Annotated in this window: 54 protein-coding genes, 1 tRNA gene and 2 pseudogenes (1 of these 57 cut by a window edge); 39 read left to right on the top strand and 18 right to left on the bottom strand. The window is 73.1% G+C overall.

Annotated features, from left to right (window positions below; all coding sequences use genetic code 11):
* Positions 1–81, top strand: partial view of a GrpB family protein gene (locus FB454_RS03585; RefSeq protein WP_161801594.1) — the final stretch only. The gene continues 474 nt to the left of window position 1, outside the view; 81 of the gene's 555 nt are visible here — the last part of the coding sequence; the start codon falls outside the window, past its left edge; its stop codon occupies positions 79–81.
* 107 nt (positions 82–188) lie between these two features.
* Positions 189–725: a barstar family protein gene (locus FB454_RS03580; protein ID WP_047890595.1), complete on the top strand. Its 537-nt coding sequence runs from the start codon at positions 189–191 to the stop codon at positions 723–725.
* Positions 726–782: 57 nt separating this feature from the next.
* On the opposite strand, the gene FB454_RS03575 is transcribed toward FB454_RS03580, so the two are convergent.
* The gene (locus FB454_RS03575; RefSeq protein ID WP_047890589.1) at positions 783–1,250 is read right to left on the bottom strand and encodes an NUDIX domain-containing protein; all 468 of its coding nucleotides are present in this window, start codon (positions 1,248–1,250) and stop codon (positions 783–785) included.
* Between the two features lie 972 nt (positions 1,251–2,222).
* On the opposite strand from FB454_RS03575, the gene FB454_RS35160 reads away from it, so the two are divergent.
* The 3 genes and pseudogenes from FB454_RS35160 to FB454_RS35255 form a co-directional block, all read left to right on the top strand.
* The gene (locus tag FB454_RS35160) at positions 2,223–2,411 is read left to right on the top strand and encodes a hypothetical protein (RefSeq protein WP_053065259.1); all 189 of its coding nucleotides are present in this window, start codon (positions 2,223–2,225) and stop codon (positions 2,409–2,411) included.
* Positions 2,412–2,997: 586 nt separating this feature from the next.
* On the top strand, positions 2,998–3,591 hold the full coding sequence (locus FB454_RS03565; protein ID WP_145752803.1) for a hypothetical protein: 594 nt from the start codon (positions 2,998–3,000) through the stop codon (positions 3,589–3,591).
* A 2-nt stretch (positions 3,592–3,593) separates the two neighbouring features.
* A pseudogene (locus tag FB454_RS35255) lies at positions 3,594–3,698 on the top strand (hypothetical protein); the annotation flags it as partial.
* A gap of 119 nt (positions 3,699–3,817) precedes the next feature.
* Here FB454_RS35255 and FB454_RS03555 read toward each other — a convergent pair.
* Positions 3,818–3,893: transfer RNA gene (locus FB454_RS03555), tRNA-Arg, on the bottom strand.
* A 170-nt stretch (positions 3,894–4,063) separates the two neighbouring features.
* Here FB454_RS03555 and FB454_RS03550 point away from each other — a divergent pair.
* Positions 4,064–4,798, top strand: coding sequence for a hypothetical protein (locus FB454_RS03550; RefSeq protein WP_145752801.1), 735 nt, complete (start codon positions 4,064–4,066; stop codon positions 4,796–4,798).
* Between the two features lie 63 nt (positions 4,799–4,861).
* Here the strand turns inward: FB454_RS03550 and FB454_RS03545 are convergent, their stop codons facing one another.
* Positions 4,862–5,878 carry an alpha/beta hydrolase gene (locus tag FB454_RS03545; protein ID WP_186461514.1) on the bottom strand — a complete coding sequence of 339 codons (1,017 nt, stop codon included), beginning with the start codon at positions 5,876–5,878 and terminating at the stop codon, positions 4,862–4,864.
* Positions 5,879–6,032: 154 nt separating this feature from the next.
* A complete protein-coding gene (locus tag FB454_RS03540) occupies positions 6,033–6,443 on the bottom strand; it encodes an HPF/RaiA family ribosome-associated protein (protein ID WP_013475451.1) in 411 nt (136 codons plus the stop codon).
* Positions 6,444–6,728: 285 nt separating this feature from the next.
* On the opposite strand from FB454_RS03540, the gene ssb reads away from it, so the two are divergent.
* From ssb to FB454_RS03525, 3 genes are all read left to right on the top strand, one after another.
* Positions 6,729–7,568, top strand: coding sequence for a single-stranded DNA-binding protein (gene ssb / locus FB454_RS03535; protein WP_145822473.1), 840 nt, complete (start codon positions 6,729–6,731; stop codon positions 7,566–7,568).
* An 87-nt stretch (positions 7,569–7,655) separates the two neighbouring features.
* Entirely contained in the window at positions 7,656–8,681 is a 1,026-nt protein-coding gene (locus FB454_RS03530; RefSeq protein ID WP_013288095.1) for a cobalamin biosynthesis protein, read from the top strand.
* Positions 8,678–10,222, top strand: a complete 1,545-nt coding sequence (locus FB454_RS03525) for a cobyric acid synthase (protein WP_013288094.1) — start codon at positions 8,678–8,680, stop codon at positions 10,220–10,222. Before FB454_RS03530 ends, FB454_RS03525 begins: the two co-directional genes overlap by 4 nt.
* On the opposite strand, the gene FB454_RS03520 is transcribed toward FB454_RS03525, so the two are convergent.
* Positions 10,216–10,617: a rhodanese-like domain-containing protein gene (locus FB454_RS03520; RefSeq protein WP_013288093.1), complete on the bottom strand. Its 402-nt coding sequence runs from the start codon at positions 10,615–10,617 to the stop codon at positions 10,216–10,218. The two genes, FB454_RS03525 and FB454_RS03520, sit on opposite strands and share 7 nt — an antisense overlap.
* 111 nt (positions 10,618–10,728) lie before the next feature.
* Between FB454_RS03520 and FB454_RS03515 the strand changes: the two are divergent.
* The 4 genes and pseudogenes from FB454_RS03515 to FB454_RS03500 all read left to right on the top strand — a co-directional run.
* Positions 10,729–11,429: pseudogene (locus FB454_RS03515) on the top strand (uridine kinase family protein); the annotation flags it as partial.
* On the top strand, positions 11,404–12,768 hold the full coding sequence (locus FB454_RS03510; RefSeq protein ID WP_013288091.1) for a dipeptidase: 1,365 nt from the start codon (positions 11,404–11,406) through the stop codon (positions 12,766–12,768). The pseudogene FB454_RS03515 and the gene FB454_RS03510, both read left to right, overlap by 26 nt.
* Positions 12,769–12,846: 78 nt before the next feature.
* Entirely contained in the window at positions 12,847–13,053 is a 207-nt protein-coding gene (locus FB454_RS03505) for a hypothetical protein (RefSeq protein WP_030273275.1), read from the top strand.
* A gap of 88 nt (positions 13,054–13,141) precedes the next feature.
* Positions 13,142–14,725: an ATP-dependent DNA ligase gene (locus tag FB454_RS03500; RefSeq protein WP_013288089.1), complete on the top strand. Its 1,584-nt coding sequence runs from the start codon at positions 13,142–13,144 to the stop codon at positions 14,723–14,725.
* A gap of 4 nt (positions 14,726–14,729) precedes the next feature.
* Here FB454_RS03500 and FB454_RS03495 read toward each other — a convergent pair whose 3' ends face one another.
* Complete coding sequence (locus FB454_RS03495) at positions 14,730–15,500, bottom strand: hypothetical protein (protein ID WP_145752765.1); 771 nt, start codon at positions 15,498–15,500, stop codon at positions 14,730–14,732.
* A gap of 81 nt (positions 15,501–15,581) precedes the next feature.
* Positions 15,582–16,400, bottom strand: coding sequence for an SURF1 family cytochrome oxidase biogenesis protein (locus FB454_RS03490; protein WP_013288087.1), 819 nt, complete (start codon positions 16,398–16,400; stop codon positions 15,582–15,584).
* Between the two features lie 134 nt (positions 16,401–16,534).
* On the opposite strand from FB454_RS03490, the gene FB454_RS03485 reads away from it, so the two are divergent.
* Entirely contained in the window at positions 16,535–17,905 is a 1,371-nt protein-coding gene (locus FB454_RS03485) for a cobyrinic acid a,c-diamide synthase CobB (RefSeq protein ID WP_013288086.1), read from the top strand.
* Positions 17,902–18,471, top strand: coding sequence for a GNAT family N-acetyltransferase (locus FB454_RS03480; protein WP_013475458.1), 570 nt, complete (start codon positions 17,902–17,904; stop codon positions 18,469–18,471). The genes FB454_RS03485 and FB454_RS03480 overlap by 4 nt, the downstream gene beginning before the upstream one ends.
* Before the next feature lie 112 nt (positions 18,472–18,583).
* On the opposite strand, the gene FB454_RS03475 is transcribed toward FB454_RS03480, so the two are convergent.
* Positions 18,584–20,716 carry a transglycosylase domain-containing protein gene (locus FB454_RS03475; protein WP_013288084.1) on the bottom strand — a complete coding sequence of 711 codons (2,133 nt, stop codon included), beginning with the start codon at positions 20,714–20,716 and terminating at the stop codon, positions 18,584–18,586.
* Between the two features lie 121 nt (positions 20,717–20,837).
* On the opposite strand from FB454_RS03475, the gene cobC reads away from it, so the two are divergent.
* The 3 genes from cobC to cobA are packed head-to-tail and all read left to right on the top strand — an operon-like array spanning position 20,838 to position 24,240.
* Positions 20,838–21,920 (top strand): Rv2231c family histidinol phosphate aminotransferase CobC, encoded by a 1,083-nt coding sequence (gene cobC / locus FB454_RS03470; protein ID WP_145752761.1) that lies wholly within the window; start codon positions 20,838–20,840, stop codon positions 21,918–21,920.
* Positions 21,920–22,993 (top strand): nicotinate-nucleotide--dimethylbenzimidazole phosphoribosyltransferase, encoded by a 1,074-nt coding sequence (cobT, locus tag FB454_RS03465; RefSeq protein ID WP_145753055.1) that lies wholly within the window; start codon positions 21,920–21,922, stop codon positions 22,991–22,993. The genes cobC and cobT overlap by 1 nt, the downstream gene beginning before the upstream one ends.
* Positions 22,990–24,240, top strand: coding sequence for a uroporphyrinogen-III C-methyltransferase (gene cobA / locus FB454_RS03460; RefSeq protein WP_013475462.1), 1,251 nt, complete (start codon positions 22,990–22,992; stop codon positions 24,238–24,240). The genes cobT and cobA overlap by 4 nt, the downstream gene beginning before the upstream one ends.
* Before the next feature lie 164 nt (positions 24,241–24,404).
* On the opposite strand, the gene otsB is transcribed toward cobA, so the two are convergent.
* Both otsB and FB454_RS03450 read right to left on the bottom strand, forming a co-directional pair.
* On the bottom strand, positions 24,405–27,005 hold the full coding sequence (gene otsB, locus FB454_RS03455) for a trehalose-phosphatase (protein ID WP_013288080.1): 2,601 nt from the start codon (positions 27,003–27,005) through the stop codon (positions 24,405–24,407).
* Entirely contained in the window at positions 27,002–28,402 is a 1,401-nt protein-coding gene (locus FB454_RS03450; protein WP_013288079.1) for an alpha,alpha-trehalose-phosphate synthase (UDP-forming), read from the bottom strand. The genes otsB and FB454_RS03450 overlap by 4 nt, the downstream gene beginning before the upstream one ends.
* 379 nt (positions 28,403–28,781) lie before the next feature.
* On the opposite strand from FB454_RS03450, the gene ettA reads away from it, so the two are divergent.
* The 4 genes from ettA (at position 28,782) to FB454_RS03430 (ending at position 32,290) form a co-directional block, all read left to right on the top strand.
* Complete coding sequence (gene ettA, locus FB454_RS03445; protein ID WP_013288078.1) at positions 28,782–30,458, top strand: energy-dependent translational throttle protein EttA; 1,677 nt, start codon at positions 28,782–28,784, stop codon at positions 30,456–30,458.
* Positions 30,459–30,471: 13 nt separating this feature from the next.
* Positions 30,472–30,915 (top strand): acyl-CoA thioesterase, encoded by a 444-nt coding sequence (locus FB454_RS03440; protein ID WP_071098016.1) that lies wholly within the window; start codon positions 30,472–30,474, stop codon positions 30,913–30,915.
* Complete coding sequence (locus FB454_RS03435) at positions 30,912–31,574, top strand: DUF8185 domain-containing protein (protein ID WP_145752758.1); 663 nt, start codon at positions 30,912–30,914, stop codon at positions 31,572–31,574. Before FB454_RS03440 ends, FB454_RS03435 begins: the two co-directional genes overlap by 4 nt.
* A gap of 131 nt (positions 31,575–31,705) precedes the next feature.
* Entirely contained in the window at positions 31,706–32,290 is a 585-nt protein-coding gene (locus tag FB454_RS03430; protein ID WP_013288075.1) for a type III secretion system chaperone family protein, read from the top strand.
* Positions 32,291–32,297: 7 nt separating this feature from the next.
* On the opposite strand, the gene FB454_RS03425 is transcribed toward FB454_RS03430, so the two are convergent.
* From FB454_RS03425 to FB454_RS03415, 3 genes are all read right to left on the bottom strand, one after another.
* Positions 32,298–32,684: a globin gene (locus tag FB454_RS03425; RefSeq protein WP_174361815.1), complete on the bottom strand. Its 387-nt coding sequence runs from the start codon at positions 32,682–32,684 to the stop codon at positions 32,298–32,300.
* 78 nt (positions 32,685–32,762) lie between these two features.
* Positions 32,763–34,136 (bottom strand): MFS transporter, encoded by a 1,374-nt coding sequence (locus FB454_RS03420; RefSeq protein WP_047892631.1) that lies wholly within the window; start codon positions 34,134–34,136, stop codon positions 32,763–32,765.
* Between the two features lie 233 nt (positions 34,137–34,369).
* A complete protein-coding gene (locus tag FB454_RS03415) occupies positions 34,370–35,425 on the bottom strand; it encodes a mechanosensitive ion channel family protein (RefSeq protein ID WP_030273292.1) in 1,056 nt (351 codons plus the stop codon).
* 228 nt (positions 35,426–35,653) lie between these two features.
* On the opposite strand from FB454_RS03415, the gene FB454_RS03410 reads away from it, so the two are divergent.
* On the top strand, positions 35,654–36,193 hold the full coding sequence (locus FB454_RS03410; protein ID WP_013288071.1) for an HNH endonuclease: 540 nt from the start codon (positions 35,654–35,656) through the stop codon (positions 36,191–36,193).
* 9 nt (positions 36,194–36,202) lie between these two features.
* Here the strand turns inward: FB454_RS03410 and FB454_RS03405 are convergent, their stop codons facing one another.
* The 3 genes from FB454_RS03405 to FB454_RS03395 all read right to left on the bottom strand — a co-directional run bounded on the left by FB454_RS03405 (position 36,203) and on the right by FB454_RS03395 (position 38,114).
* On the bottom strand, positions 36,203–37,072 hold the full coding sequence (locus FB454_RS03405; protein ID WP_013288070.1) for a class F sortase: 870 nt from the start codon (positions 37,070–37,072) through the stop codon (positions 36,203–36,205).
* 14 nt (positions 37,073–37,086) lie between these two features.
* Positions 37,087–37,596: a hypothetical protein gene (locus FB454_RS03400; RefSeq protein ID WP_013475465.1), complete on the bottom strand. Its 510-nt coding sequence runs from the start codon at positions 37,594–37,596 to the stop codon at positions 37,087–37,089.
* A gap of 77 nt (positions 37,597–37,673) precedes the next feature.
* Positions 37,674–38,114: an Lrp/AsnC family transcriptional regulator gene (locus tag FB454_RS03395; protein WP_013288068.1), complete on the bottom strand. Its 441-nt coding sequence runs from the start codon at positions 38,112–38,114 to the stop codon at positions 37,674–37,676.
* A gap of 142 nt (positions 38,115–38,256) precedes the next feature.
* Here FB454_RS03395 and FB454_RS03390 point away from each other — a divergent pair, with 142 nt between their 5' ends.
* The 11 genes from FB454_RS03390 to FB454_RS03340 all read left to right on the top strand — a co-directional run bounded on the left by FB454_RS03390 (position 38,257) and on the right by FB454_RS03340 (position 48,932).
* Complete coding sequence (locus FB454_RS03390; protein WP_030273297.1) at positions 38,257–39,141, top strand: tryptophan 2,3-dioxygenase; 885 nt, start codon at positions 38,257–38,259, stop codon at positions 39,139–39,141.
* A 14-nt stretch (positions 39,142–39,155) separates the two neighbouring features.
* Complete coding sequence (gene kynU / locus FB454_RS03385; protein ID WP_145752756.1) at positions 39,156–40,436, top strand: kynureninase; 1,281 nt, start codon at positions 39,156–39,158, stop codon at positions 40,434–40,436.
* The gene (locus FB454_RS03380; RefSeq protein ID WP_013288065.1) at positions 40,433–41,761 is read left to right on the top strand and encodes an FAD-dependent oxidoreductase; all 1,329 of its coding nucleotides are present in this window, start codon (positions 40,433–40,435) and stop codon (positions 41,759–41,761) included. The genes kynU and FB454_RS03380 overlap by 4 nt, the downstream gene beginning before the upstream one ends.
* Before the next feature lie 20 nt (positions 41,762–41,781).
* Positions 41,782–43,263 (top strand): 2-hydroxymuconic semialdehyde dehydrogenase, encoded by a 1,482-nt coding sequence (locus FB454_RS03375; protein ID WP_145753053.1) that lies wholly within the window; start codon positions 41,782–41,784, stop codon positions 43,261–43,263.
* Positions 43,264–43,319: 56 nt separating this feature from the next.
* Positions 43,320–44,117, top strand: coding sequence for a 2-keto-4-pentenoate hydratase (locus FB454_RS03370; protein ID WP_013288063.1), 798 nt, complete (start codon positions 43,320–43,322; stop codon positions 44,115–44,117).
* The gene (locus FB454_RS03365; RefSeq protein ID WP_013288062.1) at positions 44,114–45,049 is read left to right on the top strand and encodes an acetaldehyde dehydrogenase (acetylating); all 936 of its coding nucleotides are present in this window, start codon (positions 44,114–44,116) and stop codon (positions 45,047–45,049) included. The genes FB454_RS03370 and FB454_RS03365 overlap by 4 nt, the downstream gene beginning before the upstream one ends.
* Entirely contained in the window at positions 45,046–46,101 is a 1,056-nt protein-coding gene (dmpG, locus tag FB454_RS03360) for a 4-hydroxy-2-oxovalerate aldolase (protein ID WP_013288061.1), read from the top strand. Before FB454_RS03365 ends, dmpG begins: the two co-directional genes overlap by 4 nt.
* The gene (locus FB454_RS03355; RefSeq protein ID WP_013288060.1) at positions 46,098–46,871 is read left to right on the top strand and encodes a 2-keto-4-pentenoate hydratase; all 774 of its coding nucleotides are present in this window, start codon (positions 46,098–46,100) and stop codon (positions 46,869–46,871) included. The genes dmpG and FB454_RS03355 overlap by 4 nt, the downstream gene beginning before the upstream one ends.
* A gap of 119 nt (positions 46,872–46,990) precedes the next feature.
* The gene (locus FB454_RS03350; RefSeq protein ID WP_145752754.1) at positions 46,991–47,416 is read left to right on the top strand and encodes a RidA family protein; all 426 of its coding nucleotides are present in this window, start codon (positions 46,991–46,993) and stop codon (positions 47,414–47,416) included.
* Complete coding sequence (locus tag FB454_RS03345; RefSeq protein ID WP_145822472.1) at positions 47,409–47,933, top strand: 3-hydroxyanthranilate 3,4-dioxygenase; 525 nt, start codon at positions 47,409–47,411, stop codon at positions 47,931–47,933. The genes FB454_RS03350 and FB454_RS03345 overlap by 8 nt, the downstream gene beginning before the upstream one ends.
* 3 nt (positions 47,934–47,936) lie before the next feature.
* The gene (locus tag FB454_RS03340) at positions 47,937–48,932 is read left to right on the top strand and encodes an amidohydrolase family protein (protein ID WP_013288057.1); all 996 of its coding nucleotides are present in this window, start codon (positions 47,937–47,939) and stop codon (positions 48,930–48,932) included.
* Between the two features lie 45 nt (positions 48,933–48,977).
* Here the strand turns inward: FB454_RS03340 and FB454_RS03335 are convergent, their stop codons facing one another.
* Positions 48,978–49,910, bottom strand: coding sequence for a poly(ethylene terephthalate) hydrolase family protein (locus tag FB454_RS03335; RefSeq protein WP_013288056.1), 933 nt, complete (start codon positions 49,908–49,910; stop codon positions 48,978–48,980).
* Between the two features lie 210 nt (positions 49,911–50,120).
* Here FB454_RS03335 and FB454_RS03330 point away from each other — a divergent pair, with 210 nt between their 5' ends.
* From FB454_RS03330 to FB454_RS03320, 3 genes are read left to right on the top strand one after another with little or no spacing between them, the layout of a single operon-like run.
* Positions 50,121–51,593, top strand: a complete 1,473-nt coding sequence (locus FB454_RS03330) for an amidase (protein WP_030273311.1) — start codon at positions 50,121–50,123, stop codon at positions 51,591–51,593.
* Between the two features lie 46 nt (positions 51,594–51,639).
* Complete coding sequence (gene ctaJ / locus FB454_RS03325) at positions 51,640–51,948, top strand: aa3-type cytochrome oxidase subunit CtaJ (protein ID WP_013288054.1); 309 nt, start codon at positions 51,640–51,642, stop codon at positions 51,946–51,948.
* Complete coding sequence (locus tag FB454_RS03320; protein ID WP_013475476.1) at positions 51,935–52,348, top strand: DUF5130 family protein; 414 nt, start codon at positions 51,935–51,937, stop codon at positions 52,346–52,348. Before ctaJ ends, FB454_RS03320 begins: the two co-directional genes overlap by 14 nt.
* Before the next feature lie 139 nt (positions 52,349–52,487).
* Here FB454_RS03320 and pepN read toward each other — a convergent pair whose 3' ends face one another.
* Positions 52,488–55,034, bottom strand: coding sequence for an aminopeptidase N (gene pepN / locus FB454_RS03315; protein WP_047892637.1), 2,547 nt, complete (start codon positions 55,032–55,034; stop codon positions 52,488–52,490).
* Between the two features lie 227 nt (positions 55,035–55,261).
* Here pepN and FB454_RS03310 point away from each other — a divergent pair, with 227 nt between their 5' ends.
* Complete coding sequence (locus FB454_RS03310) at positions 55,262–55,885, top strand: mycothiol-dependent nitroreductase Rv2466c family protein (protein ID WP_013475477.1); 624 nt, start codon at positions 55,262–55,264, stop codon at positions 55,883–55,885.
* A 179-nt stretch (positions 55,886–56,064) separates the two neighbouring features.
* Entirely contained in the window at positions 56,065–56,409 is a 345-nt protein-coding gene (locus FB454_RS03305; protein WP_013288050.1) for a hypothetical protein, read from the top strand.
* Positions 56,410–56,554 lie beyond the last annotated feature (145 nt).

The raw sequence follows: 56,554 nt of genomic DNA, 5'->3' as shown, positions 1-56,554 counted from the left end.
AAGGAAAAGGTGTTTGCGCAGTTGTCGGCCGAGGCCCGGCTGTGGAGCCGATCCGCAGGTCGCCAGTCGGCAGAGGGCTAGATCTGGACGGGGTGCGCCTGCACGGCCCGCGGTGGACGGTCGCCCCGTCCGTCGCCGTCGAGGAGCGATGGCGCTCGCGTACCGGTCGCGGCTGTACTCTCCCGGTCGTGACCGCCTTCGACGCGGAAGCCGATCTCAGCGGGGACCGGGCTTTCCGCCTCATGAGCAATACGCCGGTGACTCTGTTCTGGCGTTCGCCGATCCTCGATCGGACGACCGGATGGCTACGCGATCACGGCTACCAGGTCACCCACCTGGACGCCTCCGGCTGGACGACCGAGGAGGCCATGCACCGGGACACGGCCGCCGTGCTCGGGTTCCCCGGCTACTACGGGCACAACCTCGACGCCCTCAACGACTGCATGCGCGACGTGGTGAGCCAGGAGTACGGGTGGACGCCCCAGGCGGCCGGCCTCGTCCTCGTGTTCACCGGCTACGACACGTTCGCCACGCACTGCCCGCTGTCCGCCCAGATCGTGCTGGACACGATGGCGCGCCACTCCCGAAGCGCAAGCCTGATCGGCCGCCGTCTCATGTGTCTCGTGCAGAGCAACGATCCGCAGATCCGGTTCCAGCCGGTCGGCGCGGTCCCCGCGCTCTGGAACGACGCGGAGTGGGCGGACGCCAACCGCCGACCGGCCTGACCGGGAAGCTTCCTTTCGACCGTCGGCGGCGGAGCGGCCTGCGAGAAGCGGTCGCCGTCAACCGGCGAGGTGACCGGTGGCCCGCAGCAGCGCCCGGGAGAAGCGGTTGAGATCGGCACCGGCTAGCTGCGGCGGGGTGAACCAGTCCAGCTCGCTGATCTCGTCGTGGTCGGGGACCGGCTCTCCGTAGGCGATGGTCGCCTGGTAGACCGCCGTGACGTAGGCGACGCGGTCGCCGTTCGGGTAGGTCACCTCGTAGTCGGGGCCGCCGAGCACGTCCAGCAGCCGCGGCCGGCTGATTCGGACGCCGATCTCCTCGCGGATCTCACGCACGGCCGCCTGGGCCGGCGACTCTCCGATGTCGACCGCGCCGCCGGGTACCGCCCACCCGTTCCCGTCCTCGGCATGACGTACCAGCAGGACCCGTGCGCGGTCGTCGACGACGACGACCGACACCGACGGCATCTGGATCAACTCGTGGCCGATCACCGCCCGCAGCCGGGCCACGTACGACGAGACGGCCATCAGAGCACGGTAGTCGCTGAGGGGACGCTCGTCATGGACCGGCGTCAGCGCCGGCGGATTCCTCTGCCGTGCGGACGGGTTCGAACACCCCGTTCTCGTTCACCCGCCAGCGCGAGTGGGCACCGCCTGGTTGTTCGAGCACGCGTCGCACCTGGCCGGCGTCGTCCAGCCGAAAGGAGCTGGGCTTGTGGAAACAGAGGATCCCGTCGAGATTCGTCGGGCGCAGTCCGAGCCTGGTCAGCAGGTGTTCCGCTGCATCGCACGTGTCCGCGGTCGGTACGACGTACGCCCGTCCGCGGTCGTTCTCGCAACAGCTACGCGTGTCGCAGACAGCCCAGAGGCTGGCCATGAGTCCGGCAAGGCCCGCATCGACACATGCCTCCCTGCCGTGCGCCCGGACGTGAATCTGGCGGTGCTTGGCGGCGATGAGGCCGCCGTTCGTCTTCTGGCACGTCGGGCACAACGGGTATGGCCCAAGCACGACCGGCAACAGTACCTCCAGAGCCCGGGAGGTGGAGAGTCGAGTCCCACACTTCTAATGTGGAGCGTAGTGGCCTGCGCCAAGCGCCCACTTGCCCGACATCACTTCTCGGCGCGGCTGGGCGCTTACAGTGGCCTCGGGGTCTGTGTCGATGGCTGTACGTTTGATCAATGGCGTCGGCTGAGAGAGGAAGCACCGGGCGCTTCCGAGATCCGAGGTACTGGCTGGGCGGCTTGGCTGCTGGCGAGGTTCTCGTCCGCTGCCCACGCTGTGCAGAACGTGCCTCGGTCCTTCCGTGTCCCGAGGAAGCCGACGGTACTCGGCACGACGTCTGGCTGCGTCGTCGGCTCAGTTGTCTCGGGTGCGCGTACACGGCCCTCTGGGAGGCCCCTCGACTCGCAAACAACGCGCGCGCGTTCCCTGAGTTCTCGGGCCCGAACGACCCGTACTTCGGCCAACCACTCTGGCTCTCGATCGAGTGCCGTGGGCGAGTGCTCTGGGCGTACAACGCCGAACACCTGGACCTGCTGGAGGCGTACGTGTCCGCTCAGCTGCGGGAACGCGGCCAGTACATGGGAAGCCAGACCCTGGTCGAACGCCTGCCGGCGTGGGTCAAGGAGGGCAGGCACCGGGCCGAGGTGCGGGGTGCGATAGGGCAGCTTCGGGCGTTCCTTGCCTGATCGGCGGCTGGCCCGCCGACGTTGCAACAGCGATGGTGCGGCGCGCTGCGAACCCACGGTCACTGGCCCACGGATGGCTCATGAGGGCCGTCGGCGGGGCTCCTTTACGTCGAGGGCCTCCAGCCAGCCGTAGTCGTAGCCGAGGTGGTCCAAGCGACTCCGGAGCCAGGTGCGTTTCCGTCCTGACGAGCCTCGCCACACGTACCGCAGCCCGTCCGCGGCGCGGTGCCGCCGTCCGTGTGCGAGGTATCCGGGCAGGTTGTGGCAGAGATCAGCCAGTTCATTGATCCGATCACAACGCTTGGCCAGTGCTTCTGGTGACCGGTCCCCGATCGCGGGTGACGTCTGGGAACGGATCTCGATGAACGCCAGGTGTAGCAGCATCGCCACCGCCTCCCGGGTGACTGCCTCTGGTGGCTCATGCACAGACATGGGTTGTGCCTCCCGGCGGACGGAATCAGTGCTGCGGGTTGTTCTGCTGGAGATCGCGCGGGCCGTCATGGACGATGCCGCGAAGCGCCTCTCGGGTGGTCTCGGCTGTCCGGCCGGCCGACGGGTAGCCGCTGAGAGCCCTAGGCTGACGCCCATGTCGGCCGAGCACAACGTGATTGAACTGGACGACCACGATCGCCAGTCGGCGGGCCGCACCGCCCCTGTCCGCCTCGTGGCCAAACGGAGGCGGAATGTACGGCTTGTGGCTGCCTTCGTGGTCGGTGTCGTGCTCGGCGGCATCGGTGCCGGTGAACTGCGAGACTCGCGGGAAGAGCGAGAACGGAACGCTTCGGTTTCCCTCGTGGCCTTTCCTGCATCCGTCGGTAGCGGGGGTTCGGACGCCACGGGCATCCTCCGGATGGACGGGCAACTGGCAGTGATCAACGCTGGCCCCGCGCCGATCACAGTGAGTTCGGCTACCGGTCAACGACCCGCCGTCCAGGTCCATGACACCGGCCAGTCTCGGCTGCTGCGCCCTGGCGGTACCGGCTGGATCAGCGTCAAGCTGCGCATCGAGTGCACTCTCGCCTTCGGGAGCGAGCCGTTGTCGATACGGTTCTCCGTCCAGACTGCCGATCGACAGGTCAGAGAGGTCAGCTACCCCGTCGCCGTAGCGGGAAGCGCCTGGCATCACGGGGCTGAGCGGCCATGCGCGGGCCTCGCTGATTCGGCAATGTATCGCGACTAGCGCTGAAGCGGATCGACCGGACCTGGCACAAGATCCGGGCGGCGGCCGGCCTCGACTGGCTGCGGTTGCGCAACCTGCGGCACGCCTGCGCGACGTTCCTGCTCGTCTCCGGTGCCTCGTCCCGGACGGTGATGAAGGTGCTCGGGCACAGTCAGATCGGGCTGACGACGTGGGCCGTGGTGGTCGATTCGACCGAAAGCGCCAAGTCGCCGAACTGCGATGACGGTGGTGCGCCCGGCAGGATTCGAACCTGCGGCCTTGGGATTAGAAGTCCCCTGCTCTATCCGCTGAGCTACGGGCGCGCGCCGACGGTCGTCGCGCCAAGAGGGTACCGCCGCTCCCCGCGTGCCCGGGGGTACGGGTCGGCGCGTCCGTTCCGCCCCTCAGCGTCCCACGCCGGGGCCCGGACCGGCACCACAGTTGCGGCGGGTCCGGCGCGGGCCGGGCGGGACGCGATCCGTACCCTCGTCGGATGCTGCTCGACCAGGAAACCGAGAACGAGATCGTCTTCGAGCTGTGTCAGCTCCTCGGACGGGCCATCCTGCCCCTCACCGGCTCGGACGGCCCGGGCACACCGCCCGGCGTCCTCGGCACCGCCTTCTTCTACAGCGAGCTGGTCGGCGCCACCGACGACGGCGAGGTCGCGCACGAGTGGCTGCTCACCGCCGACGCGCTCACCGACCGCGCGTACGGCGAGATCGGGTTGCGGCCGAGTGTCACCGACCCGGCCGAGGGGGCGGACGAGCCGATCGACCTGCCCGGTTTCGCCGACCACTGGCTGCACCTGCCGGAACTGGGGCTCGCCGCGATGCCGACCGGCGGTCTGCACGGCTGGGCCGACGACCGGGGCTGGCGCTGGCGTACCCAGCATGTCACCGAGGCGGTGGCCGCGCCGGCCGACTCGGTCGCCCGGATCGGCGCGGCGCCCGCCTCGGCGTTCGTGCTGGCCCTGGGCGTCGGCGACGGCGGGGCGCGGCCGTTGGAGGCGGTCGTCGAGCGGGTCGCCCGCGACGGCGGCGAGGTGCGGGTCACGACGGAGCTGCCCGCGGGCTACGTGGGCGCGCCGGTGTTCGCGGTGGAGGCCGGGCCGGACGGCGGGCCCGCGCTGCGTTGCCTGGGCCTGGTGCTGCCGCCGCAGGGCGGTGGCCATCCGATCGCCACGTTCGACCGGATCCGCGCCGCGCTCACGGCGGTCGTCGCCGACTGAACCGGCCGTCCGCGGCGGGACGGCCGACTGAGCCGGGCGTCCCGGCGGCGGGACGGACCGGCCTCAGCCCTCGGCGGCCGCGTCGGCCGGCCGCCGCGGGGCCGGCGGTGTCGTGGGCTCCGGCTCGGTCGGCCCGGCGCGCAGGAATCCCTCCGCCCACCGTCCGACCTCCGCGAAGACCTTCTCGCGTACGCCGGGACTGGACAGCGTGAGGTCGTGCAGCCCGCCGTCGAAGCGGGCGAGCGTGACGTGCCGGCCGAGGCGGGGCGCCCAGCGCACCATGTGCTCGACGTCGAGCACGGCGTCGGCGCCGGTCGCGCTGTCGTGCCACTTCGTGCCCCGGAAGCTGCGCGTCGAGCAGGCGAGCAGCACCGGCACCGGGATGTCCAGCCCGGCCCGCAGGCGGCGCTGACCGGCGCGGATCGCGCTGATCCAGCCGGCCCGCACCGGGAACCCGGCGAGCGGCTTCCAGGCCAGGTCGTACCGCCACTCGCCCCGGTGGTCGGCGTGCAGGCTCTCGCCGTACACGGTGCCCAGACCGAACGGCAGCACACGCTGCGGCGCCCTGCGGCCCAGGCGGGAGACGGCGGCCGCGAGGGGCCGGCGCACCATCCAGGGCGCGTTGATGTCGAAGAAGGGGCTGTTGAGCACGATGCCGTCGACCAGGCCGGTGTCGCGGCGGTCGTGCGCCCACAGCGAGATGATCAGGCCGCCGGTCGAGTGGCCCATGGCGAGCAGGGTGTCGTGGCCCTCCTCGGCGCGGATGATCTCCGCGGCGGCGTCCAGCTCGGGGAAGTAGTCGCTCAGGTCGCGGCAGAAGTTCGGGGTCTGGTGCGGGAGCAGGCTGCGGCCGTACTTGCGCAGGTCGAGCGCGTAGAAGTCCCAGCCGCGTTCGGCGAAGAAGTCGGCCACGTGGGTCTGGAAGAAGTAGTCGACGAAGCCGTGCACGTAGAGCACCGCGCGGCCGGTCGGGCGGTCGGCGCGCCGCCGCACCAGGGTCGCGACCACCGGTCCCTCGTCGTCGGTGCCCAGCTCGATCGTCCGCCGCTCGTAGGGGGCGCCCAGCACGTCCGGTTCCACGACCGCGACGGTACGCCGCCTTGCTACCCGGCGGTAGGGGTGCTGGGGTTGTAAGGAGGGGGCCCTTGTTAACGCATCCGGTAGAGGAAGGGCCCCTTGTTAACAAACGGCACGGCCCGCCCGCCGGCACCGTGCGGGCGGGCCGTGCCGGACTTCAGGCGGTCTCGGCGTCCTCGCGCTCGGCGTCCTGCAACGGGGTGCCCTCGGGCTGGTCGACGGCGCGCAGGTGCTTGTTGTGGCGCGGCTCCTGCCGGGTCTTCGCGTCGTTGAGCTTGCGGCGCAGGTCGTCCCGGACGTCGTTGAGCGCGGCGTGCAGATCCTCCTCGGTCGAGGTGGTGACGATCTTCTGCCGCCCGGCGACCCAGCACTCCAGGGTCACCTTCTGGCCCCGGGCCTCGCGGTCCTTGACGGACACCTCCAGCTCGGTGGCGTCGGCGTGGAAGCCGGCGAGCCGGGCGTCCAGGGTCGCGAACTGCTCGGCGATCCAGTTGCGGTCGCCCTGGGAGAACCCGGCGCCGACCCGCAGGCACTCGGCCACGGTCGCGGGGTTCGCCACGGCGCTCATCGCGCTGCCTCGCGGACGTCTCGGAGAAGCATGGGAGCTCCCTTTCTCTCGGTTGATCAAGTACTTACCCAACCGGCGGGATTCCGGAACGCCTGCTTGCCGGTTCCTTTCGATCATGCGTCGCCGCAGGTCAGGCACGTAGGGCCGGTCGGCCTAGCAGATCGGGACCTTGATCAGGTGGTTGTCCACAGGGCGGCCCGTCGTCCACAGGTCCGGGCCGGCGGGTGGCCCGGGCCGGGCGACCGGCCGACGCTCACCGGGACAAGTCGATCCCTGGGAGGGGCGATGTTCGATACGTACGTGACGATCGTCGGCAACGTGCTGACCGCGCCGGAGTGGCGCCGGACCACGCAGAGCGGAACGCTGGTGGCCAACTTCAAGGTCGCCTCGACCGCCCGCCGGCTCGACCGCGACAGCGGCCGCTGGGTCGACGGCAACAGCCTTCGGGTACGCGTCAACTGCTGGCGCCGCCTCGCCGAGGGGGTGGCCGCCTCGGTGGCGGTCGGTGATCCGGTGATCGTCGCCGGGCGCCTCTACACCCGGGACTGGACCGACGAGGCGGGCACCCACCGCACGCTCTACGAGCTGGAGGCGGTCGCCGTCGGGCACGACCTGTCCCGGGGCCGCGCCCGCTTCCTGCGCAACCAGCCCCGCGCGGCCACCAGCACGGTCGAGGACGCGGAGGCCGAGCAGCGGGTGCACGGCGAGGCGACCGAGCCGGTGCCTGATGCCCAGGCGCCGGCGACGTTCGACGACCGGCCCTTCGACGACGACTTCCCGCCGCCGGAGTACGGGGGCAGCCGGGTCGGGCTGGTCGGCACCGTCGAGCGGGTGGGCGAGCCCGACCCGTTCGACACCCGGCCCGGTGCGCGGGCCACCGACTACGACCGCGGGCCGGGCGGTCCGGAGGAGGACGAGCTGGGCGACACGGAGGACGACGGGCCGGTCACGTCCGAGGACGACGAGCTGGGCGAGGTCCCGCCCTCGGAGGTCGACGGATCGGGTGCTTCCGGGCCGGGTGGCTCCGGACCAGGTGAGGGCGAGGCGGGCGGCGCGAGTCCGGGCGGGGCCGCCGGGACCGCGTCGGGGCGCCGTGGCCGGCGGCGTACCCCGGTGCCCGCCTGACCCTTCGTCCGACGGGGGCGCGGGGTGGTGACGTCGGCGTCACCACCCCGCGGTACGACTAGGCTGGCCGGCCGGAGGTGGTGACGGGTGCGGCAGGCGACCGCCATGGCGAACGCGACCGGGTTGGTGGTGGGCTACGCGCTCGACGCACTGCTCGGCGACCCCCGCCGGTGGCATCCGGTGGCCGGCTTCGGCACGGCGGCCGGCGCGCTGGAACGGCGGGTCTACCGCCCCGACCGGACGGCCGGCACGGCGTTCACGGCGCTCGCCGTCGGCGCGCCGGTCCTGCTCGGCGCCGCCGCCGCGCTGGCGACCCGCCGCCATCCGGTGGCCCGGGCCGCGCTGGTGGCCGCCGGCACCTGGACGGTGCTGGGCGGGCGCACGCTGCGGCACGAGTCCCGGGTGATGGCACGGGCACTGGGCCGGGCCGACCTGCCCGCCGCCCGGTCCCGCCTGGGCAACCTCTGCGGACGCGACCCGTCGGCCCTCGACGAGCCCGAACTCGCCCGCGCCACGGTCGAGTCGGTCGCCGAGAACACCTCGGACGCCGTGGTCGCCCCGCTGGTCTGGGGCGCGGTCGCGGGCCTGCCCGGCCTGCTCGGCTACCGGGCGGCGAACACGCTCGACGCGATGGTCGGCCACCGCTCGCCCCGGTACGCCCGCTTCGGCACCCCGGCGGCCCGGCTGGACGACGCGCTGAACCTCGTGCCGTCCCGGCTCACCGGGCTGCTCACGGTGGCCGTCGCGCCGGTGGCACACGGGGACCGAGCCGCCGCCTGGCACGTGTGGCGACGGGACCGGGCCGACCACCCGAGCCCGAACGCCGGTCAGTGCGAGGCGGCCATGGCGGGCGCGCTCGGCGTCCGGCTCGGCGGGCGCAACGTCTACTTCGGCCGCGCCGAGACCCGGCCCTTCCTCGGTGACGGGCCCCGCCCCGAGGCGCGGCACCTGAAGCGGGCCGCCCGGATCTCGGGCGCGGTGGGTGTGGCCGCGCTCGGCCTGGCCGCGCTCTACCCGGTGACAGTCGGTCGCCTGGTCGGCGCTGCCGGCCGGGCCGCGCTGGGCGTCGTCACCCGAGCGGCCCGTGGCTCAGGCCGGGGGAGCGGGCGGTGAGCGGCGGGCTGCTGGTCGCCGGCACCACCTCCGACGCCGGCAAGAGCGTGCTCACCGCCGGCATCTGCCGCTGGCTGCGCCGCCGGGGCGTCCGGGTCGCCCCGTTCAAGGCGCAGAACATGTCGAACAACTCCGCCGTGGTGGTCGGCCCGGACGGTCGCGGCGGCGAACTGGGCCGCGCCCAGGCGATGCAGGCCGCCGCCTGCGGGCTCGACGCCGACCTGCGCTTCAACCCGGTGCTGCTCAAGCCGGGCAGCGACCACGCCAGCCAGGTGGTGCTGCTCGGTGAGGCGGTGGACACGGTCACCGCCGGCAACTACCACGAGGTACGGTCCCGGCTCGCCAGCACGGCGTACGCGGCGCTGGCCGAGCTGCGATCCGAGTACGACGTGGTGATCTGCGAGGGCGCGGGCAGCCCCGCCGAGATCAACCTGCGCGACGGCGACTACGTCAACATGGGGCTGGCGCGGCAGGCCGGGCTGCCCACGATCGTGGTCGGCGACATCGACCGGGGCGGCGTGTTCGCCTCGATGTTCGGCACCGTCGCCCTGCTCGACGCGGCCGACCAGGCGCTGCTGGCCGGGTTCGTGGTGAACAAGTTCCGGGGTGACCGCGGCCTGCTCCAGCCGGGGCTGGACATGCTGCACCGGGTCACCGGCCGCCCGACGTACGGGGTGGTGCCCTGGGCCCTGGACCTGTGGCTCGACGCGGAGGACTCGCTCGCGTACGGGCGGGTGCTCGGCCGGCCGCCCGCGCCCCGGGGCACCGACTGGCTCGACGTCGCAGTGGTCCGGCTGCCCCGGATCAGCAACGCCACCGACGTGGAGGCGCTGGCGACCGAACCGGGTGTGCGGGTCCGCCTCACCGTCGAGCCGGCCGAACTCGCTGCCGCCGATCTGGTGGTGCTCCCCGGCACCAAGTCGACAGTCGCCGACCTGGCCTGGCTGCGGGAGACCGGCCTGGCCGACGCGGTCCGGGCGCACGCCGCCGCCGGACGGCCGCTGCTCGGCATCTGCGGCGGCTTCCAGATGCTGGGCCGGGCGATCCACGATGCGGTGGAGAGCCGCCGGGGCACCGTACCCGGCCTCGGGCTGCTGCCCGTCGAGATCACCTTCGAGCCCCGCAAGACGGTCCGCCGGGCCGAGGGCACCGCCGCCGGCGACGTGCCGGTCCACGGGTACGAGATCCACCACGGCCGGGTCACGGCCGCCGACCCGGGCCTCGCGCCGCTGCTGCGCTACGCCGACGGCACCGGCGAGGGCGCGCGCCTCGGCACCGTGTACGGCACGCACTGGCACGGCGCCTTCTCCTCGGACGCGTTCCGCCGCCGGTTCCTGACCGAGGTCGCGGAGGCGGCCGGACGGACCGGGTTCAAGGTCGCGCCGGACACGTCCTTCGCGGCGGCCCGGGAACGGACGCTGGACCTGCTGGGCGACCTGGTGGAGGAGCACCTCGACACCGACGCGCTGTGGCGGCTGATCGAGTCCGGCCCACCGCCGGGACTGCCGTTCGTGCCACCCGGCGCGCCACCGGCTCAGTAGCGCACGTCGGCCGGGCGGTCGGACATCGGCAGTCCGGCCTCCCGCCAGCCCTGCACGCCGCCGATCATGTCGGTGGCCTGCCGCAGCCCCAGCGTCTGGAGGCTGGCGGCGGCCAGGCTGGAGCTGTACCCCTCCCGGCACACCACGACGATCTCGCGGTCGTACCCGGTGGCCTCGGGTATGCGCCACGCGCTGGCCGGGTCGAGTCGCCACTCAAGCACCGTGCGGTCGATGACGATCGCGCCGGGCAGCTCACCCTCCTCGCGGCGCTGCGCCTCGGTACGCGTGTCGATCAGCAGCGCGCCGCCACGGACCGCCTCGACGGTCTCGTGCGGGGTGAGCCGGCGGAGACCGGCGCGGGCCTGTTCCAGGAGGGCGTCGACGCCCGGACACATCACGTCATGGAGCACCCCCCGATGATGCCCAGCGCGCCGCGCCGCCGCTCGGCGAAACGGTCCGCCCGGGTCGCAGTTTCCAGCGGACGGGGGAACGTTAGCGTCGGTCGGGTGAACGTTGCCCTGATCGAGGCGTACGCCGGGTTGGCCCGTCGGGTGCTGGCCGGGCCGGCGCGGTTGGGGCGTACCCGGCTGGTCGCCGTCGACGGGCCCAGCGGCGCGGGCAAGAGCCGGTTCGCGACGCGCCTCGCGGACGCCCTGGCGGCGGGGGTGGGCGGCGTCCGCCCGCCGCTCGTGCACACCGACGACCTGCTCGACGGCTGGGACGACCAGCTCACGTTCTGGACCCGGCTGGAGGAGCAGGTCCTCGGCCCGCTGCGGGCCGGCCGGGCGGGCGGTTACCGCCGCTACAGCTGGGTGCGCCGTCGTTTCCTGGACCGGGTGGTGCCGGTGCCGGCCGGTCCGGTGCTGATCGTCGAGGGGGTGAGCGCCGCCCGCGCCGCGGTACGCCCCGAGCTGACGCTGTCGGTGCTCGTCACCGCGCCGGCCGAGCTGGGGTTGCGCCGGGCGCTGGCCCGCGACGGCGAGCGGATCCTGCCGGAGCTGCGCCGCTGGCACGCGGGGGAGCGGTCGCACTTCGCCGCCGACGGCACCGAGGCTGCTGTGGACCTGGTCGTCGACGGCGCCCCGGACCTGCCGCACGACGCGGACCGCTACTACGTGCGCGTGGGGCGGCGACCGGGCTCGGGCGACGTGGCGGGGTAAGGCCAGCATACGATTCCGGTCATGACCACTCCGATCCTCTCCGAGTCCGAGGTGCGGGCCGCCGTCGAGCGGGAACTCCCCGGCGTCCGTGCCGACCTCGAGCGACTCGTCCGCATCCCGGGCATCGCCTTCGAGGGCTTCGACCACTCGCACGTGGAGCGTTCCGCCGAGGCGGTGGCGGAGCTGCTGCGCGGCTGCGGCCTCGACACGCGGATCGTCCGGTCCGGCGGCCAGCCCGCGGTGATCGGCACGAAGGCGGCCCCGGCCGGCGCGCCCACAGTGCTCATGTACGCGCACCACGACGTGCAGCCGGTCGGCGACCTGTCGCTGTGGGAGTCGGACCCGTTCGAGCCGGTGGAGCGCGACGGCCGCCTCTACGGCCGGGGCGCCGCCGACGACAAGGCGGGCATCATGGCGCACGTCGCCGCGCTGCGCGCTTTCGGCGACCGGCTGCCGGTCGGCGTGGTGCTGTTCATCGAGGGCGAGGAGGAGTACGGCTCGGACTCGCTGGAGCGGCTGCTCGCCGAGCACCGTGACGACCTGGCCTCGGACGTCATCGTGATCGCCGACTCCACCAACTGGGACGTCGGCGTGCCGGCGCTGACCACCTCGCTGCGCGGCATCGTGAACTGCTTCGTGGAGGTGCGCACGCTCGACCACGCGGTGCACAGCGGCATGTTCGGCGGCGCCGTGCCGGACGCGCTCACCGCGCTGGTGAAGCTGCTCGGCACGCTGCACGACGAGGCGGGTGACGTAGCGGTGGACGGGCTGGCCGCCCGCGAGGGCGCCAGCGTCGACTACCCGGAGGACCGGTTCCGCGCCGAGGCCGGCCTGGTCGACGGCGCGCGGCTGTTCGGCACCGGCCGGATCACCGACCGGCTCTGGACGAAGCCGGCGCTGGCGATCCTGGGCGTGGACGCGCCGTCCACCGGCGAGGCCCCGAACGCGCTGGTGCCGTCCGCGAAGGCGAAGCTGAGCGTACGGCTGGCGCCGGGCGACGACCCGAAGAAGGCGTACGCGGCGCTGACCGCGCACCTGGAGCGGCACGCGCCGTGGGGCGCTCAGGTGTCGGTGACGTTTGAGCACGACGGCGCGCCCTGCGTCATCGACGCCTCCGGGCCGATGTTCGACGCGGCCCGGTCGGCGTTCCGGACGGCCTGGGACGGCACCGACCCGGTCGACATCGGGGTGGGCGGGTCGATCCCGTTCATCGCCACGTTCCAGGAGATGTTCCCGCGGGCCGCGATCCTGGTGACCGGTGTGGAGGACCCGCACGCGCGGGCGCACGGGCCGAACGAGAGCCTGCACCTGGGCGAGTTCGCGCGGGTGTGCCTGGCCGAGGCGCTGCTGCTGGCCCGGGTGGCCGAGGCCGGAAACCGCGCCTGAGGTGTCGAAACCGTAACTTCGGGGCGGATGTCGGAGTTTGTGGTGTGTCGGCGGGCGGGGTGTTATAGCCTTTCGAACATGCGTACGAACGACGAGATGGAGCGGCTCCAGGCCGCCGTCCGTGCTCTGGGGGACGTCGACGTCTCCGCGTGGTCCGAGGACACGCTCAACGAACAGATCGGCGAGCTCTCCGCCGCCCTGGTCACGCTCGACGCGCTGCTCACCCGGGTCGCCGAGGGCGTGCGCGGGCGCGGCCTGCGCATCGAGGAACCGGTCTCGGCCTGACCGTCGGCCCGTCGGCCCGGCGCACCCGTGCGGTGTGCCGGGCCGCCGGATCCACCCCGATGTCACACGCGACTGGCAGGATGTGGGCGTGCGTTTCGCGGAGCTGGCGGCCACCTCGGCCGCGGTCGGGGCCACCAGCGGTCGACGGGCCAAGGTGGAGCTGCTGGCCGCCGCGCTGCGCGGGCTGGAGCCGGGCGAGATCCCGGCCGGTGCCGGCTATCTCGCCGGTGAGCTGCGCCAGCGTCAGACCGGTGTCGGCTGGGCGGGCCTGCGTGACCTGCCTCCGCCGGCCGCCGAGCCGACGCTCACCGTCGCCGCCGTCGACGCGGCGATCGAGGAGATCTCCCGCGTCGCCGGGGCCGGTTCGCAGGCCCGGCGCCGGGAACTGGTCGGCCGTCTCTTCGCCGCCGCCACCGCCGACGAGCAGCGCCTGCTGACCGGCCTGTTCCGGGGCGAGCTGCGCCAGGGCGCGCAGGCCGGGCTGCTGGCCGACGCGGTCGCGCGCGCCGCCGACGTCCCGGTCACGGCCGTCCGGCGGGCCCTGCTGCTCGCCGGTGACCTGCGGGCGGTGGCGGTCGCGGCGCTCACCGGCGGCGCCGCCGCGCTGGCCGGGTTCGGGCTCCAGGTGGGCCGGCCGCTCGCGCCGATGCTGGCGCAGAGCGCGCCCTCGGTCGACGAGGCGCTCACCGCCACCGGCGTGCCGGCGATGGTCGACGTGAAGCTCGACGGCATCCGCATCCAGGTGCACCGCTCCGGCCCGGACATCGCGGTCTTCACCCGCAGCCTGGACGAGATCACCGGCCGGCTGCCCCAGGTGGTGGCCGCCGTCCGCGCGCTGCCCGCCCGCGAGCTGGTGCTCGACGGCGAGGCGATCGGGCTGGACGCCGCCGGCCGGCCGCTGCCGTTCCAGGAGACGTCCAGCCGGGCGGCCCGGCGCACCACGCCCAGCACCACCGGGCAGGCACCGGTCGCGCCCGCCGTGCTGGCCGCCGCCGAGCGCACCGGCGAACCGGTGCTCACGCCGTACTTCTTCGACCTGCTGCACCTCGACGGCACCGACCTGATCGACGCGCCCGGACGGGAGCGGTGGGCGGCCCTGGCCGGCGCGGTCGACGCCTCGCTGCTCGTCGACCGAATCGAGGTGGACGACGTGGAGCAGGCGGCCACGGCGTTCGCCGCGGCTGTCGACGCCGGCCAGGAGGGCGTGGTGGTCAAAGACCCGGCCGCGCCCTACGACGCCGGCCGGCGCGGCTCGGCCTGGGTCAAGGTCAAGCCGCGGCACACGCTCGACCTGGTGGTCCTCGCGGTCGAGTGGGGCAGCGGCCGGCGGGAGGGCTGGCTGTCCAACCTGCACCTCGGCGCCCGCGATCCGCGCACCGGCGAGTTCGTCATGCTCGGCAAGACGTTCAAGGGGCTCACCGACGAGCTGCTGCGCTGGCAGACCGAACGGTTCCTGTCGCTCGCCGTGGAGAAGGGCGACTGGGTGGTGCGGGTCCGGCCGGAGCAGGTGGTCGAGATCGCGTTCGACGGGGTGCAGACGAGCAGCCGGTACCCGGGCGGCATGGCGTTGCGCTTCGCCCGCGTGCTGCGCTACCGCGACGACAAGACCGCCGCCGAGGCGGACACCATCGACGCGGTCCGCGCCATCCACGCCGGCCGGGTCACCGGCTGACGGCTCAGCCGGCCGACAACGACCGGGCGTAGTTGACCTGGTTGTTGAGCTGCTGCACCTGGAACTGGTCGGTCACCGGGATCCGCGCGACGTACTGGTGCCCGCCACTGTTCACCGTCACCTGCACGGTGCCGTAGTGCCGCGTCTCCTTGACCAGCAGGAAGAGGAGGCTGAACACGGTCAGGCAGAAGAAGCCGAGGATCGCGGCGACGATGGCCCACTGGGCGATCTTCTCCTCCTTCTGCCAGTAGTCGGTCACGTACCAGGAGGCGCCGGCGAGCGGCAGGACGCCGGCCGGGGTGCGGATGACAGGCGGCGTCACCATGATCTCGGCGATCTGCACGGCTACCGCCGACTGCGTGGGCGGCACCGGCCCGGGCGGTGGATACGCCCCGGGTGCGGGCCCGTAGTACGGCGCGACCACCCCGGCCGGCGGTACGGGCGGCGCCGAGAACTGCGCGGGCGGCGCCGAGAACTGCGCGGGCGGCGCGGAGAACTGCGCGGGCGGCGCGGAGAACTGCGGCGCGGCCGGGAACTGCGCGGTGGCCGGCGGCGCGGAGAGCGGCGCCGGTGGGGCCGAGAACGGCGGCGCGGAGTAAGGCGGGGCCACCGGCGGGGCGGGGAACTGCGCGGTGGGGGCGGGAGTGACGGGTGCCTCCGGCGCGGCGATCACCGGGAACTGCTCGGTGGGCGGCGCGACCGCAGGCGGCATGGCCGACCACGGGTCGTACGCGGGTGGCTCGGCGGCCGGGGGCGTCGTGGCGTCAGAGGTCACCGCGACCCCCACGATTGACGATCATCCGCGGACCCTACAACGTCCCCGCCCCCAGGTGTGCCCACCGGGAGGGCGACGTACTCAGGCGGAGGTGGGGGCGGCGGGCTCGGCGGCGCGGTCCACCGGCTCACCCGGGGTGTCCAGCCCGGCCCGGCGGCGGGCCTCCCGGCGCGCCACCCAGCCGTAGCCGAACAGGCTCATCACCGCGAAGATCCACCACTGCCACACGTAGCCGAAGTTCTGCCAGTTGTTGGTGTGCCCGATCTGGACCGCCTGGAAGGCCGGGTCGGCGGCCGGCGTCTGGCCGTCGAGCAGCACGTAGCCGCCGGTCACCGGGTAGGGGAGTTGCTCGGCCAGGCGCGGGATGTCGATGCGCCGGGCCTCCAGCTTGCCGTCGCGCCGGCTGACCGCGCCGCCGCCGCTCTCGCTGCCGACCACCCGGCCGGTCACTGTCACCTCGCCGGCCGGCGCCGCCGGCACCTCCGGCTGGACTGTCGCGCCGGCGCCCGGCACGGGCGGGATCCAGCCCCGGTCGACGAGCACCGCGGTGCCGTCGGCCAGCACCAGCGGGGTGAGCACCTCGAAGCCGACGGTCCGGTCGACGGTACGGCCGCGGATCAGGACGGTGTTCGCGCTGTCGTACCGGCCGGTGGCGGTGACCCGGCTCCAGGTGAGCTCCTCGGACGGCGCGGGACCGACGTCGCCGCCGCTGGGCGCGGGGAGCGCGTCGCGCAGCGGCGCGGGCGTCATGGTGGCCCCGGCGTCGATGCGCTCGTTGACGGCCGTCCGGCCCCGGTAGCGGTCCAGCTGCCAGTTGCCCAGGAACACCATCACCGTGGCGGCGACGAGCGTGAGCGCGAGGTAGCCGAGCCAGCGCGGGGTCAGCAGGAACCGGTACACGTTGGCCAAGGCTACCCGTATGAGCGATGCCACTCGCCGCTGCCAGGCAGAAACGGCGGTGTGCGCGGCTCTCGCGCGCCGGGCCGGACGGGTATGGTCACGCGGGCGGAAACCACCCACATCAGGAGTCGATGATGACCGACGTGCCGCGCGTCGTGCTGAGTGCGCCCTCCTCGGGGCACGGCACCGGCGCCGTCTCCCTCGGCCTGCTCGCGGCGTTCACCGACCGGGGAATCCCGGTGGCCGGGTTCAAGGTCGGGCCGGACCAGGTGGACGCGGCGTATCTGGGGCTCGCCGCCGGGCGCGCCGGGCGCACGCTGGACCCGAGACTCGTCGGCCCGGAGCGGATCGCCCCCCTTTTCGCGTACGGCGCGGCCGGCGCCGGGTTCGCGCTGGTGCAGGGCACGATGGGCCTCTACGACTCGGTCGGCGGACGACCGGAGAGCGAGTCCACGGCAGCAGTCGCCACCGCGCTGCGCAGCCCGGTGGTGCTCGTGGTGGACGTGGCCGCGATGGGCCAGTCGGTGGCCGCGCTGGTGCACGGCTTCCGGGCGTACGACGACGAGCTGTGGCTGGGCGGCGTGATCCTCAACCGGGTGGCCTCGCCCCGGCACGAGGCGCTGTTGCGCGAGGCGCTCGACGACGTGGGCGTGCCGGTCTACGGGGCGTTGCGCCGGCACGAGCTGCCCCCGGTGCTGCCCGCCCGCCGGTACGGCACCGGTCCCGTGGTGCGTGCCGACGCGGACGCCGAACGCGGCGTACGCCGGCTCGGTGAGGCGGTGGCCGCCACCGTCGACCTCGACCGGCTGCTGGCGCTGGCCCGCTCCGCCCCCGCGCTCACCGTGGAGCCGTGGTCGCCGGAGCCGGCCGACGCGCCGCAGCCGTCGGGGGAGCGGCCGGTGGTGGCGCTCGCCGGCGGACCGGCCGGCGCCTACAGCCACCCCGAGACCGCCGAGCTGCTGCGCGCCGCGGGCGCCGAGGTGGTCACGCTCGACCCGCTGCGCGACGAGGCGCTGCCCGCCGGGGCGCGCGCGCTCGTCGTCGGCGGCGGGCTGCCCGAGACGTACGCGGAGCAGCTCTCCGCCAACCGCCGCCTCTGCATCGCGGTGGCCGAGCTGGCCCGTTCGGGCCGCCCGGTGATCGCCGAGGGGGCCGGCCTGCTCTGGCTGGCCCGGGAGCTGGACGGCCTGCCCATGTGCGGGGTGCTCGACGCGGTCGGCACGATCCGGGACGGCCTGGTGGTCGGCTACCGCACGGCCACCGCTGTCACCGACAGCGTGGTGGCCGCGGCCGGCACGACGGTGACCGGGCACAAGCAGCACGCCGCAGTGCTCACTCCGCGGGCCGGTGACCGTCCGGCCTGGCGCTGGGAGGGTGGCAACCCGGAGGGCTTCGTCCGGCAGGCGGTGCACGCCTCGCAGCTCGTGCCGCACTGGGCCGCGCATCCGGACATCGCGGCCCGGCTGGTGGCCGCCGCGCTGGCGCCGGTGGGGGCGCCGGCGTGATCGGGCAGGTGGCGGTACGCCGGTTCCCGGCGCTCACCGTCTCGACCCCGCGCATCGAGGTGCGGCACCTCGTCGTCGCCGACGCGGAGGCGGTGGACGAGGTGTTCGCCGACCGGCAGACGCAGCGCTGGCTGCCGCTGGCCGAGGCGTCCGGGCAGATCGACGGGCGGGCGTGGTGCACCGAGCTGGCCCGGCAGCGGCGCGACAGCGGCGACGGCGACCACTGGGCGGTGGTCCGCCGGGAGGACCAGCGGGTGGTCGGCTCGCTCTGGGCCCGCCGTACCGACTGGGGCGCCCGGCTCACCGAGCTGTCGTACGCGATCGCGCCGCACGCCCGGGGTTACGGCCTCGCGGTCGAGGCGGTGGACGCGGTGGCCATCGCGTTGATCCTGGAGCACGGGTTCCAGCGGGTGGAGCTGCGGGTGGCGGCCGGCAACGTGGCGTCCCGGCGGGTCGCCGAGAAGGCCGGCTTCAGCTACGAGGGCCTGCTGCGCAACGCCGGTATCGTCCGCGGCGCCCGGGTCGACCTGGAGCTGTGGTCCTTCGTCGCCGCCGACCTCCGCTGACCGCTCCCGCCCCACAACGTCGATCAAGGAGTTCGCGTCGGCGGATCGGCCGATCCGGGACGCAAACTCCTTGATCAACTACCCGGGCGCACCCCCGGGCGGATCAGGTGGGTCAGCCGACCATCTGGTCGGAGGGTGGGGTGAACTGGCGGGTGGGCTGGCCCTTCAGGGAGTCCCGCAGGGTCTGCGCCACCGCGTTCACCGGGATCTGCGACTGGCCGTCACCCACCGCGTTGAACGGATTGTCCGGGTCGGCGATGAAGCTCGCCGCCGCCAGCTCCGGCGTGTAGCCGACGAACCACGCCGACCGGGTGCTGTCCGTCGTACCCGTCTTGCCGGCGACCGGGCGGCCCACGGTGCCCCGCACGCTGTCGGCTGTCGACCAGCCGCCGCAGCTCCCCTTGGCCGGGGTGTCGCCGGTCGGGCAGCGCGCCGCGTCCGTGGCGGCGCGGGCCGCGTCGGCGTTCACCACCTGCCGGCACCGCGGCTTGGCGACCTCCCGCTGCACCCCGCCCGCCGTCGTGTACGTGGCCGGCGTGCCGTCCCGGTTCATGATCGCGTTGACCGGGATGGCCTCGCAGTAGCGCCCGTCGGCGGCGATGGCGGCGTACGCGTTCGCCATCTCCAGCGGGGTGGCGTCGGAGACGCCGAGCGTGAACGCGCCCCACTTCTTCGCCTTGCCCGGCGACGCCTGCTCCTTGTCCACGTCGGTACGCCAGCGCAGCCCCAGCTGCTCGGCCAGGCGCACCCCGGCGTCCGCGCCGATCTTCTCCTCCAGTTGGACGAAGTACGTGTTCACCGACTTGCCGAACCCGGACCACATGGTCTGCCGGCCGGTCATCGCGCCGCTGGCGTTGGACGGGGCCCACCCGTCGTAGACGGCCGACTTGTACGTGTGCGGCGAGTCGTACGCGGTGGACAGCGGCATCCCGGCGTTCAGCGCGGCGAGCATCGGGAACATCTTGAACGTCGAACCGGCCTGGTAGCCCGGTAGCGTCCCGCCGCCGAGCAGCGGCGCCACGGTGTTCGGGTAGTTCGCCTTGACCTTCGGGCCGGCCTCCGGGTTCGAGCTGTTCGGGTTCTCGGCCAGGTCGAGCGAGTAGTTCCGGTTCACCGCCATCGCCTTGATCCGTCCGGTGCCGGGTTCGGCGACCACGATGCCGTTGGCGAACGGGCTGCCGGTGTTGTCCTTGGCGCCGACGTTCTTCTCCGCCGCCGCCTGGGTCTTCGGGTCGACGGCGAGCACGATCCGGTAGCCGCCGCGGCGCAGCTTGTCCATCCGTTCCAGCCGGTTCTCGCCGAACGCGGGCTGCGAGCTCCACCAGTTCTTCAGGTAGTCGCAGTAGAAGCCCCAGCTGCGGTGGCCGCCGTCGATCGCGGCGCAGTCGTTCGGCGGGGTGGTCAGCTTCAGCTTGATCGGCTGGCCCTTGGCCGCGGCGGCGGCATCGGGCGACAGGTAACCGAGGCGGGCCATGTTGTCCAGCACGTAGTTGCGCCGCCCGGTGGCGTCCTTCTGGTCCGAGGTGATCGGGTCGTACTCCGACGGCGACTTCACCAGCCCGGCCAGCGTGGCCGCCTCGACCGGGGTGAGCGTGGCCGGGGTCTTGGAGAAGAAGATCTGCGAGGCGGCGTAGATCCCGTACGCGCGGTGACCGAAGTAGGCCGAGTTGAGGTAGCGCTCCAGGATCTGCTCCTTGCTCAGGTGCTTCTCGATGTCCAGCGCCATGCGCATCTCCTTGACCTTGCGCAGGCTGGTCTGCTGGGTCGCCTCCTGGACCTCCTTGGGCGTGGTCGCGCTGTCCCGCAGCGCCATCCGCACGTACTGCATGGTGATCGTCGAGGCGCCCTGGGAGACGCCGCCGGATCGGGCGTTGGACACGAAAGCACGCGCCACGCCCTTCGGGTCGACGCCGTGGTGCTGGTAGAAGCGGTTGTCCTCGGCGGCGACGATCGCCTGCTGGATGTTCGGCGACATGTTCTCGATCTTGGTGTACTGCCGGTACTCCTCGTAGAACATCGTCAGCACGGTCTTGCCGTCCGGCGCGTAGACGTACGAGGTCTCGGCCGGCAGCGCGGTCTTGAGGATGCTCGTCTTCTGTTCGATCGCGTGCGCGGTGGCCTTGGCCCCGATGCCGGTGACGGCGACCAGTGGATACAGGGCGGCGGCGACCACGATGCCGGCGATCAGCCCGGCGCGGAGAAGGGGAACGAGACGGCCAGCGGAAGCAAGGGGACGACTGCTCACGGGGTCAAGCTATGACATTTCCGATTCAAAAATGAGAAGAACTCATAAACCAGCGGACCGTGACGCGACCCACGCCGGGATGCGCTGTCCCGGGCGGCGGCTACCCGGCAGGATCGCGGACATGCCCGCAGCACCGACCGGGAGCGCCGCCGCGCTCGACGAGCCCGACCTGGGCCACCACGGGGACGCCGAGGCCACTCCCGGCCTGGTGGACCTGGCGGTGAACGTGCGCCGCGCCCCGATGCCGGACTGGCTGGCCGACCCGATCACCGCGGCGCTGGGCGACCTGGCCGCGTATCCGGACCCGGCACCGGCCCGCGCCGCCGTCGCTCACCGGCACGGGCGACCCCCGGAGGAGGTACTCCTCACCGCCGGCGCCGCCGAGGGTTTCGTCCTGATCGCCCGCGCGCTGTCCGGCGTCCGCCACCCCGTTGTGGTGCACCCGCAGTTCACCGAGCCGGAGGCCGCGCTGCGGGCCGCCGGGCACCGGGTCGACCGGGTGCTGCTCGACCCGGCCGACGGCTTCCGCCTGGACCCGGCCCGCGTCCCCGGCGACGCCGACCTGGTCATGATCGGCAACCCCACGAACCCGACCTCGGTCCTGCACCCGGCGGACACCATCGCCGCGCTGGCCCGTCCCGGCCGGGTGCTCGTGGTCGACGAGGCGTTCGCCGACACCACAGCCGCCCCCGGCGTCGACGGCGAGCCCGAGTCGCTCGCCGCCCGCCGCGACCTCCCCGGCCTCGTGGTGGTCCGCAGCCTCACCAAGACCTGGGGCCTGGCCGGGCTGCGGATCGGCTACCTGCTCGGCGACGCCGCACTGCTGGCCCGGTTCGCCACCGCGCAGCCGCTCTGGGCGGTCTCCACCCCGGCGCTCGCCGCCGCCACCGCCTGCGCCGCGCCGGCCGCCGTCGCCGCCGAACGCACCATCGCCGCCGAACTCGCCGCCGACCGCGACCACCTGGTGGCCCGCCTGTGCGGCCTGCCGGGGGTACGCGTGGCGGGCCGCCCGGCCGCCGCCTTCGTCCTGATCCACGTGGTCGGCGCCGCCGACGTACGCGAGCGGCTGCGCGCCCACGGCTGGGCGGTACGCCGGGGCGACACGTTCCCCGGGCTCGGCCCGGACTGGCTCCGGATCGCCGTACGCGACCGGCGCACCACCGACGCGTTCATCGAGACGCTGGCACGGATCCTGGAGGCATGATGCTGGAGTCCACAGTCGCGGCGATCCGGCCGCTGGACGAGGCCGCCATGGCGGCGGCCCGCGAGTTGCAGGGGCGGCTGACCAAGCCCGCCGGCTCGCTCGGCGCCCTGGAGCCGCTCTCGGTACGCCTCGCCGGGCTGGCCGGCGCCTGCCCACCGCCACTGCCCGAACCGGCCGCGGTGGCGATCTTCGCCGGTGACCACGGCGTGCACGCCCAGGGCGTGACCCCGTGGCCGCAGGAGGTCACCGCCCAGATGATCGCCAACTTCCTGGCCGGCGGCGCGGTGGTCAACGCGTTCGCCCGCCAGGCCGGTGCCTCGGTCACAGTGGTGGACGTCGGCGTGGCCACCCCGATCCCCGGTGCCGACGAGCCCGGTGACCCGGCCGGGCCGCGCCTGGTGGCCGCGAACGTACGGCCCGGTACCCGCGACATGACGGTCACCGCGGCGCTGACCCGGGACGAGGCCCGCGCGGCCGTCGAGACCGGCATCCGGGTCGCCGGCGAACTGATCGACGCCGGGGCGGGCATCCTGCTCACCGGCGACATGGGCATCGGCAACACCACCCCGTCCGCCACGCTCATCGCCGCGTTCTCCGGCGTGGACGCCGAGGCGGCCACCGGCCGGGGCACCGGGGTCGACGACGAGACGTACGCCCGCAAGGTGGCTGTGGTGCGGGCCGCGCTGGCCCGGCACGAGCCCGACCCGGCCGACCCGCTGGGCGTGCTGGCGACCGTCGGCGGGCTGGAGCACGCCGCGCTGACCGGCCTGATCCTCGGCGCCGCCGCGCGCCGGGTGCCGGTGCTGCTCGACGGCGTGATCGCGGTGAGCGCCGCGCTCGCCGCCGCCGCGTTCGCGCCGGACGCCGTGGGCGCCATGGTCGCCGGGCACCGCAGCGCCGAGCCGGGCGCCACGGCGGCGCTGCGGCACCTCGGCCTGGAACCGCTGATCGACCTGGGGCTGCGGCTCGGCGAGGGCACCGGAGCGCTGCTCGCCCTGCCGGTGGTCACCGGCGCGGTCCGGGTGCTGCACGAGGTGGCCACGTTCGACTCCGCCGGGGTGGCGGAGAAGTGACCGGGCCGACGCCGCCGAGCCCGTACCCGCTGGGGTTGCGGCTGGGCGGGCGGCGCGTGGTCGTCGTCGGCGGGGGAGCGGTCGCGACCCGGCGGGTGCCCGCGCTGCTCGACGCCGGCGCGGACGTGCTGCTGGTGTCGCCCGAGCTGACCCCGGCGCTGCGCGCGCACGTCGACGCCGGGCGGCTGCACTGGGAGCCGCGCCGGTTCGTCCCCGGCGACCTGGACGGTGCGTGGCTGGTCCAGGTGGCGGTCGACGACCGGGCCGCCGCGGCTGCGGTCAGTGCCGCCGCGGCCGAGCGGCGGATCTTCTGCGTACGCGCCGACGACCGGACGGCGGCGAGCGCGTGGACCCCGGCGGTGACCCGGCACGGCCCGGTCACAGTGGCGGTCCTCGGCGGCGGCGACCCCCGCCGAGCGATGGCGACCCGCGACGCCATCCGCGCCCTGCTCGGAAGGAAGGGCCCCCTTTTAACGCCTGCGGTAGAGGAAGGGCCCCCTCTTAACACCGGAGGGCGCGTCGCACTCGTCGGATCCGGACCGGGCGACCCGGAACTGATCACCGTGAAGGGGTGGCGGCTGCTCACCGAGGCCGAGGTCGTCGTCGCCGACCGGCTCGTGCCCGGCCTGCTCCTGGACGAGTTGCGCCCGGACGTCGAGTTGGTCGACGCCTCCAAGATCCCGTACGGGCCGTCCCGTGCCCAGGAGGAGATCAACCGGATCCTGGTGGACCGGGCGCGGGCCGGCAAGGTGGTGGTACGGCTCAAGGGCGGCGACCCGTACGTCTTCGGCCGTGGGGGCGAGGAGTTGCTGGCCTGCGCCGAGGCGGGCGTGCCGGTGACTGTGGTGCCCGGCGTGACGAGCGCGATCGCGGTGCCCGAGGTGGCCGGGGTGCCGGTGACCCACCGGGGCGTGGCGCACGAGTTCACAGTGGTCTCCGGGCACCTCGCGCCCGACGCGCCCGCGTCGCTGGTGCGCTGGGACGCCCTGGCCGGGCTGCGGGGCACACTCGTGATCCTGATGGGCCTGAAGAACCTCGCCGCGATCGGTGCCACCCTGATCGCGCACGGCAAGCCGGCTGACACTCCCGCCGCGGTGATCCAGGAGGGCACCACAGCCGCTCAGCGGATGCTGCGCTCCACGCTGGGCAGGGTCGCCGCCGACGTCGAGGCCGCCGCGCTGCGCCCACCCGCGATCGTGGTGCTCGGCGACGTGGTCCACGCCCTGACCCCGCCCGCCGCCCCCTGATAGCGCCGATCTTGCACTTGGTGCCCGCTCGGTGCCCGTTATAGCCCCTTCGCCGGGGCAGCAAGTGCAAGATCGCCGGGCTGGGGGCGGGGCTGGGGCTGGGGTGGGACGGGGACGGCGGCGGGGACCTTGGGTCCTCGCCGCCGTCTGGTGCTTCGGTCAGGTCACTGCTTGAGCATGTTGTCCAGCAGCAGGGCGCAGCGGATCAGGCCGAGGTGGCTGTACGCCTGCGGGTGGTTGCCCAGCCCGCGCTCGGCCAGCGGGTCGTACTGCTCCGGCAGCAGCCCGGTCGGCCCGGCCGTGTCGACCATCTGGGTGAACAGCTCCTCGGCATCGCTGCGGCGGCCGGTGCGCAGGTACGCCTCGATCAGCCACGACGTGCAGATGTGGAAGCCGCCCTCCCGGCCGGGCAGGCCGTCGTCCCAGTGGTACCGGTAGACGACCGGACCGCTGCGCAACTCCGCCTCGATCTTGAGCACGGTGGAGAGGAAACGCGGGTCGTCGCCGGCGAGCAGCCCGGAGATGCCGATCCACAGTGACGAGGCGTCCATCTCCTCGTACCCGTAGGCGACGCTGTACGCCTCGGCCTCCGGGTGCCAGCCGTGCTCCAGCACGTTCGAGGCGATCCGGTCGCGCAGCTCGACCCACTCGGGCCGGTCCTCGCCGCCGTGGCGACGTACGACGTGCAGCGCGCGGTCCACCGTCATCCAGAGCATGACCTTGGAGAAGACGTGGTGCCGCGGGGGGAGGCGGGCCTCCCAGATGCCGTGGTCGGGCTCGTGCCAGCGGCGGCGTACCGCCTCGACCATGTTCTCCAGCACCCGCCACTCGTCGTCGCGGATCGAGCCCCGGGCGTCGGCCACCGCCGCGATCAGGTCCGCGACCGGGCCGAAGACGTCGAGCTGGAGCTGGTGGTTGGCGAGGTTGCCGACGCGTACCGGCCGGGAGCCGGCGTAGCCGGGCAGCGTGTCGATGACCGCCTCGGCGCCCAGTTCGAAGCCGTCCACCGTGTAGAGCGGGTGCAGCCGCTCCGGGTGCCCGCCGGTGCGCTCGACCACGCCGTCGATCCAGCGCAGCAGCCCTTCGGCCTCCTCGGTCGAGCCGAGGTCGACAAGCGCGCGGGCGGTCATCGCGGCGTCCCGCAGCCAGCAGTAGCGGTAGTCCCAGTTGCGGACACCGCCCAGTTCCTCCGGCAGCGACGTGGTGGCCGCGGCGAGGATCGAGCCGGTCGGTTCGTGGCAGAGGCCGCGCAGCGTCAGCGCGCTGCGGGCGACCAGGTCCCGGGCGGTCGCGGGCAGCCGCAGCGAGGCCACCCAGTCCTTCCAGGGCTGCTCCGCGGCGGCCTGCCGCTCGTGCAGCGGCAGCCGGTGCGGTTCCAGGCTCTGCGTGCCGAAGCGCAGCTCCAGCACCACCTGGCCACCGGCGGCGGACAGGTCGACCACCGCCTTCGCGGTCTCGTAGCCGGCGTCGTTGGTGACCTCCCACTCGACGCCGGGGGAGTGCAGCGCGACCGGCTCGTTGGAGCCGAGCACCAGCAGGCCGTCGTCGAGCGGCTGGAGCTGCACCGCCACCTGACCGAACTCGGGGCGCGGCGCGAACTCGACCCGGGCCCGCCCGGTGCCGCTGAGCACCCGGACCAGTGTCGAGTCGCCGCTGACCACTGCGGGGTCGTCCGGCGTGGTCTCCCGTACCGGCAGGTCGAGCCAGTCGGTCACGGTCAGGCCGGACCAGCGGGTCTCGACCGTCATCGTGTTGCTGCGGTAGCGCTGGCCCAGCGGGATGCCGCCCCGCTCCGGGCCGACCGTGAAATGCCCGGCCGGGCTGCCGCCGACCAGGTCGGCGAAGATCGCCGCCGAGTCCGGCTTCGGGTGGCACAGCCAGGTGATCTTGGCTTCCGGTGTGACGAGCGCGACGGTACGGCCGTTGGCGAGCATCGAGTGCCGCTCGATCGGCACCGCCCGCTCGCCGAACAGCCAGTGCCGCCGCGTCTCCAGCAGCAGCCCGAGCGCCCGGGCCGCCTCGATCGGCTCGGCCACCCGGTAGTCGGCCCGGGTCTCCCCGGGACCGATCTTGATGCCGACGTCCGGCCCGGTCAGGTTGCCGAAGGCGTTCTCGTCGGTGACGTCGTCGCCGATGAACAGCACCGCGCTCGCGGCGAGCTGGGTGCGGAGCTGGTCGACGGCGGTGCCCTTGTTGGTGACGACCACCGACAGCTCGATGACCTCCTTGCCCTGGGTGACTGTCACGCCCTCCCAGGTCGCGGGGCCGTTGCGGACCGCCTCGACGGCCCGGGCGGCGACGTGCGGGTCCACACCGCGGGTGTGCACTGCGACGCTGGCCGGCTTGCGTTCCAGGCGGATGCCCGGGTGCTCGGCGGCGATCTCGCGCAGCGCCTCGCGGAGCCGGTGCCGGACCGCGATCAGCTCGGGGGTGAGCCGCTCGACGAAGCCGATGTCGAACTCCGAGCCGTGGCTGCCGACGAGGTGCACCTCGCTGGGCAGCCGCGAGAGTGTGGCCAGGTCGCGCAGCGCCCGGCCGGAGACGACGGCGACGCTCGTCTGCGGCAGCGCGGCGAGCGCGCGTACGGCCGCCACCGACTCGGGCAGCGGCACTGCCTTGCTGGGGTCCTCGACGATCGGCGCCAGCGTGCCGTCGTAGTCGCACGCGACCAGGAGTTGCGGAACCCGGGCGATACGGCCGATGGCGGCACGCAGTTCGGGATCCAGCACGCCGCCGTGGGCGGCGGCGGGGGCGGGCGAGGTCACGCAGCCTCCGTATCGGGGACGCCGAGCTCGCTGAGGAACGACTTGGCCCAGTGGCCCACGTCGTGGCTGCGCAGATGGCGCTGCATGACGCGCATCCGGCGGCGGGCTTCGGGCTTTTCGACATGCACGGCCCGCAGCAACGCGTCCTTCACCGCGTCCGGGTCGTGCGGATTACACAGGAACGCCTGGCGCAGCTCTGTCGCGGCGCCGGCGAACTCACTGAGCACGAGCGCGCCGCCCTGGTCGGCGCGCGATGCGACGTACTCCTTGGCCACCAGATTCATTCCGTCTCGCAGCGGGGTCACCATCATCACGTCGGCCGCGACGTACATCGCGGCCAGTTCGGAGCGACTGTACGACTGATGCAGATAATGCACTGCAGGCACGCCGACCCGGCCGAATTCACCATTGATCCGGCCAACCTCGCGTTCCACCTTCACCCGAAGTGCCTGGTAGTGCTCCACGCGCTCGCGGCTGGGCGTGGCGACCTGCACCATAACCGCGTCCGGAACTGTCAACTTTCCGTCAGCGAGGAGTTCTCGGAAGGCCTTCAGCCGGAGTTCGATGCCCTTGGTGTAGTCGAGCCGGTCGACGCCCAGGATGATCGTCTTCGGGTTGCCCAGCTCCTCGCGGATCTGCTTGGCCCGGGCCTGGATCGCGGGGTCCTCGGCCAGCCGCTCCATCTCCTTGGTGTCGATCGAGATGGGGAACGCGCCGGCCTTCACCTGCCGGCCGTCGACCTGGATCATCTGGCCCTCGTAGCGCAGGCCGAGCAGGTGCCGGGCCAGCCGGACGAAGTTCTGCGCCGCCAGGCGCTGCTGGAAGCCGACCAGGTCCGCGCCGAGCAGTCCACGGAGGATCTCGGTGCGGAACGGCATCTGCATGAACAGCTCGATCGGCGGGAACGGGATGTGCAGGAAGAAGCCGATCCGCAGGTCCGGCCGCAGCTCGCGGAGCATCGCCGGCACGAGCTGGAGCTGGTAGTCCTGGACCCAGACCGTCGCGCCCTCGGCGGCCACGTCCGCCGCGGCCTCCGCGAACCGGGCGTTCACCAGCCGGTACGCCTCGCGCCAGCGCCGCTTGTAGGCGGGCGTCTCCACCGCGTCGTGGTAGAGCGGCCAGATCGTCGCGTTCGACTGGCCCTCGTAGTAGCGCTCCAGCTCCTCGGCGCTCAACGGCACCGGGTGTAGCCGGATGCCCTCCAGGTCGAACGGCTCGGGCGCGGCGCCGGTGCCGCCGGCCCACCCCACCCAGGTGCCCTGGTGCTCGGCCAGCACCGGGTGCAGCGCGGTCACCAGCCCGCCGGGGCTGCGCCGCCACTGCCGCCCCTCGGGTGTGCTCACCTCGTCGACCGGCAGACGGTTGGCCACTACGACAAAGGAGCTACGGACGGTCACGATCGGCCACCTCCGGGTACTGACGGGTCCACCGCGATGAGCGTACTGAGCGTAGCTGCGGCGTCTGATCCCCCGTGCCGGAGTTACCTACCCGTCCCAGAACCGCCGAACCCAACGCGTGATCTTGTCGACACCCGGGCCCGCAGTTCGGCTCTTCCCGGTCGTACCGGAGACGTCCACGAGTGCTACCGGCGTCGGCGACGAGGCTCGCCGCCGTACCCCTGGGGTGGGGTGATGTGGGCGTGGCGGTCCGTACCTGTCAGGATTGACGGCGGCGTGCGCGCGGCCGGCTCCCGGCCGGCGGCGGCAGGCGGAGATCGACGCCCGCGCCCCGCACCCGACAAGCCCGCGATCGCAACCGACGGAGGTAGCCCGCACCGTGGCCCAGTTCATCTACGTCCTGGACAAGGCGCGCAAGGCGCACGGCGACAAGGTCGTGCTCGACAACGTGACGCTGAACTTCCTGCCGGGTGTCAAGATCGGGGTGGTCGGTCCGAACGGCGCCGGTAAGTCCAGCCTCCTCAAGATCATGGCAGGGCTGGACCGGCCGAGCAACGGCGAGGCCCGGCTCATGCCCGGCTACTCCGTCGGCATGCTCGCGCAGGAGCCGCCGCTCAACGAGGAGAAGACGGTCCTCGGCAACGTCGAGGAGGCGGTCGCCGAGACCAAGGCCAAGCTGGAGCGGTTCAACGCCATCGCCGAGCAGATGGCCACCGACTACTCCGACGAGCTGATGGAGGAGATGGGCAAGCTCCAGGAGGAGCTGGACGCCGCCGACGCGTGGGACATCGACTCCAAGCTCGAACTGGCCATGGACGCGCTGCGCTGCCCGCCGCCGGACGCCGACGTCACCCAGCTCTCCGGTGGTGAGCGCCGCCGGGTGGCGCTGTGCAAGCTGCTGCTGGAGGCGCCGGACCTGCTGCTGCTCGACGAGCCCACCAACCACCTGGACGCGGAGAGCGTGCAGTGGCTGGAGCAGCACCTGGCGAAGTACGCCGGCACCGTCCTGGCGATCACCCACGACCGGTACTTCCTGGACAACGTGGCCAACTGGATCCTGGAGCTGGACCGCGGCCGGGCCTACCCGTACGAGGGCAACTACTCCACCTACCTGGAGAAGAAGGCCGCCCGGCTCTCCGTCGAGGGACGCCGCGACGCCAAGATGAAGAAGCGGCTGTCCGAGGAACTGGAGTGGGTCCGCTCGAACGCCAAGGCGCGGCAGACCAAGTCCAAGGCCCGCCTGGACCGCTACGACGAGATGGCCGCCGAGGCGGAGAAGACCCGGAAGCTGGACTTCGAGGAGATCCAGATCCCGCCGGGCCCGCGTCTGGGCAACACGGTCATCGAGGCGCAGAACCTCACCAAGGCGTTCGGTGACCGGGTGCTGATCGACGACCTGTCGTTCTCGCTGCCCCGCAACGGCATCGTCGGCATCATCGGCCCGAACGGCGTCGGCAAGACCACGCTGTTCAAGACCATCGTCGGGCTGGAGCAGCCGACCGGCGGCTCGGTCCGGGTCGGCGAGACCGTCTCGCTGTCGTACGTCGACCAGAACCGGCAGGGCCTGGACGGCGACAAGACCGTCTGGGAGGTCGTCTCCGACGGGCTGGACCACCTCATGGTGGGCAAGGTCGAGATGCCGTCCCGGGCGTACATCGCCGCGTTCGGCTTCAAGGGGCCGGACCAGCAGAAGCCGACCAAGGTGCTCTCCGGCGGCGAGCGCAACCGGCTCAACCTGGCGCTGACGCTCAAGATCGGCGGCAACGTGATCCTGCTCGACGAGCCGACGAACGACCTGGACGTGGAGACGCTGTCCAGCCTGGAGAACGCGCTGCTGGAGTTCCCCGGCTGCGCCGTGGTCATCTCCCACGACCGGATGTTCCTGGACCGGGTCGCCACGCACATCCTGGCCTGGGAGGGCGACGACCAGAACCCGGCCAAGTGGTTCTGGTTCGAGGGCAACTTCGAGGCGTACGAGAAGAACAAGGTCGACCGGCTCGGCGCCGAGGCGGCCCGTCCGCACCGGGTGACCTACCGCAAGCTCACCCGCGACTGACCGGGGCCGACCCTTGTCTGACCGGTTCGTCTACCACTGCACGCTGCGCTGGTCCGACCTGGACGCGTACGGCCACGTCAACAACGCCCGCTTCCTCACGCTCTACGAGGAGGCCCGGGTGGCGATGATGTTCGCCGGCGGCCGGGCGTGGGGAGTGGGCTCGTTCGCCGACGGTGTGGTCATCCGCCGGCACGAGGTCGACTATCTGCGCCCGGTCGACTACGCGCTCGGCCGGGCCAGCGCGGAGGCTGCCCCGACGGTACGGATCGAGCTGTGGGTGGACCAGATCAGGGCCGCCTCCTTCTCGGTCGCGTACGAGCTGTACGACGGCGACACGCTGGCCGGCACCGCCCGGTCGCTGCTGGTGCCGTTCGACCTGACGGCGCAGCGCCCGCGCCGGATCTCGCCGGAGGAGCGGGCGTTCCTGCTCCGCTACGCGCCGGGGCTGAGCGGATGACCGGGCACGGGTTGACCGGGACGGCCGACGCCGGGGCCTTCCTGGCCCGGCTGGTCCGGTTCGACCCGGCCACGCTGGTCCGGCTGCGGCCGGTGCCCGGGGCGGGCCGTACCGCCCTCTGGGCGCGTCTGCCGTGGGGGGTGCTCGTGGTCCGAACCGTGCCGGGCGCCGCTCCCGGGGACGTCACGGTCGCCGCGGGGGAGCTGCTGGCCGAACTCTCCGCCGGGGGCGCCGCGCTTCCGGTACGCCGGGACGACGGCTGGCGGTGGCAGCTCCCACCGGCCGCGAGCCGGGCGGTGGAGGCGCTGCCCGGCGCCGAGCTGCGCCGGATCGCGGAGGCGGCGGCCGGGACGCTGCGCGAGGCGGCCACGCACGGTGTGGCGGGCCGCGCGGTCGGGCAGCGGGTGCTGCGGGACGCCCTGCTGGACCACGTCGCCGTGGTGGTGACCCCGGACGAGGCGCCTCGCACACCCGTCGAGGTGTCGCAGCGGCTGGTGCAGGCCCTGGTCCGGATGGGTTTCCTCGGCGCGGGCGCGGACGACGTTCAGGTGCGTACGGCTGGTCGATGGGTCGGACTCGTCGGACCGTTCGGGGCGGCCTGGTCGCGTACCGTCGCCGATCTTGCACTCAGGCCGACGGTAGGTCATCCGAACGGATGACCCCGCTTCGTCCTTCCGGTTTGGGGCGGTCGTTGGGGGGATGCCTCACGCCGTCTGTCCGGGTACCGTCCATCCTCGGATCCAACGCACCGTAGGCGTCCGGATCCGCTGGGGAGTGAGGTGCGCGAGCGATGCCGTGGTGGTCATGGCGCCCTGGTCCCGCCGCTGGCGGGGAGCCGGAGACTCGAAGCGGGACCACAGTGGATGACACCATCCGGGTCGGCCCACCGACCCCTCGCCAGCCGGGGGACGACGTGGCGCCACCTGAGCGGCCGGTCCTCGCGGACATGCCGGCCACCGTCGCGCCGGTCACCCTGAGCCGGGTCTGCGACGCGCTCGACCTGCTCGACGTCCGCTATCTGGCCGACGGCGACGGCAACCTGCTGGCCATGTGGGAGCGGCACGCCGTGCTCGTCGCGCTGGAGGGCCCGGACGACGAGATCCTGGTGATGCGGGCCCGCCCGCACGCGACGGTCCCGCCGGACTGGGCCGACCGGGCCTACCGCGTCGTGAACGAGTGGAACCACACCCGGCGCTTCTGCAAGGCGTACATCGGCGACCCGACCGAGCGCGGTCAGCTTCCGATCTACGCCGAGTTGCAGGTCCCGCTCGGCGCCGGCGCCCACGACGCGCTGCTCGTCGAGATGCTCGACTGCGGCGCCGCGGTCGCCGTCACGTTCGTCGACTGGCTGCACGACGAGGGCGCCCTGCTCTGAGCCGGGCTCAGCCCGCGGCCGGGTCCTCCATCACGTTCACCATGAAGTAGGCGGCCCGCTCCAGGTAGTCCCAGAGCGCGGCGGCGAGCTGCGGCGGCAGGTCGAGCGTGTCCACCGCCCGGCGCATGTGGTGCAGCCAGGCGTCCCGCTCGGCCGCGCCGATCCGGAACGGGGCGTGCCGCATCCGCAGCCGCGGGTGGCCGCGCTGCTCGGAGTAGGTGTGCGGTCCGCCCCAGTACTGGATGAGGAACAGGGTCAGCCGGTCCGCCGCCGGGCCCAGGTCCTCCTCCGGGTACATCGGCCGCAGCAGCGGGTCGTCGGCCACACCGGCGTAGAACTCGTCCACCAGCTTGCGGAAGGCCGGTTCACCGCCGATCGCCTCGAAGAGGGTCATCGACTCGCCTGGGGAAGTCACGCTTCCATCCTGCCAGGTGCGGCCCGGCACCCGCGCCCGCCCGCCGGGCGGCGCGGATCACGTCACCGCGTGCCGGTGTCGCCCGTGCTCGCGGTTCCGGTCACCGGACGCGGGGCCGGGCGCGTGCGCGTGCGCCGGCCCGCCACCGGCCGCCGACTCGGCGCGGGCGGCCGCGACGGCCTCGTGGATCACCTGTGGCCGGGGCCAGGCGAGCGCCGCCACCGTCATGATCAGCACACCGGCGGCGCTCCAGACGCCGACCACCGACGGGACCGAGAACCGCTCCGCGAGCGCGCCCGTGACCAGCACCGCGGCACCCTGGATGATCTGCGTGCCGCTGGCCATGACGCCGAACGCCCGGGCCCGGAAGCCGTCCGGCAGCGCCTGCACGAACAGGCCGTTGGCGACCGGGACGAGCCCGGCGACGGCGAAACCGCACCCCCCGGCCAGCAGCGCCACCACCGTCGGCGGCGGGTTGAACAACGCGGGTACGAGTGTCGCCGGCGCGATGATCATCAACGGTCGCATCAGCGTCAGCCGCCGCTCCGGGCCGACGAGCCGGCTGATGGTCAGCCCGCCGAGGATGTAGCCGACCGGGACGGCGGCCATGATCAGCCCCTGCGCGGTGCCGGCGTCCATCCGGCCGTCGGTCCGGTCGGCGGCCCAGCCCGCTGCCAGTCCCTCGGGGACGATCGAGAAGAGCATCGCGCTGAACACCAGCACCGCGATGGCGCGCAGCACCGGCCGCTCGAAGACGATCCGGAAGCCCTGGACGGTCTCCCGCAGCAGGTGGCTGCGGTGCACCTCGGACATCGCCGGTGGCCGCTCGCGGACGCCGAAGCGGACCAGCGCGGCCGAGACGGCGAAGGTCACGGCGTTGACGAGCAGCGCGGTGTTCGGGTTGAGCGCCGCCACCGTGGCGCCGATCAGGTAACCGACGACCTGGGCTGCCTGGCCGGCGCTGGTGAACGCGGCCAGGCCCACGACCAGCCGGTCGCCGGTCAGGAGGTGCGGCATCAGCGCCGACCGCGCCGCCTGGCTCGGCGGGTTCGCGAGCGTGGCCAGGAAGATCAGCGCGAAGATCGACCAGGTCGGCATCCAGGGCATCGCGACCAGCGCCATCAGCGCCATCCGGAGGAGGTCGCAGACGACCATGACCCGGCGGTAGTTGTGCCGCTCGGCGAGCGCGGAGAGCAGCGGGCCGCCGACCAGCCAAGGAAGGTAGCTGGCGGCGAACGCGGCGGCGGAGAGCGCGACCGAATCGGTCTCGCGCAGCACGAGCACTGTGACCGCGGCGCGGGCCAGGTAGTCGCCCACCCAGGAGAGGGTGTTGGCGGCGAAGATGGCGCGGAACTCCGACTGACCGAAGACGTCCCGGAAGGTGGCCGGGGCCTCCCGGGCGGGTCGCGCGTCGGACACCGTCGCCTCCATCGTTCCTGGTCGACCACTTGTGATGGCCCGACCGGGAACCGTCGTCAGATCAACCGATCAGCGAGGACACGAGCACGCCCCCCGGTGGAGCGTGTGCACCGGATTCTGCCCGATCGTCTGACAACTGGCTAGGGCGAACGGATTGATCGTCGCATCTCCGACTGAACGAACGGACGATACCCGAGGGGCCGCGCGGTGCGGAACCCCGGAAATCGTCCGGCTCGTCCGGCGACTCAGGTGGGTCCGCCGGTGCCCGTACCCTCGGCGGCGGGCGGCGCCGGTGGCTGGACCGGCAGGCCCGGGAACAGCCGTGCGGCCGCGATCTGCGCGACGATGCCGGAGTTCTCCAGCGCCTCCGCGAGGCGGCGGCGCAGCTCGCGGCCGACCGCGAACTGCCCGTCCGCGGTGGTCTTGACGACGGTACGGATCACCGCGCCGTCGACTGTCATCTGCTCGACGCCGAGGACCTCCGGCTCCTCCACGATGCTCGGCGCCAGCTCCGGGTCCAGCGCCACCGACGCCGCCGCGGTGCGCAGCACGGCGGTGGCCTCCTCGGTGCCGGCGAACCCGATCGGCAGGTCGACCACGACGAGCGCCCAGCCCTGGCTCTTGTTCCCGACGCGGACGATCTCGCCGTTGCGGATGTACCAGAGCACGCCGCGGCCGTCCCGGACCGTGGTGACCCGCAGCCCCACCGCCTCGACCACGCCTGTGGCCTCGCCCAGGTCGACCGTGTCGCCGACGCCGTACTGGTCCTCGATCAGCATGAACAGGCCGGCGATCAGGTCCTTGACCAGGCTCTGCGCGCCGAAGCCGAGCGCCACGCCGGCGATGCCCGCGCTCGCCAGCAGCGGGGCCAGGTCGAAGCTGAACTCCTTGAGCACCATCAGCAGCGCGATGCCGAAGACGAACGCGGTGACCATGCTGCGCAGCACCGACCCGATCGCCTCGGCCCGCTGCCGCCGCCGCTCCGGCACGAACTGGTCCGGGTCGAGCGAGGCGCTGGGGATCCGCTCGCGCAGCGGCCGGAGCATGGTCGGCACCGCGCCGTCGGTGGTGGTCCGCACCAGCCGGTTGATGGTCCGGTGCAGCGCCCACCGGGCGGCCACCGCGAGCAGCAGGATCAGCGCCACCCGCAGCGGCTTGAACAGGATCCAGTAGCTGCTCTCGGCGAACCAGGCGGAGTTCGTCACTCGGTACACCCACTCGCATGAGCTGCTGCCCTGGCAGTCCGGCTTCCGGTCGGAGACGGCGGCCAGCACGGCGGAGATCAGGTCGGAGACGTTCACTCTGCTTTCGTACCGCACGCCTGGCGGGCGGCGGACACCGCCACCTCGGCGAAGTGTCGCTACCCGGGGGGTAGCCCCGGATTAGTACGTGCAATCCGGGGCGCGATCAGGGACTATTGGCGCAACGGACGTCGGTGATCCGGCCGGCGTCGGAGCCGTCCCGCGCTGTCCGCGGGGCGGTTCCGACGCAGACGAGGCGGGAGCGACTGGACCGGGAGGGTGAGCGCGATGCCTGACATACGACCCACGGCGGGCTCCGGTGCACTCGTTCTCAACGCCACCTACGAGCCCCTGTGCGTCGTGTCGGTGCGTCGTGCCGCGATCCTCGTCCTCTCCGCCAAGGCGGTCTGCGTCGCCGACGGCGAGGGCATCCTGCACAGCGCGCGCAACGCGTTACCGGTGCCCTCGGTGGTGCGCCTGACCCGCTACGTCCGGGTGCCGTACCGCACCCACGTCGGGTTGTCCCGGCGGGCCGTGTTCGCCCGCGACGGTTGGCGGTGCGCCTACTGCCGGGGGCCGGCCGAGACCATCGACCACGTCTTCCCGCGCAGCCGGGGCGGCCGGCACGCCTGGGAGAACGTGGTCGCCGCGTGCGCGCGGTGCAACCACACCAAAGGCGACAAGACGCCCGCCGAGCTGGGCTGGCGGCTGCACCACCTGCCGGCCGCGCCCAAAGGAGCCGCGTGGCGGGTGCTCGGGCACCGCGCCCCCGACCCGCGCTGGGCGGACTGGCTCGACCTGCGCGAACCCGAGCCCGAGGCGGCCTGACCGGCCCGCTCAGCGCGCCTTGACCAGCGCGGCGTAGACGACCAGGTTGTCCGCGTACCCGGTCTCGCCGCCCACCCAGCGCCCGCCGCACGTGATCAGCCGCAGGTTGGGCCGGCTGAAGTCGCCGTAGACGTCCTCCACCGGCAGCTTCTCCTTGCCGTACCGCTCGATCGAGGTCACCTCGAACACCGCCACCGACCGGTCCTCGCGGGTCACCTCGATCCGGTCGCCGTCGTCCAGCTCCTTCAGCCCGTGGAAGACGGCCGGACCGGTGGTGGTGTCGACGTGCCCGACGAGCACGGCCGGTCCGTACTGGCCGGGGGTGGGGCCCTGGTCGTACCAGCCGACCTCGCCTGCGCGCTCCACGTCCGGCACCGCGATGCTGCCGTCCGGCGCGATGCCGACCCGGTGCACCGGCGCGCGCAGGTTCAGCTTGCCGATGCTCAGGTCCGTCGGCGGGCTGGCCGGCAGCACCGGGAACTTCTTCGGCGGCGGGCGCAGGCCGGCGACGATCCGGTCCGGCAGCACGCTGACCCCGGTCACCCGTTCCACGCCGAGCATGGCCACGATCAGCGCCATCACGCTCGCCACCACGAGCACCGGGACGCCGGGGCTGCGGCTCGGGGCGTACCGGCGGGTGGTGGTCCGTCCGGCGCGGGCCTCGACCGGCCGGGACTGCGGGTCGGCGGTGGCGACGCTGGCCGAGAACGCGTGCCCGGCGACGTGGGCGAACCGGCGCGCGGCCCGGGACGTCAGCCGCAGCGCGGCCCGGAGCCGGCCGGCGCGCTCCGGCGACCGGCGGCCGGGACGGGCGGCGGCGCGGCGGGTGCGGTCCGCCGCCGGGCCGGTACGGTCCCGGCGGCGCGATGAGCGGGCCATTGCGGCACCTCTCGTCAGACGCGGCCGCCGGGCTTGCGGCGGGCGCTCACACCGGCCACCACTGCCACCGCGACCAGGCCGCCGACCAGCAGCAGCGAGCCCGTGCCCCGGCTACCCGCGGTGCCACCGCCGCCGGTCGCCGGCCCCTTGCTCGGCTGCGCCATGTTGAGCACTGTGAGCATGGTCGAGGCGGTGTTGCCGTTGGAGCAGTCCAGGTTCACCGGGTAGTCGCCGGGCGCCTTGTTGCCCGGCACGGTGACCGAGCCGGTGAGGAAGCCGTTGTCGGACCGCAGCGTCACCCGCCCGAAGGCGTCCGAGGTGACCTGCGCCTGGCGGTTGTTGCTGTTGTCGCAGCCGGCCCGCAGGTTGACCCGGGAACCGGCCTGGACGCTGTTCGGCGTCACCTCGATGAACACGCTCTCCCCGGCCCGGGCCGGCGGCGCGGTGGTCAGGACGAACGCCGCGACCAGGCCGAGCAGGCCCAACAGGGACGACAACGCACGATGTGACACGAGCCCTCGCATGGTTCCCCCCTCCCGGCGCGACGATGCGCCGGACCACTGACGGGCAGCGGCGCCTGCTTTCCCGGAGGGCGGGGTAGCTAACGGGGCGCCTTGACCACGGGGTGCCAGGCCAGCGGGGTGGACAGCACCATCGTGCTGGACGGCTGCCCGTACGGCGCGAGACGGTCGATGACCTCCTCGAACTCGCCCATGTTCGTGGCGGCGACCTTGAGCATGCTGCACGCGTCCCCGGTGATCCGGTGGATCTCCATGATCTCCGGCCAGCCCGCGACGTCGGGGTCGTTGAGGATGCAGCGCGCGCCGTAGCAGGACATCCGGATCAGCGCGAGCACTGTGCGTCCGGCCCGGGTGAGGTCGACGTGGGCGTGGTAGCCGGTGATCACACCGGCTTCCTCCAGCCGCCGTACCCGCTCGGCCACAGCGGGCGGCGACAGGTGGACCCGGCGGGACAACTCGCTGTACGAGAGCCGGGCGTCGGCCTGGAGCTCGCGCAGCAGCGCCCAGTCCATGTCGTCCACGCGCGGACCTTCCTTCCGTAAAGACAGCGACGCGAGATGGTTTCGGTTCGCGAAGTGAGACCACCATACCGCCGTTGAACAGGCATTCCATTCGGCCGTCCACCAGCGGGATCATGACTTCTACCCCGCGCACGGACGGAGAATGACTGTGGAACAGACGACGGCGGTGCGCCCGGTAACCCCCCAGGAACGGGCGGCTCGGGCGGCGCGCAACGGCGGCGAGCCGACGCTGGAGTTCGCCGACCGCGTGCCGTACGACGCGTACGTACGGGCCAGCACACTGCACCGGCTCCAGGAGCCGCTCAGCGACGACCCGGGCGAGATGTCCTTCCTGATGGTCAGCCAGATCATGGAGCTGTACTTCGGCCTGACCTGCCACGAGCTGCGGCACGCCAAGCGCGAGCTGCGCGAGGACCGGATCTGGGAGGCCCTGCCCCCGCTGCGCCGCGCCGCCCTGCACCTGGAGGGCCTCAACGCCGCCTGGCACGGCCTGCGCTGGATGAGCCCGGCCGACTTCAACCGCTTCCGCGACCGGCTCGGCGAGGGCTCCGGCTTCCAGTCCGCCATGTACCGGCAGCTGGAGTTCCTGCTCGGCCTGCGGGACCGGGCGCTGATCCGCCCGTTCCGCCGGCAGACCGAGGTGTACGACGAGCTGACCGCCGCGCTCGCCACGCCGAGCCTCTGGGACGAGGTGGTGGCGCTGCTGGCCCGCAAGGGCTTCGACGTGCCGGCCGAACTGCTGTCGCGGGACGTGAACGCCGAGCACGAGGCGCACCCGGCGATCGAGGCGGCCTGGGTCCGGATCTACGGCGACAACGGCCCGGACAACCACCTGCGCCTGCTCGGCGACGCGCTGACCGAGATCGCCGAGGAGTTCGGCGACTGGCGCTGGAACCACGTCAAGGCCGTCCAGCGCACGATGGGCGCCAAGGTCGGCAGCGGTGGTTCCGCCGGACTGGCATGGTTGCAGCGCAGCATGGCCCGGGTGGTCTTCCCGGAGCTGTGGTCGGCCCGCACCGCGATGTGACGAGAGAGAACAGCATGCACACCCCCGAGAACGAAGCCCTCCGCCGCGACGCCGCCGACCCCGGCCACCGGCACCTGTTCCACATCCCACCCGCCGACGGCGGGCGCTACCCCGACACGGCGTACCTGGCGGGCAACTCGCTCGGCCTGCAGCCCCGGGCCACCCGGGACGAACTCCTCGCCGACCTGGACGCCTGGAGTCGCCTCGGCGTCGAGGGGCACCTGGAGTCGGAGCGCCCCTGGCTGCCGTACCACGAGCTGCTGACCGCACCGGCCGCCCGCCTGGTCGGCGCGCTGCCCGCGGAGACCGTGGTGATGAACTCCCTCACCGTGAACCTGCACCTGCTGATGGTCAGCTTCTACCGGCCGGCCGGCGAGCGCACCCGCATCGTCATCGAGGACAGCGCGTTCCCCTCGGACAGCTACGCCGTGCGCAGCCAGGCCCGCTTCCACGGCCTGGACCCGGACACCACTGTGGTACGCCTCAAGCCGCGCCCCGGCTCGGACACGCTCGGCACCGAGGACGTGCTGGACTTCCTGGCCCGCGAGGGCCACACGGTGGCGCTGCTGATGCTCGGCGGCGTGAACTACCTGACCGGCGAGCTGATGGACATCCCGGCCATCACCGCTGCCGGCCGGGCCGCGGGCGCGGTGGTCGGCTGGGACCTGGCGCACGCCGCCGGCAACGTGCCGCTGGCGCTGCACGACTGGGACGTGGACTTCGCCGCCTGGTGCTCGTACAAGTACCTCAACTCCGGCCCTGGCGCGCTGGGCGGCGTCTTCGTCCACGAGCGGCACCTCGGCGACCCGTCGATCCAGCGGTTCGAGGGCTGGTGGAGCACCGAGGCGGCCACCCGGTTCGAGATGACCCCGGTGTCCCGGCCGCCCGCCACAGTGGAGGCGTGGCAGATCTCCAACCCGCCGATCTTCGCGATGGGCCCGGTGCGTACCTCGCTGGAGCTGTTCGACTCCGTCGGCATGCCCGCGCTGCGCGAGCGCAGCCTGCGGCTCACCGCCTGGCTGGAGCAGTTGCTCGACGAGGTGACGCCGGGCCGCCCGCTGACAGTCGTCACCCCGCGCGACCCGGCCCGCCGCGGTTGCCAGCTCTCGGTGCGGATCGGGGTGGGCAGCGCGAACGAGCTGACCAAGCGGCTGCGGCACGAGCACGGCGTGGTCGCCGACGCCCGGGAGCCGGACATCGTCCGGTTCGCGCCGGTGCCGCTGTACTCCTCGTACCACGACTGCTGGCGGGTCGCCGAGGCGCTGGCGGCAACGTTTGAGAAGGAGGGCTCGTGAGCGAGCGCGACGAGATCGCCGTGGTCGGCGCCGGGCTGGCCGGCTGTCTGCTGGCCTGCTACCTGGCCCGGCGCGGCTACCCGGTGGCCCTCTACGAGCGGCGGCCCGACCCGCGTACCGGCACCGCCGAGCGGGGCCGGTCGATCAACCTGGCGCTGTCCGAGCGTGGCCTGGACGCGCTGCGCCGCATCGGCCTGGAGGACGAGGTCATGGCGGACGCGCTGCCGATGCGCGGCCGCATGATCCACCCGGTCGAGGGCGAGCCGGAGTTCCAGTCCTACAGCGGATCCGGGGACCGGGCGATCAACTCGATCAGCCGGGGCGCGCTGAACAACGCGCTGCTCGACGCCGCCGCCGCGCTGCCGAATGTGCGCGTCGCGTTCGACCACCGGCTGGTCGGGCTCGACCCGCTCGGCGGCGAGATGACGTTCGAGACCCCGCAGGGCAAGGTCACCGCCACCGCCTCGGTCGTCCTCGGCGCCGACGGCGCCGGCTCCGCGGTGCGTGGGCAACTGCTCGCGTACGGCGGCCTGACCGAGAGCCTGGACTTCCTCGACTACGGCTACAAGGAGCTGACCATCCCGCCGCTGGGCGGGGAGTTCGCGCTCGACCCGGGCGCGCTGCACATCTGGCCGCGCGGCACCTCGATGATGATCGCGCTGCCGAACCCGGACCGCTCCTTCACCTGCACGCTGTTCTGGCCCACCCACGGCACCCGCAGCTTCGCCTCGCTGAGCAGCCCGGCGGCGATCGAGCAGTTCTTCGCCACCCACTACCCGGACCTGGTCCCGCTCGCGCCGAACCTGGTCGACGACTACCAGCACAACCCGGTCGGTGTGCTCGGCACCGTGCGCTGCACGCCGTGGCAGGTGGCAGGCAGGGTCGGCCTGATCGGCGACGCCGCGCACGCCATCGTGCCGTTCTACGGCCAGGGCGCGAACTGCGCGTTCGAGGACGTGGTCGAGCTGGACCGCTGCCTCGACGAGTGCGACGACGAGTGGGCCGCCGCGCTGCCGCTGTTCCAGCACCGCCGCCAGGACAACGCCGAGGCGATCGCCCGGATGGCGCTGGCGAACTTCGTGGAGATGCGGGACAAGGTCGCCTCGCCGGTGTTCCGCACCCGCAAGCAGGTCGAGCACGCGCTGGAGCGCGCGCTGCCCGGCCGCTACGTCTCCCAGTACGAGCTGGTCTCGTTCTCCACCACCCCGTACGCGCAGGTGCGCCGCCGGGTGCGCGCGCAGTACGCGGTGGTCGGCGCGGTAGCGGCCGGCGCGGTCGCGCTGCTGGCCGGCGGTGTCCGCGCGGCGCTGGGGAGGCGGCGATGACGCTCTGGGATCCCCGCCTGATGACCGGCCACGCGCCGGACGGTCCCGGCCTGCTGCGCAACTTCGTCGGCGGCGAGTTCGTCGACGTCGGCAGCCGGTTCACCAAGCGCAGCCCGGTCACCGGCGAGCCGGTGTTCGAGGTGGTCGAGGCGTCCCAGTCGACAGTGGACGACGCGGTCGCCGCGGCCCGGTCGGCGCTGCGCGGCCCGTGGGGCCGGATGGGGGAGCGGGAACGCGCCGAGGTGCTGCGCCGGGTCGCCGACGAGCTGGAACGGCGCTTCGACGACCTGGTCGCCGCCGAGGTCGCCGACACCGGCAAGGCCATCTCGCAGGCCCGTACGCTCGACATCCCGCGCGGCGCTGCGAACTTCCGGGCGTTCGCCGAGATCGTGGCCACCGCGCCCACCGAGTCGTTCACCACTGTCACCCCGACCGGGGGCCGGGCGCTGAACTACGCGGTCCGCAAGCCGGTCGGCGTGGTCGCGGTGATCGTGCCGTGGAACCTGCCGCTGCTGCTGCTCACCTGGAAGGTCGCCCCGGCCCTGGCCTGCGGGAACGCCGTGGTGGTCAAGCCCAGCGAGGAGACCCCCGCCTCGGCCACGCTGCTGGCCGAGGTGATGGCCGCGGCGGGCGTGCCCGACGGCGTGTTCAACCTGGTGCACGGCTTCGGCCCCGGCTCGGCCGGCGAGCACCTGACCCGGCACCCGGGCGTGGACGCGATCACGTTCACCGGCGAGTCGGCGACCGGAAGCGCGATCATGCGCGCCGCCGCCGACGGCGTGAAGGCGGTCAGCTTCGAGCTGGGCGGCAAGAACGCGGGCCTGGTGTTCGCCGACGCCGACCTGGACGCGGCGGTCGCCGGTTCGGTGCGGTCCAGCTTCACCAACGGCGGCCAGGTGTGCCTGTGCACCGAGCGCATCTACGTGCAGCGGCCGGTGTTCGAGGAGTTCACCGCGCGGCTGGCCAAGCGCGCCGACGAGCTGGCGTACGGCTGGCCGGACGACGAGGCCACGGCGAACATGCCGCTCATCTCGCACGGGCACCGGGACAAGGTGCTCGGCCACTACGCGCTGGCCCGTACCGAGGGCGCCGAGGTGCGCGCCGGCGGGGGCACGCCGCGCTTCGGGGACGCCCGCGACGGCGGGGCGTACGTGCAGCCGACGGTGCTCACCGGCCTGGGGGCGGACGCCCGCACCAACCAGGAGGAGATCTTCGGCCCGGTGGTGCACGTCGCGCCGTTCGACGACGAGGACGAGGCGTTCGCGCTGGCCAACGGCACCGCCTACGGCCTGGCGGCGACGGTGTGGACGCGGGACGTGGGCCGGGCGCACCGGGCCGGCACCCGGCTCGACGCCGGCATCGTCTGGGTGAACACCTGGTTCCTGCGCGACCTGCGCACCCCGTTCGGCGGCGTGAAGGCGTCCGGCGTGGGCCGCGAGGGCGGCGTGCACTCGCTCGACTTCTACTCCGAACTCACCAACGTCTGCGTGGACCTGTCATGAGCGCGCGCGGTGGGCAGAATGGCCGGAATCCCCAGCGACGTAAGCGAGGAGCCGCCATGACCGTGGACATCGAGGCCGCCAACCGGGAACTCGCAGTGGCCCGGCAGGAGGGGAAGCCCTGCCCGCCGCTGCGCGGCCGGCTGCTGCCCGAGGGCGACATCGAGGCCGCGTACCAGGTGCAGCAGGTCTACACCCGGCAACGGCTGGGCAAGGGACACCGCCGCGTCGGCGCGAAGATCGGGCTGACGTCGCGGACCGTGCAGGAGAGCTTCGGCGTCTTCCAGCCCGACTTCGGGGTGCTGTTCGACGACATGGCCGTCGGCGACGGCGTCGAGGTGCCGATCGGCCGGCTGCTCCAGCCGCGGGTGGAGGCGGAGATCGCCTTCGTGCTCGGCGCGGACCTGCCGGACGAGCGGGTCACCACAGTCGACCTGATCCGGGCGGTGGACCACGTGCTGCCGGCCATCGAGATCGTCGACTCGCGGATCGCCGACTGGGACATCTCCATCGTGGACACGGTCGCTGACAACGCCTCCAGTGGGCTGTTCGTGCTCGGCACCGCGCCCCGGCGGCTCGCCGACGTGGACCTGCGGCTGTGCGGCATGGTGCTGGAGCACGCCGGTGAGCCGGTCTCGGTCGGCGCGGGCGCGGCCTGCCTCGGCAATCCGCTGCACGCGTTGCAGTGGCTGGCCGCGACCATGGCCCGGGCGGGCGACCCGCTCAAGGCCGGTGACGTGGTGCTCTCCGGCGCGCTCGGGCCGATGGTGCCGGTCACGCCCGGCGCCGCGTACGAGGCGCGCATCTCCGGGCTCGGCTCGGTGCGTACCTGTTTCTCCTCGGAGGGAACGTCATGACTGTCGGAGTGGCGGTGCTCGGGTCGGGCAACATCGGCACCGACCTGATGATCAAGGTGTTGCGGCTCAGTGAGAGCCTGCGCATGGTGGCGATGGCCGGCATCGACCCGGCCTCGGACGGTCTGGCCCGGGCCCGCCGGCTCGGCGTGACCACCACCGCCGAGGGCGTCGACGGCCTCGTGGCGCTGCCCGAGTTCGCGGACGTCCAGCTCGTCTTCGACGCCACCTCGGCCGGCGCGCACAAGCGTCACGACGAGGTGCTGCGGGCGCACGGCCGTACCGTCGTCGACCTGACGCCCGCGGCGATCGGCCCGTACGTGGTGCCGCCGGTGAACCTCGACGAGCACCTGGGCGAGCCGAACGTCAACATGGTGACCTGCGGCGGCCAGGCCACAGTGCCGATCGTGCACGCGGTCGGCCGGGTCACCCCCGTCGCGTACGGCGAGATCGTCGCCTCGATCGCCTCGAAGTCGGCCGGGCCCGGCACCCGGGCCAACATCGACGAGTTCACCGAGACCACCGCCCGCGCCATCGAGGTGGTCGGCGGCGCCGAGCGCGGCAAGGCCATCATCGTGCTGAACCCGGCCGACCCGCCGCTGCTCATGCGGGACACGGTCTACTGCCTGTGCCCGGACGCCGACGCCGACCGGGGCGCGATCGCCGCCTCGGTGGCCGACATGGTGAAGGCCGTGCAGGAGTACGTGCCCGGCTACCGGCTCAAGCAGGACGTGCAGTTCGACGCCGTGGACACGTACGCGCCGGTGCTGGGCCGGCACTTCACCGGCCTCCAGGTGTCGGTGTTCCTGGAGGTCTCCGGCGCCGGGCACTACCTGCCCGCGTACGCCGGCAACCTGGACATCATGACGTCGGCCGCGCTGCGTACCGCGGAGCGGCTGGTGGCGCTGCGTTCCCCGGAGGTGAGTGCCCGATGACCGACCTCTACATCCAGGACGTGACGCTGCGCGACGGCATGCACGCCGTCGCCCACCGCTACACGGTCGACCAGGTGCGTACCATCGCCGCCGCGCTCGACGCGGCCGGTGTGGCGGCGGTCGAGGTGGCGCACGGCGACGGCCTGGCCGGTTCCAGCGTCAACTACGGGCACGGCGCCGCCGCCGACGCGGACTGGATCGCCGCCGCCGCCGAGGTGCTGACCACCGCGCGGCTCACCACGCTGCTGCTGCCGGGCATCGGCACCATCGCCGACCTGAAGGCGGCGAAGGCGCTCGGCGTGACCAGCGTCCGGATCGCCACCCACTGCACCGAGGCGGACATCTCCGCCCAGCACATCGCCTGGGCCCGGGAGAACGACATGGACGTCTCCGGGTTCCTCATGATGTCGCACCTCAACGACCCGGCCGGGCTGGCCGCGCAGGCCAAGCTGATGGAGTCGTACGGCGCGCACTGCGTCTACGTCACCGACTCCGGCGGCCGGCTGCTGATGTCGGACGTGGCGCAGCGCGTCGACGCGTACCGGCAGGTGCTGGAACCCGAGACGCAGATCGGCATCCACGCGCACCACAACCTGTCGCTGGGTGTGGCGAACAGCGTGCTGGCGGTCGAGCACGGCCGGATCCTCGGCGACGGCCCGCTCGGTTCGCCGTCCGGGCGGACCGTCCGGGTGGACGCGTCGCTCGCCGGCATGGGCGCCGGTGCGGGCAACGCGCCGCTGGAGGTCTTCGTCGCGGTCGCCGAGCTGCACGGCTGGAAGCACGGCTGCGACGTGTTCGCGCTGATGGACGCCGCCGACGACCTCGTCCGCCCGTTGCAGGACCGGCCGGTCCAGGTCGACCGGGAGACGCTCTCCCTGGGGTACGCGGGCGTCTACTCCAGCTTCCTGCGGCACGCCGAGCGGGCCTCGGCCAAGTACGGCGTGGACGTCCGCTCGATCCTGGTCGAGCTGGGCCGTCGCCGGATGGTCGGCGGCCAGGAGGACATGATCGTGGACGTGGCATTGGACCTGGCGGGTAGGGAGAACTCATGATCGGGCCGGACATCGCCGGCATCGCGGAGAAGCTGGGTGCGGCGGCCGACGACGCCACCGCGATCCCGCAGCTGGCCGCCGAGACCGGCCTCGACGTCGACGCCGCGTACGCGGTGCAGACCGCGCTGGTCAAGCGCCGCCTCGACCGGGGTGAGCGGCTGGTCGGCCTCAAGATGGGGCTCACCAGCAAGGCCAAGATGGCGCAGGTCGGCGTGGACGAGGTGATCTGGGGCCGGCTGACCGACGTGATGCGGGTGCCCGACGGCGGCGGCGTCGACGTCGGCGATTTCATCCACCCCCGGGTCGAGCCGGAGGTGGCGTTCCTGCTGGACCGGCTGCCCGACCCGGGCGAACCGGTCGGCTCGTTCACCCGTGCCGTCCGCGCGGTCGCCCCGGCGATCGAGCTGATCGACTCCCGGTACGCGAACTTCACCTTCTCGCTGCCGGACGTGATCGCCGACAACACCTCGGCCGCCGCGTTCGTGGTGGGGCCGTGGTCGCCGGTGCCGGACGGGCTGGACAACCTCGGCGTGCTGCTGGAGATCGACGGGCGGGTGGCGCAGGTCGGCTCGACCGCTGCCATCCTCGGCGACCCGCGCCGCGCGCTGGACGAGGGGCTGCGGCTGGCCGGCCGGCACGGCGTACGACTGCGCAAGGGCTGGGTGTTCCTGGCCGGCGCGGCCACCGCCGCGGTGCCGCTGCGCCCCGGTGCGCACGTCCGCGCCACTGTCGAGAAGCTGGGTTCCGCCTCTCTGAAGGCCCTCTCGTGAGCGCGAGGAGTGAGCCGGGTCTGCGAGCCCCGCAGTCGCGAACGGAAAGCGGCCCGGTGAGCGCGAGGAGTGAGCCGGGTCTGCGAGCCCCGCAGTCGCGAACGGAAGGCGGTTCTGCCGTGACCGCCCGGGTGGTGGCCGGGAAGGCCGTGCCGCGGGGGGCGTTCCCGCACGTCAAGGTGGCCGGCGGGTTCGTCTACGTCTCCGGTACGTCGTCGCGCCGGCCGGACAACACGTTCGCCGGGGTGTCGGTGGACGAGTTCGGCACCACCGACCTGGACATCCGGGAGCAGACCCGGGCCGTGGTCGAGAACATCCGCGACCTGCTCCGCTCGGTCGGCGCCGACCTGAACGACCTGGTGCAGGTCACCAGCTACCTGGTCAACATGAACGACTTCGGCGGCTACAACGAGGTGTGGGCGGAGTTCTTCGACGCCACCGGGCCGACCCGGACCACAGTCGCCGTGCACCAGCTTCCGCACCCGCATCTGCTGATCGAGATGCAGGCCGTCGCCCTATTTCCGTCGGGAGGTTCCCATGAGTGAGATCGCCGAGCCGTTCAGCTTCTCCGGCTGGATCGGCGAGAACCAGCACCTGCTCAAGCCCCCGGTGGGCAACAAGGAGATGCTGCCCGGCAGCGACGACTTCATCGTCATGGTGGTGGGCGGCCCGAACCAGCGCACGGACTTCCACGTCGACCCGTACGAGGAGTTCTTCTACCAGGTCAAGGGCAACATGCACATCAACCTGATGCTGCCCGAGGGCCCGCGTACGGTGCACGTGCGCGAGGGGCAGATGTGGATGCTGCCGCGCAACACGCCGCACTCGCCGCAGCGTCCCGAGGCCGGCTCGATCGGCATGGTGATCGAGCGGGTCCGCGAGGAAGGCACGCTGGAGAAGTTCCAGTGGTACTGCGGCGAGTGCCACCACAAGGTGCACGAGGTGGAGTTGCAGGTCCGCGACATCGCCGCCGACCTGCCCCCGGTCTTCGCCACGTTCTACGCCGACGAGAAGGCCCGTACCTGCGACAACTGCGGCGCGCTGCACCCGGGCAAGGGCTGACGCGTGCCGGTCGTGGACGTGCACACGCACGTCGTACCGAAGGGGTGGCCGGACCTCGCCGCGGCGTGCGGCGGGTCCGGCTGGCCCTGGCTGCGGGTGGACTCCGAGCGCGCCGCCATGATCATGGTGGGGGAGACGGAGTTCCGCCCGATCGGCGCGCAGTGCTGGGACGCGCCGACCCGGCTGGCCGACATGGAGGCCGACGGCGTGGACGTGCAGGTCGTCTCGCCCACCCCGGTGTTCTTCAGCTACGACCGACCGGCCGACCAGGCGGTCAAGGTGGCCCGGATCTTCAACGACCTCACGCTGGAGGTCACAGCGGCCGGCAACGGCCGGCTGGTGCCGTTCTGCCAGGTGCCGTTGCAGGACCCGGACGCGGCCTGCGCCGAGCTGGACCGCTGCCTGTCGGCGGGGCACGCCGGCGTGGAGATCGGCAACCACGTCGGCGACCGGGACCTGGACGACGAGGGCATCGTGCAGTTCCTGACCCACTGCGCCGAGGTCGGCGCGCCGGTGTTCGTGCACCCGTGGGACATGCCCGGCGGCCCCCGGCTGGACCGGTGGATGGCCCGCTGGCTGACCGGGATGCCGGCCGAGACGCACCTGTCGGTGCTCGCGCTGATCCTCGGCGGCGTGTTCGACCGGGTGCCGGACACGCTGCGGATCTGCTTCGCGCACGGCGGCGGCAGCTTCCCGTTCTGGCTGGGCCGCGCCGACAACGCCTGGCACCGCCGCGGAGACCTGGTGCGCGGCGCGTCCAGCGCGCCGCCCAGCTCGTACGTCGACAGGTTCCACGTCGACTCGGTGGTCTTCGAGCCGGCCGCGCTGCGGCTGCTCGTGGACACCATGGGCGCCGAGCGGGTGCTGCTCGGCAGCGACTACCCGTACCCGCTGGGGGAGCGGCCGGTCGGCCAGGTGGTGCACCGGGCGGACTTCCTCACCGACGCGCAGCGGGACGCGTTGCTCGGCGGCAACGCGCTGCGGTTCCTCGGCCGCTGACGAACTCCGGGTGCGTCTGCCGAGGGCAGACGCACCCGGAACGGCTCAGGAGTGCGGGCAGGTGTCCCGGTACTCCTCGATCGCGGTGCCGCGAGGCGCCGGGCAGAGGAACTGCTCGTAGCGGGTGTCGTCGTCGACGAACCGCTTGAGCCACGAGATGCTGTATTTCGCGACTGTCACGTTCGGCGAGGTCGGCGCCGAGTGGCTGGCCGCGTTCAACTCCAGGTACGCCTTGTCCAGTGTGGCCGGCAGGCTGGTGTAGAACGGCTCCGAGTGCGACGACACCGGCGCCACCGAGTCGTTCTCGGCGCCGATGACGAGCGTCGGCACGCGTACCGACGACCAGTTCTTCGTCGTGTGCCAGCCGGTCAGCGGGATCGCCGCCTGGAGCGCGGGCCGGGCGTTCGCCGCCGACAGGCTGCCGCCGCCGCCCATCGAGTGCCCCATCACGGCGAGCCGGTTGCGGTCGATCCGGGTACGTACCGCGCTGGTGTTGGTCAGGTAGTCCAGAGCGGCCAGGAGCTGGGTGCCGCGGCTGGCCGGCTGGTCGTAGACGGAGAGGGTGTCGATGGTGATGACCACGAAGCCCTGCGAGGCCAGCCGCGGCCCGAGCCAGGAGACTGCCGACTGGCCGGCGGTGAAGCCGGGGGAGATCGCGACCGCGCCGAACGTGCCCTCGGCGGTGCTGGTCGGGTAGTAGATCGTGCCACCGCGGAAGCCGCTGACGCTCGATGCGGAGACGGTGGTCTGGGCGGTCGCGAACGGGCCCCGGGTGGCCTCGATGGAGGCGGTGGTGGGCGCGGGGCCGCGCTCGTAGGGGTTCGCGGCCAGCGCTGCCGCCGGCCCGCCGTCACCGGCGCCGGCCGGGGTCACCGGCAGGGCGGCGAGGCCGGCGGCGGTCAGGGCGAGGGCGAGCAGGGGGCGCAGGGCGCGCGGAAGCCGGGACGGGCGGTCCGGTGTGCCGGGTGCGTGGTGCACGGCGTGCTCCTCGGGGTGGTGGGGGGCGGCCTTCGATCGACTTTCGTCGATCTCCACATCCTGCGCGTCACGCCCGCCCGGCGGACCATCCCGAACCGGTCATGTCACCCGCATATGGACCGGCCGCCGCGGGCCGGATCACCCGCATATGGACCTGCCGCCGGACGTGTCGCCCGGCCTCCCGGCCGCCGGACCGGCAGGATGGACGGCATGGCCGAGCCGCACGACCTGACCGCGCTGGAGCAGGCCGCCGCGATCCGCCGGGGCGAGCTGTCCAGCCTGGAACTGGTCGAGCACCACCTGCGCCGGGTCGAAGGGCTCGGCGACACCGTCGGCGCGTTCGTCACAGTCACCGCCGAGCAGGCCCGGAGCGCCGCCCGTGCCGCCGACGCGCTCGCGGCCGAGGGACGCGGCCCGCTGCACGGGGTGCCGACCGCGATCAAGGACCTCACGCTCACCGCCGGGGTCCGCACCACCTTCGGCTCCGCGGCCTTCGCCGACTTCGTCCCACCCGTCGACGCCGACGTGGTCCGCCTCCTGGCCGACGCCGGCCTGGTCAGCCTCGGCAAGACCACCACCTCCGAACTCGGCTGCTCGCTCTACTCGGAAGGGCTGGTGGCGCCGCCGGCCCGAAACCCGTGGGACCTCGCGTACACCGCGGGCGGATCCAGCGGCGGCGCGGCAGCCGCGGTCGCCGCCGGGCTGGTGCCGGTGGCTCAGGGCTCCGACGGCGGCGGCTCGCTGCGCATCCCGGCCGCGCTCTGCGGCCTGGTCGGCTACAAACCCAGCCGGGGCATGGTCTCCGGCGGGCCGCTCGGCTTCGGCGGCTTCGGGCTGCCGGTGAACGGGCCGATCGGCCGCACCGTCGCCGACGTGGCCGCGCTGCTCGACGTGCTCGCCCGCCCGGTGCCCGGCGAGCCGTACCTGCCGCCGGCCGCGCCCGCCGGCGGCTACCTCGGCGTCACCCGCGCCGCCCGCGTCACCGGCCCCGGCCGGCTGCGCGTCGGCCGCTTCACCACGCCGATGCTCGCCGACGAACCGGTCCACCCGGACTGCGTGGCCGCCGTCGACCGGGCCGCCGCGCTGCTGACCGACGCCGGCCACGAGGTGGTCGACGTCCCCGCGCCGCTCGGCCCCGAGGCGTGGCCGCTGTTCGAGACCGTCTGGTACGCGCTGGCTGTCACCCCCGTCCCGGCCGGGCGGGAGGGCGACCTGCTGCCACTGACCCGGTACCTGCGCGAGCGCGGCGAGGCGCTGGGCGCGGCCCGGCTGATGGCCGCGCTCGGCGAACTCCAGGCGCAGGTACGCCGTGGCGTACGCCGTACCGCCGGGTGTGACCTGCTGCTCTGCCCGACGCTCGCGGCCCCGCAGGCGCCGGTGGGCGCGTTCGCCGCCCTCGAACCGGCAGAGGACTTCGACCGGCAGCGGCGCTTCTCGCCGTACTGCGCGGTCTTCAACGTCACGGGCGATCCGTCCGTTTCGTTGCCTCTCGGACGGACCACCGACGGGCTTCCGGTCGGGGTGCTCCTCACCGGCCGGTACGGCGACGACGCGACACTGCTCGCCACTGCCGCGCAACTGGAGTACCGGAGTGACGGATGGGATCAGCACCCCGCAATCTGGCGGGCCGCCGACTCCGCTAACGTGAACATCACAAGTGACGTGGGGCGCGACCGGTCCTGACCGGCCGACCCGCACCATTCCTGGTCTCTCTTTCCGCCTGGGGGCGTTGGGATTGTCTGTTACCGAGACGTTGGTGGTCTTCGTCGGCATCCCGGCCGCCGCGGTGCTGCTGATCGCCGCCCTGGCGGCCGTCGGCAGCCGCGGCAACGGTGGCGGCGCCAAGCGCTACCGGCCGGGCCGGCCCTTCGACTTCACTCCGGTCTGGTTCCTGGGCCGTCCGGAGCAGCTGGCCGACTCGGCCGGCACGGCGCTGGCCGCCGGGGCGCAGGCGCCGGCGTTGACCAGCCGCAAGCAGGAGCAGGCCGGCCGGGAGGCGCCGGCCGGTGGAACCGGAGGCGCAAGTGACCGTTGGTGAAGCGCGGCCCACGACGGGGACGGGCACCCCGCCCGAGGTGCTGGACGGACCGTTCTCGACCCGTCAGCTGCTCCGCATCGACGAGGCCCTGCGCCTCGCCGACCAGGGCACCGGTCTGGTCTTCTCGGTCTACGTCGGCGGCCTCGACGAGCCGATCCGGGAGCACGCCGAGCGGCTGCACCGCCAGCTCGCCGACCCGGACCGCTCGGTGCTGATCGCGGTGTCGCCCAACCAGCGGCAGCTGGAGATCGTCACCGGCAAGTACGCGCGCAAGCGCATCCCGGACACGTACGCCAAGCTGGCCGCGCTCTCCATGGTGGCCTCCTTCGGCGGCGGCGACCTGGCCGGCGGCATCATCCAGGGCCTCGACCAGCTCGCCAGCCACGCCGGCAAGGGCTGATCCCCGCCCGCACACACGACGAAGCCCGGCCCCGCGTACGCGTGGGCCGGGCTTTCTCGTGTCAGCGGGGCTGGCCCACGACAACGGCCGGGGCCGGCGCGGACTGCCACCCGCGCCGGCCCCGGCCGACGTGCCTCACTCAGGCGCTGCGCGCGTCCCGCTCCCGGGCCTTCAGCGCGCGGACCACGCCGTCGCGGCCCTCGGCGACAAGCCGCCGCAGCGACGCCGGCCGGCCGTCCTGGGCCAGCCACGCGTCGGTGGCCGCGACGGTGTCCTCCTCGACCAGGTGCGCCGGGTAGGCGAGCTGCACGAACTCCTGCGCCGGCTCGCTGTCGCGCTGCGCCCACACCTGGTCCACCGTGGCGAAGTACCGCTCCCGGTAGGGCGCGGTCAGCTCGACCTGCGCCGCGTGGGTGAAGCCCTGCAACAGCGCCCGGTTGCGCCAGTTGGGCAGCGCGTCCGGGCCGGTGAGCAGCGCCCACACCGCGGCCTTGTTCTCGACGGTCGGCACCAGCGCGTACGCGTACGCGGCCTCCCGCTCGCCGCTGGCGGTACGGTCGCCGGCCAGCTCCGCGTCCACGTCGGCGGCACCGGCCGCGCCGTTGGCGACCAGCGACTGGAGCACCGTCCAGCGCAGCTCCGTGTCGACGGTCAGCCCCTCCGGCACCCCGTTGCCGTCCAGCCAGCCGCGCAGCGTGGCCAGGTCCTCACCGGAGCGGGCCGACGAGGCGTACGACCGGGCCCAGGCGAGCTGGAAGCCGCTCCCCGGCTCGGCCGCCGCGAGCGCGGTCCGCGCGGTACGGGCCAGGTCGGCCCAGCCGGTCGGCGCCCACGCCGGGTCGGCGTAGAAGGTGAGCGCCGTGGTCGCCTGCCGCAGCGTGGCCGTCACCAGGTTGATGTCGGTCTCGGCGGTCAGCCCGGCCAGCACCAGCGCCACGTAGTCGCGGGCCGACAGCTCGGCGTCGCGGGTCATGTCCCAGGCGGCGGTCCAGCACAGCGCCCGGGCCAGCGACGAGTCGAAGCCGGCGATGTGCTGCACCACAGTGGCCATCGACCGCTCGTCCAGCCGCAGCTTGGCGTACGTGAGGTCCTCGTCGTTGAGCAGCAGCACGTCGGCGGCCGGCTTGCCGTGCAGCTCGGACAGCTCGGTCAGCTCGCCGGTCACGTCCGTCTCGATCAGCTCGCGGCGCACCAGCCGGCCGTCGGTCAGGTCGTACAGGCCGACGCCGATGCGGTGGGTACGCAGCGTCGGGTAGGCCGACGGCGCCTCCTGCCGGACCACCACCCGCTCGTACGTGCCGTCGGCGCCGATGGTCACCTCCGGGCGCAACGTGTTGACCTGCGCGGTCTCCAGCCACTGGGCGGCGAACTTGCGCAGCTCCCGGCCGGAGGCCGCCTCCAGTTCGGACAGCAGGTCGTCGAAGGTGGCGTTGCCCCAGGCGTACTTGCCGAAGTAGGCGCGCAGGCCGGCCAGGAACGGCTCCTCGCCCACGTACGCGACGAGCTGCTTGAGCACGCTCGCGCCCTTGGCGTACGTGATGCCGTCGAAGTTGACCTCGACGGCCTCCAGGTCCGGCATCTCGCAGTAGACCGGGTGGGTGGAGGAGAGCTGGTCCTGCCGGTAACCCCAGTTCTTGCGGATCGACAGGAACGTGGTCCAGGCGTCGGTGAAGCGGGTGGCGTGCGTGTTGCACCAGTGGCTGGCCCATTCGGCGAACGACTCGTTGAGCCACAGGTCGTTCCACCAGCGCATGGTGACCAGGTCACCGAACCACATGTGCGCCAGCTCGTGCAGGATCGTGTTGGCGCGCTGCTCGTACTCGAAGTCGGTGACCTGCGAGCGGAAGATGTAGTGCGACTCGGCGTGCGTGACGCAGCCGAAATTCTCCATCGCGCCGGCGTTGAAGTCCGGCACCCAGAGCTGGTCGTACTTGGGCAGCGGGTAGCGCACCCCGAACTTCTCCTGGAAGAAGTCGAAGCCCTGCGTGGTGATCAGGTGCAGGTCGTCGGCGTCCATGTGCGGGGCCATGCTGGCCCGGCAGAAGTAGCCCATGTCGATGCCGTCGTGGGTGCGCCGCACCTCGTGGTACGGCCCGGCGCAGAGCGCGGTGATGTAGGTGCTCATCCGCTCCGACACGGTGAAGTGCACCGTCTTCAGGCCCTCACCGGCGGCCTCCTCGCGGGCCACCGGCATGTTCGACACGACCCGCCAGTGGTCCGGGACGGTGGCGTGCCAGGTGTAGACGCTCTTCAGGTCGGGCTGGTCGAAGCAGGCGTAGACCTTCTGCGCGTCGGCGGTCTCGAACTGGCTGTAGAGGTAGGTCTCGCCGTCCACCGGGTCGACGGTCCGGTGCAGGCCCTGCCCGCTGTTGGAGTAGCCGAAGTCGGCGTCGACCACCAGCACGTTCTCGGCGGCCAGACCGCTGAGCGTGAGTCCCTTCTCGGCGGACCAGCCGGACAGGTCCACCGGCTCGCCGTTGAGTGTGGCCGACCGCACCGATTCGGCGGCTGTCTCGATGAACGTGGTCGCCCCCGGTTCGGCGCAGCGGAACCGGACCTCGGTCACCGAGCGGAACGTGCGACCGGTGGGCTGCACCGCGGTCGACAGGTCAAGGCTGATGTCGTACCCGGTCACCTCGAGCAGGCGGGCCCGCTCCGTCGCCTCGACCTGGGTCAGGTTGCGCACTCCCGGCACTGTTCGTCTCCATCCCACTCGTCTCGCCGCGCCCCGCGGCGCCGGTTCTGCCCGGCCGCTCGTGACGGCCCGTCGAGAACCGAGTCTTCCATGCACGGACCGCTCCCGGTGGTCGAGGTCACGCTCTCATTCCGGTACCGGTCGACGGGGTACGGGGTGAGGATCGGAGGTGACCGCGCCGGGTCCCCGGCGCGACGATGCCGTGAAGGGAAAACACCGTGACCGAACGTGTCACCGCGGACATGTGGTTCGACCCGCTGTGCCCGTGGGCGTGGATCACCTCCCGTTGGCTGCTGGAGGTCGAGCAGGTCCGGGATGTGGACATCCGGTTCCACGTGATGAGTCTGTCCGTGCTCAACGACGGCCGGGAGCTGCCGGAGGAGTACCGGGACCTGATGCGCGACGGCTGGGGCCCGGTGCGGGTGTGCATCGCCGTCGAGCAGGCGCACGGCGCCGAGGCGCTGGCGAAGCTCTACACCGCGATGGGCACCCGGATCCACCTCGGCAAGGAGGGCCTGGGCCGGGACATGCTGGTGGGCGCGCTCACCGAGGTGGGCCTGGACCCGGCGCTCGCCGACGCGGCCGAGTCCACCCAGTACGACGAGGCGCTGCGGGCCAGCCACGAGGCGGGCATGCGGCCGGTCGGCACCGACGTGGGCACCCCGGTGATCCACGCCCCGGGTCCGGACGGCGGGCAGGTCGCCTTCTTCGGCCCGGTGATCACCCCGGCGCCGAAGGGCGAGGCGGCCGGCCGCCTCTGGGACGGCGTGCTGCTCGTCGCCGGCACCCCCGGCTTCTACGAGCTGAAGCGCACCCGGGAGCAGGGCCCCATCTTCGACTGAGGGGTAAGGAAGGGCCCCTTCTTAACGCCTCCGGTAGAGGAAGGGCCCCTTCTTAACACCGGCAGCACGCCCCGAGCCCCGCACCCGCCCGTCACCGGGCCGGTGCGGGGCTCGTTTCACCGGGTGTCCCAGCCGACGGCCCGCGGGGCCGCAACACGGCAGCTCCTGGAGGCGTTCCCATGGCCAAGCACCGCCACATGTCCGACGACGCGCCGCGGCAGGCGACCGAGGACTCCGGTGCGACGTACTGGTCGGTGACCGAGAGCCACTGGCCGGCCGGCCCGGCCGAGGTGGCCGACCTGCTGGCCCCGCCGATCGTGGTCGGCGTGGCCCGGGTGGTGGCCACCTCGCGGATGACACCGCCGGGCGAGACCGGCCGCCCCGGCCGCGCGCCGTCGCGGCCCGGCGCCGCCGCCCACCCGGCCGCCGCGGGGGCGACGACGGTACGCCTCAACGCCGGCTCCCGCCCCGCCCCGGCGACCCGCCGCCCGACGCCGGGCCGGCACCGCAACTCCACCGCCTGAGCTGCCCTTCCCGGCGTTAAGAAGGGGCCCTTCCTCTACCGGAGGCGTTAAGTGAGTGTTTGAGATTCCGGCTCAGGTGTGGGTTGCCTGGGCCGGTTTCGTGTGTCGGGCCAGGCGGGTGACCATGACGTGGATCATGGCCCAG

Source organism: Micromonospora sp. CNZ297 (genome assembly GCF_007827625.1).
This window is presented reverse-complemented; position numbering and strand designations above follow the sequence as displayed.

Bases quoted from the DNA above. Each gene is read 5' to 3' on its own strand.
- FB454_RS03575 (WP_047890589.1), bottom strand. From the start codon at position 1,250: ATGGCCGTCTCGTCGTACGTGGCCCGGCTGCGGGCGGTGATCGGCCAC.
- FB454_RS03565 (WP_145752803.1), top strand. From the start codon at position 2,998: ATGTCGGCCGAGCACAACGTGATTGAACTGGACGACCACGATCGCCAG.
- FB454_RS03550 (WP_145752801.1), top strand. From the start codon at position 4,064: ATGCTGCTCGACCAGGAAACCGAGAACGAGATCGTCTTCGAGCTGTGT.
- FB454_RS03540 (WP_013475451.1), bottom strand. From the start codon at position 6,443: ATGAGCGCCGTGGCGAACCCCGCGACCGTGGCCGAGTGCCTGCGGGTC.
- ssb (WP_145822473.1), top strand. From the start codon at position 6,729: ATGTTCGATACGTACGTGACGATCGTCGGCAACGTGCTGACCGCGCCG.
- FB454_RS03520 (WP_013288093.1), bottom strand. From the start codon at position 10,617: ATGTGTCCGGGCGTCGACGCCCTCCTGGAACAGGCCCGCGCCGGTCTC.
- FB454_RS03510 (WP_013288091.1), top strand. From the start codon at position 11,404: ATGACCACTCCGATCCTCTCCGAGTCCGAGGTGCGGGCCGCCGTCGAG.
- FB454_RS03505 (WP_030273275.1), top strand. From the start codon at position 12,847: ATGCGTACGAACGACGAGATGGAGCGGCTCCAGGCCGCCGTCCGTGCT.
- FB454_RS03485 (WP_013288086.1), top strand. From the start codon at position 16,535: ATGACCGACGTGCCGCGCGTCGTGCTGAGTGCGCCCTCCTCGGGGCAC.
- cobC (WP_145752761.1), top strand. From the start codon at position 20,838: ATGCCCGCAGCACCGACCGGGAGCGCCGCCGCGCTCGACGAGCCCGAC.
- cobT (WP_145753055.1), top strand. From the start codon at position 21,920: ATGCTGGAGTCCACAGTCGCGGCGATCCGGCCGCTGGACGAGGCCGCC.
- FB454_RS03435 (WP_145752758.1), top strand. From the start codon at position 30,912: ATGACCGGGCACGGGTTGACCGGGACGGCCGACGCCGGGGCCTTCCTG.
- FB454_RS03430 (WP_013288075.1), top strand. From the start codon at position 31,706: ATGCCGTGGTGGTCATGGCGCCCTGGTCCCGCCGCTGGCGGGGAGCCG.
- FB454_RS03425 (WP_174361815.1), bottom strand. From the start codon at position 32,684: ATGACCCTCTTCGAGGCGATCGGCGGTGAACCGGCCTTCCGCAAGCTG.
- FB454_RS03420 (WP_047892631.1), bottom strand. From the start codon at position 34,136: ATGGAGGCGACGGTGTCCGACGCGCGACCCGCCCGGGAGGCCCCGGCC.
- FB454_RS03410 (WP_013288071.1), top strand. From the start codon at position 35,654: ATGCCTGACATACGACCCACGGCGGGCTCCGGTGCACTCGTTCTCAAC.
- FB454_RS03405 (WP_013288070.1), bottom strand. From the start codon at position 37,072: ATGGCCCGCTCATCGCGCCGCCGGGACCGTACCGGCCCGGCGGCGGAC.
- FB454_RS03400 (WP_013475465.1), bottom strand. From the start codon at position 37,596: ATGCGAGGGCTCGTGTCACATCGTGCGTTGTCGTCCCTGTTGGGCCTG.
- FB454_RS03390 (WP_030273297.1), top strand. From the start codon at position 38,257: ATGACTGTGGAACAGACGACGGCGGTGCGCCCGGTAACCCCCCAGGAA.
- kynU (WP_145752756.1), top strand. From the start codon at position 39,156: ATGCACACCCCCGAGAACGAAGCCCTCCGCCGCGACGCCGCCGACCCC.
- FB454_RS03375 (WP_145753053.1), top strand. From the start codon at position 41,782: ATGACCGGCCACGCGCCGGACGGTCCCGGCCTGCTGCGCAACTTCGTC.
- FB454_RS03370 (WP_013288063.1), top strand. From the start codon at position 43,320: ATGACCGTGGACATCGAGGCCGCCAACCGGGAACTCGCAGTGGCCCGG.
- FB454_RS03365 (WP_013288062.1), top strand. From the start codon at position 44,114: ATGACTGTCGGAGTGGCGGTGCTCGGGTCGGGCAACATCGGCACCGAC.
- dmpG (WP_013288061.1), top strand. From the start codon at position 45,046: ATGACCGACCTCTACATCCAGGACGTGACGCTGCGCGACGGCATGCAC.
- FB454_RS03355 (WP_013288060.1), top strand. From the start codon at position 46,098: ATGATCGGGCCGGACATCGCCGGCATCGCGGAGAAGCTGGGTGCGGCG.
- FB454_RS03345 (WP_145822472.1), top strand. From the start codon at position 47,409: ATGAGTGAGATCGCCGAGCCGTTCAGCTTCTCCGGCTGGATCGGCGAG.
- FB454_RS03330 (WP_030273311.1), top strand. From the start codon at position 50,121: ATGGCCGAGCCGCACGACCTGACCGCGCTGGAGCAGGCCGCCGCGATC.
- FB454_RS03305 (WP_013288050.1), top strand. From the start codon at position 56,065: ATGGCCAAGCACCGCCACATGTCCGACGACGCGCCGCGGCAGGCGACC.